At 68.1% G+C, this 57,671-nt stretch carries 41 protein-coding genes (2 of these 41 running past the window's edge); 24 read left to right on the top strand and 17 right to left on the bottom strand.

Translation table 11 applies throughout. From position 1 onward, the window contains the following. The 5 genes from LK540_RS02790 to LK540_RS02810 all read left to right on the top strand — a co-directional run. Positions 1-1,769, top strand: the 3' portion of a protein-coding gene (locus LK540_RS02790) for a putative baseplate assembly protein (RefSeq protein ID WP_229435503.1). Its footprint begins 1,213 nt before the window's first position; the window shows 1,769 of its 2,982 coding nt (coding positions 1,214-2,982); its start codon lies beyond the left edge, outside the window; it ends in the stop codon at positions 1,767-1,769. Continuing rightward, positions 1,766-2,884: a hypothetical protein gene (locus tag LK540_RS02795; protein WP_229435504.1), complete on the top strand. Its 1,119-nt coding sequence runs from the start codon at positions 1,766-1,768 to the stop codon at positions 2,882-2,884. The genes LK540_RS02790 and LK540_RS02795 overlap by 4 nt, the downstream gene beginning before the upstream one ends. Beyond that, the gene (locus LK540_RS02800) at positions 2,877-3,527 is read left to right on the top strand and encodes a phage tail protein (protein WP_229435505.1); all 651 of its coding nucleotides are present in this window, start codon (positions 2,877-2,879) and stop codon (positions 3,525-3,527) included. The genes LK540_RS02795 and LK540_RS02800 overlap by 8 nt, the downstream gene beginning before the upstream one ends. Before the next feature lie 30 nt (positions 3,528-3,557). Continuing rightward, complete coding sequence (locus LK540_RS02805; RefSeq protein ID WP_229435506.1) at positions 3,558-4,496, top strand: hypothetical protein; 939 nt, start codon at positions 3,558-3,560, stop codon at positions 4,494-4,496. 160 nt (positions 4,497-4,656) lie between these two features. Next, on the top strand, positions 4,657-6,876 hold the full coding sequence (locus LK540_RS02810; RefSeq protein ID WP_229435507.1) for an NADP-dependent malic enzyme: 2,220 nt from the start codon (positions 4,657-4,659) through the stop codon (positions 6,874-6,876). Between the two features lie 133 nt (positions 6,877-7,009). On the opposite strand, the gene LK540_RS02815 is transcribed toward LK540_RS02810, so the two are convergent. The 3 genes from LK540_RS02815 to LK540_RS02825 form a co-directional block, all read right to left on the bottom strand. Further along, entirely contained in the window at positions 7,010-11,566 is a 4,557-nt protein-coding gene (locus LK540_RS02815; protein WP_229435508.1) for an AAA domain-containing protein, read from the bottom strand. A 330-nt stretch (positions 11,567-11,896) separates the two neighbouring features. Beyond that, complete coding sequence (locus LK540_RS02820; protein ID WP_229435509.1) at positions 11,897-12,481, bottom strand: YceI family protein; 585 nt, start codon at positions 12,479-12,481, stop codon at positions 11,897-11,899. 136 nt (positions 12,482-12,617) lie between these two features. Then, entirely contained in the window at positions 12,618-13,238 is a 621-nt protein-coding gene (locus tag LK540_RS02825) for a TetR/AcrR family transcriptional regulator (protein ID WP_229435510.1), read from the bottom strand. Positions 13,239-13,364: 126 nt separating this feature from the next. Between LK540_RS02825 and LK540_RS02830 the strand changes: the two genes are divergently transcribed. From LK540_RS02830 to LK540_RS02850, 5 genes are all read left to right on the top strand, one after another. Further along, entirely contained in the window at positions 13,365-14,390 is a 1,026-nt protein-coding gene (locus LK540_RS02830) for an MBL fold metallo-hydrolase (protein WP_229435511.1), read from the top strand. Between the two features lie 147 nt (positions 14,391-14,537). Beyond that, positions 14,538-16,577: an AAA family ATPase gene (locus LK540_RS02835; protein WP_229435512.1), complete on the top strand. Its 2,040-nt coding sequence runs from the start codon at positions 14,538-14,540 to the stop codon at positions 16,575-16,577. Next, positions 16,574-17,428, top strand: a complete 855-nt coding sequence (locus LK540_RS02840) for a hypothetical protein (RefSeq protein ID WP_229435513.1) — start codon at positions 16,574-16,576, stop codon at positions 17,426-17,428. Before LK540_RS02835 ends, LK540_RS02840 begins: the two co-directional genes overlap by 4 nt. Then, positions 17,425-19,512 carry a patatin-like phospholipase family protein gene (locus LK540_RS02845; RefSeq protein ID WP_229435514.1) on the top strand — a complete coding sequence of 696 codons (2,088 nt, stop codon included), beginning with the start codon at positions 17,425-17,427 and terminating at the stop codon, positions 19,510-19,512. The genes LK540_RS02840 and LK540_RS02845 overlap by 4 nt, the downstream gene beginning before the upstream one ends. Before the next feature lie 61 nt (positions 19,513-19,573). After that, complete coding sequence (locus LK540_RS02850) at positions 19,574-20,533, top strand: 2-hydroxyacid dehydrogenase (protein WP_229435515.1); 960 nt, start codon at positions 19,574-19,576, stop codon at positions 20,531-20,533. 25 nt (positions 20,534-20,558) lie between these two features. Here the strand turns inward: LK540_RS02850 and LK540_RS02855 are convergent, their stop codons facing one another. Both LK540_RS02855 and LK540_RS02860 read right to left on the bottom strand, forming a co-directional pair. Then, positions 20,559-21,377 carry a universal stress protein gene (locus LK540_RS02855; RefSeq protein WP_229435516.1) on the bottom strand — a complete coding sequence of 273 codons (819 nt, stop codon included), beginning with the start codon at positions 21,375-21,377 and terminating at the stop codon, positions 20,559-20,561. A 93-nt stretch (positions 21,378-21,470) separates the two neighbouring features. Continuing rightward, positions 21,471-21,914 carry a hypothetical protein gene (locus LK540_RS02860; RefSeq protein WP_229435517.1) on the bottom strand — a complete coding sequence of 148 codons (444 nt, stop codon included), beginning with the start codon at positions 21,912-21,914 and terminating at the stop codon, positions 21,471-21,473. 333 nt (positions 21,915-22,247) lie between these two features. Here LK540_RS02860 and LK540_RS02865 point away from each other — a divergent pair, with 333 nt between their 5' ends. Continuing rightward, complete coding sequence (locus tag LK540_RS02865) at positions 22,248-23,339, top strand: mechanosensitive ion channel family protein (RefSeq protein WP_229435518.1); 1,092 nt, start codon at positions 22,248-22,250, stop codon at positions 23,337-23,339. An 82-nt stretch (positions 23,340-23,421) separates the two neighbouring features. Further along, entirely contained in the window at positions 23,422-25,794 is a 2,373-nt protein-coding gene (locus LK540_RS02870; RefSeq protein WP_229435913.1) for a DNA polymerase II, read from the top strand. A 136-nt stretch (positions 25,795-25,930) separates the two neighbouring features. On the opposite strand, the gene LK540_RS02875 is transcribed toward LK540_RS02870, so the two are convergent. Further along, complete coding sequence (locus tag LK540_RS02875) at positions 25,931-28,381, bottom strand: ATP-binding protein (protein WP_229435519.1); 2,451 nt, start codon at positions 28,379-28,381, stop codon at positions 25,931-25,933. Positions 28,382-28,549: 168 nt separating this feature from the next. Here LK540_RS02875 and LK540_RS02880 point away from each other — a divergent pair, with 168 nt between their 5' ends. After that, positions 28,550-30,115 carry a TerC family protein gene (locus LK540_RS02880; RefSeq protein WP_229435520.1) on the top strand — a complete coding sequence of 522 codons (1,566 nt, stop codon included), beginning with the start codon at positions 28,550-28,552 and terminating at the stop codon, positions 30,113-30,115. Positions 30,116-30,166: 51 nt separating this feature from the next. Here the strand turns inward: LK540_RS02880 and LK540_RS02885 are convergent, their stop codons facing one another. Both LK540_RS02885 and LK540_RS02890 read right to left on the bottom strand, forming a co-directional pair. Next, positions 30,167-30,445, bottom strand: a complete 279-nt coding sequence (locus LK540_RS02885; RefSeq protein WP_229435521.1) for a hypothetical protein — start codon at positions 30,443-30,445, stop codon at positions 30,167-30,169. 189 nt (positions 30,446-30,634) lie between these two features. Then, positions 30,635-32,233 carry an FAD-dependent monooxygenase gene (locus tag LK540_RS02890; RefSeq protein ID WP_229435522.1) on the bottom strand — a complete coding sequence of 533 codons (1,599 nt, stop codon included), beginning with the start codon at positions 32,231-32,233 and terminating at the stop codon, positions 30,635-30,637. A 146-nt stretch (positions 32,234-32,379) separates the two neighbouring features. Here LK540_RS02890 and LK540_RS02895 point away from each other — a divergent pair, with 146 nt between their 5' ends. The 3 genes from LK540_RS02895 (at position 32,380) to cphA (LK540_RS02905) (ending at position 37,935) form a co-directional block, all read left to right on the top strand. Beyond that, the gene (locus tag LK540_RS02895; protein ID WP_229435523.1) at positions 32,380-33,531 is read left to right on the top strand and encodes a 6-phosphofructokinase; all 1,152 of its coding nucleotides are present in this window, start codon (positions 32,380-32,382) and stop codon (positions 33,529-33,531) included. Between the two features lie 152 nt (positions 33,532-33,683). Further along, positions 33,684-35,147 (top strand): iron-containing redox enzyme family protein, encoded by a 1,464-nt coding sequence (locus LK540_RS02900; protein WP_229435524.1) that lies wholly within the window; start codon positions 33,684-33,686, stop codon positions 35,145-35,147. A 142-nt stretch (positions 35,148-35,289) separates the two neighbouring features. After that, positions 35,290-37,935: a cyanophycin synthetase gene (cphA, locus tag LK540_RS02905; protein WP_229435525.1), complete on the top strand. Its 2,646-nt coding sequence runs from the start codon at positions 35,290-35,292 to the stop codon at positions 37,933-37,935. A 397-nt stretch (positions 37,936-38,332) separates the two neighbouring features. Here the strand turns inward: cphA (LK540_RS02905) and cphA (LK540_RS02910) are convergent, their stop codons facing one another. From cphA (LK540_RS02910) to LK540_RS02925, 4 genes are all read right to left on the bottom strand, one after another. Next, the gene (cphA, locus tag LK540_RS02910; RefSeq protein ID WP_229435526.1) at positions 38,333-40,924 is read right to left on the bottom strand and encodes a cyanophycin synthetase; all 2,592 of its coding nucleotides are present in this window, start codon (positions 40,922-40,924) and stop codon (positions 38,333-38,335) included. Beyond that, the gene (locus tag LK540_RS02915; protein WP_229435527.1) at positions 40,921-41,802 is read right to left on the bottom strand and encodes a cyanophycinase; all 882 of its coding nucleotides are present in this window, start codon (positions 41,800-41,802) and stop codon (positions 40,921-40,923) included. The genes cphA (LK540_RS02910) and LK540_RS02915 overlap by 4 nt, the downstream gene beginning before the upstream one ends. Next, the gene (locus LK540_RS02920) at positions 41,803-42,711 is read right to left on the bottom strand and encodes an isoaspartyl peptidase/L-asparaginase (RefSeq protein WP_229435528.1); all 909 of its coding nucleotides are present in this window, start codon (positions 42,709-42,711) and stop codon (positions 41,803-41,805) included. 160 nt (positions 42,712-42,871) lie between these two features. After that, positions 42,872-43,327: a DUF2244 domain-containing protein gene (locus LK540_RS02925; protein WP_229435529.1), complete on the bottom strand. Its 456-nt coding sequence runs from the start codon at positions 43,325-43,327 to the stop codon at positions 42,872-42,874. A 180-nt stretch (positions 43,328-43,507) separates the two neighbouring features. Between LK540_RS02925 and LK540_RS02930 the strand changes: the two genes are divergently transcribed. The 3 genes from LK540_RS02930 (at position 43,508) to LK540_RS25295 (ending at position 47,066) form a co-directional block, all read left to right on the top strand. Next, positions 43,508-44,776 carry an Hsp70 family protein gene (locus tag LK540_RS02930; protein ID WP_229435530.1) on the top strand — a complete coding sequence of 423 codons (1,269 nt, stop codon included), beginning with the start codon at positions 43,508-43,510 and terminating at the stop codon, positions 44,774-44,776. Positions 44,777-44,797: 21 nt separating this feature from the next. Further along, a complete protein-coding gene (locus LK540_RS02935) occupies positions 44,798-45,445 on the top strand; it encodes a PolC-type DNA polymerase III (RefSeq protein ID WP_229435531.1) in 648 nt (215 codons plus the stop codon). Positions 45,446-45,674: 229 nt separating this feature from the next. Beyond that, positions 45,675-47,066 carry a tetratricopeptide repeat protein gene (locus LK540_RS25295; protein WP_229435532.1) on the top strand — a complete coding sequence of 464 codons (1,392 nt, stop codon included), beginning with the start codon at positions 45,675-45,677 and terminating at the stop codon, positions 47,064-47,066. A 96-nt stretch (positions 47,067-47,162) separates the two neighbouring features. On the opposite strand, the gene LK540_RS02945 is transcribed toward LK540_RS25295, so the two are convergent. The 3 genes from LK540_RS02945 to LK540_RS02955 all read right to left on the bottom strand — a co-directional run bounded on the left by LK540_RS02945 (position 47,163) and on the right by LK540_RS02955 (position 49,678). Beyond that, positions 47,163-48,089 (bottom strand): hypothetical protein, encoded by a 927-nt coding sequence (locus LK540_RS02945; RefSeq protein ID WP_229435533.1) that lies wholly within the window; start codon positions 48,087-48,089, stop codon positions 47,163-47,165. Between the two features lie 24 nt (positions 48,090-48,113). Next, a complete protein-coding gene (locus tag LK540_RS02950) occupies positions 48,114-48,740 on the bottom strand; it encodes an EcsC family protein (RefSeq protein WP_229435534.1) in 627 nt (208 codons plus the stop codon). Between the two features lie 176 nt (positions 48,741-48,916). Beyond that, complete coding sequence (locus LK540_RS02955) at positions 48,917-49,678, bottom strand: SDR family NAD(P)-dependent oxidoreductase (RefSeq protein WP_229435535.1); 762 nt, start codon at positions 49,676-49,678, stop codon at positions 48,917-48,919. Positions 49,679-49,927: 249 nt separating this feature from the next. On the opposite strand from LK540_RS02955, the gene LK540_RS02960 reads away from it, so the two are divergent. The 3 genes from LK540_RS02960 (at position 49,928) to LK540_RS02970 (ending at position 53,413) form a co-directional block, all read left to right on the top strand. After that, positions 49,928-52,060, top strand: a complete 2,133-nt coding sequence (locus LK540_RS02960; RefSeq protein WP_229435536.1) for a prolyl oligopeptidase family protein — start codon at positions 49,928-49,930, stop codon at positions 52,058-52,060. Between the two features lie 79 nt (positions 52,061-52,139). Further along, entirely contained in the window at positions 52,140-52,700 is a 561-nt protein-coding gene (locus LK540_RS02965; RefSeq protein WP_229435537.1) for a sigma-70 family RNA polymerase sigma factor, read from the top strand. Beyond that, positions 52,697-53,413 carry an anti-sigma factor domain-containing protein gene (locus LK540_RS02970; protein ID WP_229435538.1) on the top strand — a complete coding sequence of 239 codons (717 nt, stop codon included), beginning with the start codon at positions 52,697-52,699 and terminating at the stop codon, positions 53,411-53,413. The genes LK540_RS02965 and LK540_RS02970 overlap by 4 nt, the downstream gene beginning before the upstream one ends. 57 nt (positions 53,414-53,470) lie before the next feature. Here LK540_RS02970 and LK540_RS02975 read toward each other — a convergent pair whose 3' ends face one another. Further along, positions 53,471-55,120 carry a DUF4394 domain-containing protein gene (locus tag LK540_RS02975; protein WP_229435539.1) on the bottom strand — a complete coding sequence of 550 codons (1,650 nt, stop codon included), beginning with the start codon at positions 55,118-55,120 and terminating at the stop codon, positions 53,471-53,473. 136 nt (positions 55,121-55,256) lie between these two features. Beyond that, a complete protein-coding gene (locus tag LK540_RS02980) occupies positions 55,257-55,835 on the bottom strand; it encodes a helix-turn-helix domain-containing protein (protein WP_229435540.1) in 579 nt (192 codons plus the stop codon). A gap of 194 nt (positions 55,836-56,029) precedes the next feature. Here LK540_RS02980 and kbl point away from each other — a divergent pair, with 194 nt between their 5' ends. Beyond that, entirely contained in the window at positions 56,030-57,244 is a 1,215-nt protein-coding gene (kbl, locus tag LK540_RS02985; RefSeq protein WP_229435541.1) for a glycine C-acetyltransferase, read from the top strand. Between the two features lie 28 nt (positions 57,245-57,272). Beyond that, positions 57,273-57,671: the start of an NAD-dependent epimerase/dehydratase family protein gene (locus LK540_RS02990; protein ID WP_229435542.1), read on the top strand. Its footprint extends 558 nt past the window's final position; 399 of the gene's 957 nt are visible here — the first part of the coding sequence; it begins with the start codon at positions 57,273-57,275; its stop codon lies beyond the right edge, outside the window.

Genomic DNA, 57,671 nt, shown 5'->3' on the forward strand with positions numbered 1-57,671 from the left:
ACGGCACCCAGGCGCTGACCGGCCACGGCCAGGTGCGCCTGGTGATGCCGCAGGACGTCGCCCCCGTCCAGGTGAACGCGGTCGAGGGCGCCTGGCTTCGGGTGCGTCTGGCGTCGGGCAGCTACCTCGCCGGCCCCGCGCCAGGCGAGCCGGCAGTGTTTCCCGTACTGGCCCCGCCGGCGATCGCCAGCCTCACGGTCGCCGCGGATATCGACTACGGCCCGGCGCCGGCCGAGCGGCTGGTGCTGGAGCACAGCTTCCAGTACTGGCCCCTGGACAGCGCGGACCGACTGGCTTTCGTCCCGTTCCCGGAGCCCGAGCTGCGCGGTGCCGCCCTCTACCTCGGACTGGCCGCGCCGCCGAACGCGCTACCGGGCCGCACGATGCACCTTTACGCCAGCGTCGACGACCGCGCCGGCCGTCCTTGCGTGCGCGACCTGACTGGGCAAGCCGTCGAGCCGCTGCGCTGGGAAGTGCGCGGCCGCGATGGCTGGCGCGGCTGCCCCGTGCACGACGGCACCCGGAGCTTGCGCCAGCCGGGCATCGTCGAGGTGACGCTGGGCGACGATGTGTCGGGCTGGACGGGTTCGACGCTCGACTCCGAGGCGCGCCTTTCCTGGTTGCGCATCGTCTGGGACGCGCCGCTGTCCGCCTTGCCGCCGCTGCGGCGCCTGGTATTGAATGCCGTTCCCGCGCACCAGGGCGTCACGCTGGAACACGAGCTCCTCGGTTCGGGCAGCGGGAGGGCTGGCCAGCGCCTGCGCACCGCCCGCGCGCCCGTGGTCGGGGAGTGCGTGCTGGAAGTCGCACTGCCTGCCGTGCCGCCCGCCGCGCCGCGGTGGGAACGATGGGCGCGTGTAGACCGCCTCGATGCATCGGCGCCCGCCGCCCGTCACTTCATGCTCGACCGGCTGAGCGGCACGGTGACGTTCGGCGACGGTGTGCACGGATGCATTCCCCCGGCCGGCGCCAACAATATCCGCATGCGCCGCTACCGGACCGGCGGCGGCCGGCGCGGCAATCGCGCTGCCGGCGCGATCACGCAGCTGCGCACCACGATCCCCTATGTGGAGTCGGTCACCAACCCGGCGCCGGCCACAGGTGGCCGCGATCCCGAGGGCGAACAGGCCCTGCAGCAGTCGGCGGCGGCGTGGCTGCGGCACCGGGACCGCGCGGTCGCCCGCGACGATTATGCCGACCTGGCGCGGCAGGCATCGCCCGACGTGGCGCGCGCCGCCTGCGTGGCCGCGGCCGATCTCGCCTCCGACGCGCCGTATGGCCAGGCGGCGCCCGGCGTGGTCAGCGTCGTGATCGTCCCGCAGGGCGGCGATGCCCGGCCGCAGCCCACGCGCGGCCTGCTGGAGCAGGTGAAGCTGTTCCTGGATGCGCGCTGCGCGCCCGGCGTGGACCTGGTCGTGCTTGGACCGCTGTACGCCGCCTTCGCGGTGGACGCCGAAATCGCCATCGGGCCCGGTGCGGCGGCCACCGAGGTAGTGGCGCGCTGCGAACGGGCACTGCATCGCTTCCTGCATCCGGTTAGCGGCGCCGCGCAGGGCGCCGGTTGGGCGTTCGGCGCGCGCCCGCATGCTTCCGATTTCCATGCGCTGCTGGCAGCCGTCGACGGCGTCGACCACGTCAGAACCCTGCGCCTGCGCGCCAGCGAAGACCGGCCCGGCCTGCTGGAAACAGGCGCCTTTCTTGCCTGCTCCGGCAGCCACCTGCTGCGGCCATGGACGATGCCGGGCCGCGCGGAGGGAGCGGCGCCATGACGGTCCAGCCTCCCCGCATTGACGATCGCAGCGACGACCGCAGCTTCGACGACCTGGTGCGCGAAGCGCTCGCGCGGCTGCCCGCGAGCGCGCCGGAATGGACCAACCACAACGCCTCCGACCCGGGCGTTACGCTCGTCGAGCTGTTTGCCTACTTCACCGAGATCCTGCTGTACCGCATGGGCCGCGTCCCGGCTGCGAGCAAGCTGCAGTTCCTGCGCCTGCTGCAAGGACAACCAGCGCTGCAGCTGGCTGCGGCCGGCGCGCGGTGGGACACGAATGCGGCGTCGGACGACCTGTCGCGCGCCATCGGCGACACCGTGCGCGAACTGGCGCAGGCCGAATGTGCCGTTACCGCAGCCGATGTCGAGCGGCTGGCGCAGCGGGCGGCCAGCGCCCACCTGGGTCCCGGCGTGCCGGTGCGCACGCTGTGCATCCCCGGCGTGCACCTGGACGGCGCGCGCCCGGGGGCGTCCTGCCGGGCCGGCAAGGCCCACGTCAGCGTGGTGGTCCTGCCTGCGCAGGCGCTGGACGGCGACGCGCTCGCGGCACTGTGCGCCGCGGTGCGCCGCGAGCTCCAGCCGCGCTGCCTCCTCACCACGCGCCTGCACGTGAGCGGGCCGATGTACCTGCGGGCGGGCGTCTCCGTCGCCGTCGTTCCCAACCCAGGGCAGGGTGGAGAAGCGCTGCTGCGCGAGGTGGCCATGGCACTGGCGCGCAGGTTCGGCGCCGGCAACCTTGAAGACGGCGCGCCGCTGCCGGGTCGGCCGCTCTACCTGTCCGAGATCATCGCGACGGTCGAACAGCTGGAGGGCGTGGACTACGTGGCGCAGGCGAGCATCCTGCAGCTGGGCACCGGCCACGCACCGCTGGCCAGCCTGCGCAGCAGCGTGGGCATCCAGCTCGGGCTGCGTTCCAGCCTTGGGCGCGACAGCCGGCTGGGCGGGCCCGCGCACGCAGATGGGCGCCTGCTGCGTTCCGACTCCGGCCGGCTGGTCGGTATCCGGCTGCAGCCGTGGGAATTGCTCGACCTCGTGGTCCTGGAAAATACACTGGCCGGGGCCGGGCGCGAGGCGCGCTTGCGCGATCCGCTCGACGGGAGGCACGATGGATAGCCCGCCGGCCCGCCTGCTCGGCCACCTGCCCGCCGTGTTCCGCGCCGCCGACACGTCCGGCGACCTGCGCCGCTTGCTGGCGGCATTCGAGGCCGTCCTGTTTGGCGAGGGCGACCCGGAGCGGCCCGGCATCGAAGAGCAGGTCGACGCCATCCCCCGGTATTTCGCGCCGTTGCCTGGTCCCGGCCCCGACGAGCCGGCGTGTCCGGACCGCTTCCTGCCCTGGCTGGCGCATTGGCTCGCCTTTGCGCCGCATGCGCTGTTTTCGCCGCCGGAATTGCGCCGGATCGTCGCCGGTATCGTGCCGCTCTACGGCTGGCGCGGCACGCGCGTCTACCTGGAACGGCTCCTTGCGCTCTGCTTCGAGGACATCGACGCGGTCGCGATCGACGAGTCGCCCGGTGCCGGCCTGCGCCTGGGGCAGGCAAGGATCGGCATGGACAGTCTGCTCGGCACCGATGCGCCCTTCCGTTTCCGAGTCGTGCTCGGCTTGCGCGGCGATGCGCCGGCCGGGGCGGCATTCGAAGCGCGGGTCCGCGCCATCATCGATTTCGCCAGGCCTGCCCACACCGCCTATGAACTGGCATGGCGCTCACCGAGGCGCGCGTGGCGCGGCGACGACGATGCGCAATGGCAGGGCTGAGCGGGCCTGAGCGCAACCAGGGGAGTGACGATGGAAACGAGACAGCTCTTGGGCACCAGGCCCCATTATTACCGGGGCCAGCTGCTGCTGGAAGACGACTTCATCGGCGAGCAGCACTTCCATGCGCAGGCGCGCCGCAGCCACACCCTGAATCTGCATGGCTGGGGCGTGGCATGGGGCCTGGAGGTGACGGCGGCCGGGGAGACGGCGGTCAGCGTGGGGCCCGGCTTCGCGGTCGATGGCGCCGGGCACGAGATCGCGCTGCGCGAAGCGGCCACCGTCGACCTGGCGCGGGCCCAGGGCGGCGAGGGCCTGTTCCTGGCGCTGTCCTACGAGGACGAGCCAGACACGCCTGACAACGAAGAAACGCGCAGCCGGCAATGCCACGCCGTGCTGCGCGCTGCCACCAGCCTGGCCGACGACGCTGTGCTGCTTGCCACGCTGACCCTGGACGCGCGCGGCAGGCTGGGGCCGGATGCGATCGACGGCGGCAGCCGGCGCCGCTTGCCCGGCACGGTGCGCCGTGGCTGGGTGCGCACGCCGTTCCGGCCCCTGCCGCTGCTGCCGGACAAGGAAAAGCCGAAGCTCCAGCCACCGCCGGCCTTCCTGGTCGGCGCCACGCGTGCGCAGGCCGAGGAAGGCGGGGCCGGCGGCACCATGGCGATCATGCTGCCGCCCGAGGTGAACCGGGTCCACCGCCTGCGCATCGCCGGCGAGGACAATGCGAAGGGCCTGCGCATCCAGTTCTGGATCGCCGGCTGGAACGCGGCCGAGCGCAAGCATGCGAAGCGCGCGGCGCTGACCGAGCGTATCGAGCCGGAGGCCGCGTTCGACCAGACCTTCGAGATTGCCGCGCCCGGCGGCGACATCGATCCCGAACTCGGTACGATGTCGATCGAAATCCACAGCGAGGGGCGCTGCTTTATCTCGCTGATCGCGGTCGAGGTGTCCTTTCCCGGATACCCGTAGCGGTTACGGAGCGCCGGATTCGTCCGCTCCCATGCCCGATATCGCCCCATGAGGTAACATCCTGTCTGACCGTCCGACCGGCGCATGTGTTCGCCGGTGCTGGCGTGGCGCCCAGCAGGTAGATTCGAAATCGGAATGCCACATCATTTTAGGAAGAACCATGAGCAGTAACAGCAATTTCAGCGACTCCGACGATTCCCAATTGCGCGCCGACGCGCTCGAATACCACCGCTCGCCGGTGCGGGGCAAGATCGAGGTGGTCGCCACCAAACCCCTGTCCAATCAGCGCGACCTGTCCCTGGCGTATTCGCCGGGCGTGGCCTACGCCTGCGAGGAAATCGCCGCCGACCCGGCCATGGCCGCCGAATACACCTCGCGCGGCAACCTGGTGGCCGTGATCAGCAACGGCACCGCCGTGCTCGGCCTGGGCAACATCGGCCCGCTGGCCTCGAAGCCGGTGATGGAAGGCAAGGGCTGCCTGTTCAAGAAATTTGCCGGCGTCGACGTGTTCGACCTGGAACTGGCTGAAAACGACCCCGATAAACTGGTCGACGCCATCGCCATGCTCGAGCCGACCGTGGGCGGCATCAACCTCGAGGACATCAAGGCGCCCGAGTGCTTCTACATCGAGAAGAAGCTGCGCGAGCGCATGAACATCCCGGTCTTCCACGACGACCAGCACGGCACCGCGATCATCTCCAGCGCGGCCCTGCTGAACGCCCTGAAGGTGGTCGGCAAGGACATCGGCGCGATCAAGCTGGCCGCCTCCGGCGCCGGCGCCGCGGCCATCGCCTGCCTCGACATGATGGTGAGCCTGGGCGTCAAGCAGGAAAATATCTGGGTCACCGATTCGAAGGGCGTGATCTGGCAGGGCCGCGAAGCCAACATGGAAGCCAACAAGGCGCGCTACGCCCAGGCGACCGATGCCCGTACCCTGGCCGACATCGTCGACGGGGCCGACGTCTTCCTCGGCTGCTCGACCGCCGGCGTGCTCACCGCCGAGATGGTCAAGACCATGGCCGCGCAGCCGGTGATCCTGGCGCTGGCCAACCCGGAACCGGAAATCCGTCCGGAAGTGGCGAAAGCCGCGCGCCCCGACTGCATCGTCGCCACCGGCCGTTCGGACTACCCGAACCAGGTGAACAACGTGCTGTGCTTCCCCTACATCTTCCGCGGCGCCCTCGATTGCGGCGCAACCCGCATCACCGACGAGATGAAGCTGGCCTGCGTCGGGGCCATCGCCCGACTGGCCGAGGCCGAAGCCAACGACACCGTGGCCGAAGCCTATGCCGGCCAGGACCTGACGTTCGGCCCCGACTACATCATCCCGAAGCCTTTCGACCCGCGCCTGATGGCCGCCATCGCCCCGGCCGTGGCGCAAGCCGCCGCCGACTCCGGCGTGGCCGCGCGCCCGATCGACGACATGGACGCCTACCGCGAGCGCCTCGGCCAGATGATCTACCACACGGGCTTTTTCATGAAGCCGGTGTTCGCCAAGGCCAAGGCCGTCGAGCGCCGCGTCGCCTATGCCGAGGGTACTGATGGCCGCGTGCTGCGCGCGGTGCAGACCGTGGTCGACGAAGGCCTGGGTAAACCCGTGCTGATCGGCGCCGCGGCCGAGGTCGAGGCGGCCATCAAGGCGGCCGGCCTGCGCCTGCAGCGCGGCGTCGACTACGAGCTGGCCGAACCCGACGGCAGCGGCGACGCCACCCTGCAGGGCACGCGCCTGCTGCAGTCGGGCGCGGTCGACGCGCTGATCTGCGGCATGCAGGGCAGCTACGACAGCCACCTGGCCCACGTGCGCAGCGAGATCGGCACCGCACCCGGCGCCGGCGCGCTGGCGGCGATGAACGCCCTGGTGCTCGACAAGATGACCCTGTTCATCACCGACACCTACGTCAACGACAATCCGAGCGCCCAGGAACTGGCCGACATCACGCGCCTGGCCGCGACCGAACTGCGCCACTTCGGCCTGGAGCCGAAGGCGGCCCTGCTGTCGCACTCGATCTTCGGCTCGTCCGAGCGCCCGTCGGCGCGCAAGATGCGCGAAGCGCGCGACCTGCTGGCGCAGTCGGCGCCGGAACTGGCCCTGATCGGCGAAGTGCACGGCGACGCCGCGCTGTCGGAAGAGATCCGGCGCCTGTACCAGCCGGCCGGGGATGCGGCCGGTGGCTTCGCGGGCAGCGCCAACCTGCTGGTGATGCCGTCGCTCGATGCCGCCAACATCCTGTTCAACGTGCTGAAGGTCGCGGCCGGCAAGGGCGTGACCGTCGGCCCGATCCTGCTGGGTGCGGCCAAGGCCGTGCACATCCTCAGCCCGAGCGCGACCGTGCGCCGTATCGTCAACATGACGGCGCTGGCGGTGGCTGGCGTGCACTGACGGTGGATAAGCAGACCGGACGCAGGCCGGCACGTTCCGGCCTGCGTCTACAATAAAAAAGCCGGGGCGCATCGCCACCGGCTTTTTTTTTCGCAGCGTCCCGTCCGGCGCCGCTGTCCCAAGCGTCAGGGCGTCAGGAGGCCGCCTCGACCTGCTGCGCCTGCCGCCCCGCTTCCCGCACAGCCGTGTCGGTAGAAGCCGCCGCGGGCAGCCGTTCCCACTCGCGGTACTCGACCAGCGACGGCACCCGCCCGATCGCTCCCAGCGGCGCGATCCCCATCTTCTCCAGCAGCGCCAGCAGCTCTGCCAGCACGGCCTCGCGCCGCAGCGACCAGGTCGAGGCGAAGCAGCGCCAGAAGGTCCAGCCGGCGCGTTCCAGCACGCGCTGGCGCGCCATGTCGGCCTGCCAGCGGTCCGGGCCGTGGAATTCGTCGCCATCGAGTTCGATCGCCAAGCGGCGGTCGTCGGCGCCTTCGACCACCATGTCGATCCGGTAGCCGGCCGCCGGCACCTGCGGCACGACACGGTAGCCGCGCGCGAACAGTTCGCCGTACACGTCGCGCTCGAAGCCCGACTCGCACAGGGCCGCCAGGCTGGTGCTTTCCTCGTTGCCGTCCAGCGGCCGGGCGAAGTGCTCGAGCAGCGTGCGGCGCAGGTCCAGCTGCGACAGTTCCTCGAGCCTGACCGAGCGCACCAGCACCATGCGGTCGCGCGCGCGCGAAGCGGCCACGTTGAAGCGCTGGTCGTACATCGCGCCGGACTGCGCATGGTGGTTGTCGCGGTCGGCCACCATGCTCAGGAAGATGATGTCGCGTTCGCTGCCCTGGAAGATGCGGGCGTCGCCGCAGGCGAACTGGCGCCGCGCCAGTTCCACCGCGTCGCAGCGCGCGCGCACCTGCTTGTCGATCAGCTGCGCCTGTTCCGGCCCGAGCAGCGACACCACGCCGAGCGTGCGCCCGGCCATCTTCGGGTCGCGCAGGATGGCCTCGATCTCGGCCACGATGCAGTCGGCCTCGGACGGGTTGTGGCCCTTGGCCGAGCGGTGGCCGCCGGGAACGTAGATGTCGACCAGCGGCGGGTCGAGCCGTTCCGATGCGCGCGGCACCCGCACCGGCTGGATGAAATCCTTGTAGAACACGCGGTTGCTGTAGGCGATGATCGGCTGCACGCAGCGGAAGTGCTCGCGCAGCATGACCTTCGAGGCCGCGAACACCGTCGAGGCGATGTCGTACAGCGACATGTCGGCCGTCAGCACGGCCTCGAACGGCTGGCCGGCCAGGAAGCGCCGGCGCAGGTCGCCGATCTTCGCGCTCGACACGAATGCGGCTTCGGGCGACACCTGCTTGTCGTCGCCGACCACCAGGATCTGCTTGCCGCGCAGGATCGCCGGCAGCGCCCACAAATCGGACTGGCTGGCCTCGTCGACGATTACCAGGTCAAAAGCGCCGAGCGCCGCCGGCAACGTTTCCGACACCCGCGCGTGGCTCATGATCCAGCACGGCACCGCGGCCTGGGCATCGACCATGGCCTGCTGTGCATCGCGCCGGTAGCGCGCGGCGTTCACGCCGGTGCCCTTGCCGAACTTGCGGATCGCGGTGCGGTAGGTTTCGAGTGCGCTCAACACGTTCGGTCCGGCGTTCTGGCGGGTGGCTAGCCAGGCCGACTTCGACACCAGCTCCTGGTACAGGCGCGCCAGCGCCGTTTCCAGTTCGCGCCGGCGCGCCGCCAGGGCACGCATCTCGTCGCGCGCGTCGATGCTGTCGAGGTGGCTGCGCAGGCGCGCCCAGGTCCAGGCATCATGCCAGCGCGCCGGGAATACCGGGTCGTCGCCGGCATCGTCCTGGGGCACGCTCGCCACCCGCTCGGCCAGGCGCGTGGCGCCGCGGGCGGCAATCGCGGCTGCGAAGGCCAGCACTTCCTTCAACGCGTCGGCCAGCGCCTCGATCCGGGCCAGTTCGGCCAGCAGCGCGCCATAGCTGCCCTGCAGCGCGTCGGCCGGCAGATCGGGGTTGCCGAGGTCGTTCTCGAGCAGCGCGCGCAGGCGCAGCGCCACCGGCCCGGTGGCGTCCGCCAGGCCGTGCCGCAGCTGGGCCGCATTGGCCGTGGCATGCGCCAGCTCGGCGCGCGCCAGGTGGCGGCGCAGCTGCTCGCGCACCTGCGCCAGCGCGTCCGTCCGTCCCAGCAGCGCCTCCGCCGGGAGCCGCTCGAATACCTGCTGCGCCAGCGGCGGCAGCGTGGCGTCGAATGTGCTGGCCAGCGTGTGGGCGGCGCGCGCCGTGCCGGCAATGGCTTCGATATGGCGCAGCTGGCCGATATCGGCCTGCAGGAGCGGCAGCGACAAGGGTTCCGCAAAGGCGTTCCAGCGCACGGTGAACGACAGCAGGCGCCCGTGCAGGGCGGCGAAGCGCGCCACATGGGCCCAGTCGGCGCTGCCGGCCGGGGCCAGGCCGGCGACGCGGATCGCGGCGATGTGCGGCTTGATGTCGCCCACGCCGAAGGCCAGCAGGCCGAAGGGCTTGCCGGTTTCGGCGGCGCGCGCGATTGCTTCCTGCGCCTTCGGCAGTTCGAGCGCCTCGCGCGGTGCGCTCACCGGCTTTTGCATGAATTCGGCGCGCGCCTGGAGCAGGGCGTCGAGTTCCGGGAACAGGGCTTCGAGCGCGCCGCGTTCGGTGGCGTACTGCGGGCGGCGCAGCTTCTCGCGCAGCGCATGGGCCCATTCGTGGCCGGACTCGTCGAGCTGGCGCAGCAGGGCCAGGGCGGCGTCGAGCGCGGCGAGCATTCGTTGCGCCGCGCCCAGTACCTCGGGCGTGGGCGCACGCAGCGGCGCCAGCGCGCCGCTTGCCTCGTCGCGCTCGATGCCGCGCAGGGTCTGCAGCAGCGTGTGCAGCTGGCCGATGGCGCCAGGCGCCGGCAGGCTGTGCGCAGCGGGAAGCCGCGCCCGGCAATAGGCCAGGTCGGCGCCGAGGCGGCGGCGCAGCGCACGCAGGCGCATGCCTGCTTCATCGTCGAAGGGCGGCGCATGCTCGGGCGCCAGCGTCAACGCGTCGTCGAACCAGCCGAACTGCGCCTGGCCGTCGACCACCAGTGCGGCCATCTTCTGGGCGCGCATCGGCACGCCGTCGACGTCGATTTCCGCCAGCTGGTTGTGGGCGATCGCGTCGATGCGGGCGTCGATCTGCGCCATCTCGGCATGGGCGCGGTCGAGCGCGGCGCGGCAGGCGGCGATCTGCTCGGCTTCCAGCCCGCTGTCGAGGTGGGTGAGCGTGTGGATGATCGCCTCGATCGACGCCTGGAACTGGCGCATGCCTTCCTTGTCGCCGGAGAGCAGGGCCACCGTTAGCGGCCGCACCGGTTCCGGTATCTTGTCCTGCAAGACTTTCAGGGCCGGCTCGCCCTTCGAGGTGACGAGGATGCGCTTGCCCAGCGCCAGGTAGTGGCTGATGATGTTGGCGATCGTGTGCGTCTTGCCGGTGCCGGGCGGGCCCTGGACGGTCACGCCGGACGAACGTTCCAGTTGCTGGATGATCGTTTCCTGCTCGCGGTTGTAGGGCAGCGGGAAGTACAGTTCGCGCGGCTCGCCCCGGACGGTCGGGCGCCCCGACAGGCCGCGGAAGGCGATCGGCGGGTGCGCGATGACGGCGCTGTCGGGCCGGGTGACGATGCTGGCCGCCCCGGCGGGCAAATCGCCGTCGCCATCGTCGATGCGCTCCTTCAGGCGCGCGATGTCCTCGGTCAGGAAGTGGGTGGCGCGCGGGCGGGCAAAGATCACCCAGCTGCCGGTGACCACCAGGTCCGGCCCCGGCGCCGGCGCGCCGTGGGCGGCGCCTTCGTAGCGGGCGTGCGCCGAGACCGTGCCGGCCACGCTTTTCAAAACGGGCTCGAACGACGCCGGTTCAAAAGGCGACAGGGCGCCGCCGTCGGCCAGCAGCAGCGTGCGCGCGGCGCGTTCGATGTCGCCGATGCCGGGCAGGTCGCATGCGGCAAGGGCATCGAGTTCGAGGCGCGCGGCGATGGGGCGCGGCCCGAGCGTGATCGCATGCGAAGCGCTGTCGATCTCGATGTCGAGCGCCTGGGTCAGCAGCGGATAATGAAAGTCGACGCCGGCGCCGTCGGCGCGCGGGATCTGCCACGACGACACGCCGACGCCCCACACCAGTTCCAGCGGACGCACCGCTTCCTGCGCTTCCAGGCGCGTCTTCAGTGCGAACAGATCGGCATACAGCGCGATGACCTGGCGCCGCGGCTGCTCGCGCGCCGCCCAGTTGTGCCAGTGCGGCAGGTAGGCCTGCAACAGGTGGCCGACCCGGGCGCGGCGCTCGCGGTCGCGCTGGTCGGCTTCGTCCTCGGCCACGACCTGCGCATCCTCGGCGCGCGCCGCGCCCAGGGCCGTTTCCTTCAGGGCCGGCGCAGGGCCGGCCGGATCGTCGCCGATGTCGAGGAAGGCGCCCAGGTCCGGTTCGGACAGGGCCGGCGCGCGCGTCGTTTCCAGCCGGTGCACGCGCAGCCAGGCATCGTCGCCTTCGCCGGCGCCGTCGACATTCAGGTCGACCCAGGGCAGGGTGGCCAGGTCGGACCAGGTTTTCTTGAATTCCGTGACCCGGGACAGCGTGAATGCGGCGGGGTCGATGTCTTTGGCTTGCTCGACCAGGTAGTCGAGCAGCCCGCTCATGAGCTGGGCAGGGGTGTGCATGTGGTGTTGCGGCTGGGCGATAGGAGGGCGCGGGCGAAGCGGCGCAAGCTACGCGGCCGGGTGCCGCGTACGTTGCCGCTCAGTTGCCGCTGAGTTGACGCAATTTTACCCTGCCGCGCTGCGAACGCGGTGTTCGCATCGAATCGCCCAGCCAGGCGGGTTGCCGCCGCCTTAGAGCGTATCCCAGTCGGTACGGGGAAGCGGATGGCGATGCATGGCAAGCGCGGGCAAGGCGCGAGGAGGCCGCATGGCGAGCCATGCAACGACGAGCAACGCCGCCCCCGCTTGTCAGGCGCGCCAGCAGCGACCCGGGCCGGCTGGGATAGGCTCTTACTGCTTGAGTGCTTCGACCTGGATCGCCAGCTTCACGGTCGGGTTGAAGCCCATCTGCACCGCGTAGTCGATGCCGAAGTCGGCGCGGTTGAAGGTGGCCGAGGCGTCGGCGCCGCAGGCTTCGCGCTTGAACATCGGGTGCTGGATGCACTTGAACTGGTTGATGGTCAGCTTCACCGGCTTGGTCACGCCGTGCAGGGTCAGTTCGCCGTTCACTTCGGCCGGCACGTCGCCCTTGAAGGTGATCGACTTCGACTTGTAGGTCGCGGTCGGGAATTTGGCGACGTCGAACATGTCCGGACCCTTGGCGTGCTCGTTCATCTTTTCGTGGCCGAAGTCCAGGGTGCTGGCATCGATGACGATGTCGACGCTGCCGGTTTTCGCGGCGCGGTCGAGGGTGATGCTGCCGCTCGTCTTGGTAAACTTGCCGCGCCAGACCGACAGCCCGCCCATGTGGTCGGCTTCGAAGCTCGGGAAGGTGTGGTTCGGCTCGATCGTGTAGGTGTCGGCGGCAAAGGCGGTGCCGGTGGCGGCGAGGGCGGCGATGGCAGCAAAGGTGGCAACTGAGTACTTGAAGTTCATGCGGATAACTTTCTTTTGTGAAGGTAACCGCAGCACTTTAACTGTTGCGCCAGGCGAGAGTAAGCCCTTGTTTCGGATAACACTGTTCCATTTTTGGCGCTAATCGCCGGGGGGCTGCCGTCACGGCTGCGTGCGTTCAGGCTGCGGCGTCCACCGCGAAATAAGCCAGGAACATCGACACCGCCGCCTCGACCACCTGCGCCTGCTGCGCGGCAGGCAGCGGCGCCGCGCCGAACGCCACTTGCGGCCAGAAGGCAAAGCTCTTGATCTGCCCCTGCAGCATGGTCGAGGCGAACAGCGGATCGCCCGGTTTCAGGCGGCCGTCGCGCTGGGCGGCGCGGATCCAGGCGGTCACGCCTTCCTCGCGTTCGCCCAGGCGCGCCAGCAGGGGCAGGGCGCGTTCCGGGGCATGGATCGCTTCGCCCACCGCCACCCGGGCCAGGTCGACGAAATCGCGGTCGGCCAGGGTGCGCATCTTCAGCATCATCAGGTCGATCAGCTGTTCGCGCAGGCCGCGCTCGCGGCTGTAGTCGAGTTCCACCAGGCCCGCGTTGCGCTCGAACATTTCCATCACGGTTTCCGCGAACAGCTCTTCCTTGCTGGGGAAATGGTTGTACACGGTGCGCTTCGATACCTGGGCCAGGGCGGCGATGCCGTCGACGCTGGCCGCATCGAAGCCTTGGGCACGGAACTGGTCGGCCGCCGCGTCGAGAATGGCGCGGCGCTTGCGGTCGGTCAGGCGCAGGGGAATGGTCATGCCGCGATTTTACACTCACCAGTTTACTTCCTCAAGAATCGATACTACACTGTGTAGTGTACATTTTATCGAAACGTCACCATGCGCCTGCTCTTTGGCATTATCCTGATCGGAGTCGTCCTCATCATGAGCCTTTCCTCTTGCGCTACGGCCGCGCCGGATTACCCTTCGTCCCCCCAGTTCCGCGACAAGGGCTTCGTCAATCCCGCGCCCATGCACGAGCATAGCGTCGGCGAGATGGCGCGCCTGTGGTGGACCTTCCTGTTCGACAAGCCCAAGGGCACGGTGCCGCGCCAGCCGGTGCCGGTGCGGGCGCTGACGCGCGAGGCCTTGCTCGCCGCGCCGGACAACACCCTGTACCGCCTGGGCCACTCGACCATGCTGATCAAGCTGGGCGGCGGGTTCTACCTCACCGATCCGGTATTCTCGAAACGCGCCTCGCCGGTGCAATGGGCCGGCCCGGCGCGCTTCCATGCGCCGCCGATCGCCATCGAGGACCTGCCGCCGATCAAGGCCGTGATCCTCTCGCACGACCATTACGACCACCTCGACCATGATGCGGTAAAGGCGCTGGCGCCGAAGACGGGCATGTTCCTGGCGCCGCTCGGTGTCGGCCGGCGCCTGGTCGACTGGGGCGTCGATGCCAGCAAGGTGCGCGAGCACGACTGGTGGCAGGAGACGGAGCTCGACGGCGTGCGCTTCGTGGCCACGCCGGCCCAGCATTTCTCGGGCCGCGGCCTGGGCGACCGCAACAGCACGCTGTGGGCGTCGTGGGTGATCCTGCACGACGACCTGCGCCTGTTCTTCAGCGGCGATACCGGTTACTTTGCCGGCTTCAAGGAAATCGGCGCCAAGTACGGCCCGTTCGACGTGGCCCTGATGGAAACCGGCGCCTACGACAAGCAGTGGCCCGACGTGCACATGCAGCCGGAACAGACCCTGCAGGCCTTCCTCGACGTGCGCGGCAAGTGGCTGGTGCCGGTGCACAACGGCACCTTCGACCTTGGCCTGCACCGTTGGCGGGAGCCCTTCGACCGGATCGCGGCACTGGCGGCGGCACGCAACGTGACAATGGCGACGCCCGAGATGGGCGAGGCGCTCGATTTGAAGGCGCCACACGCCGGGCGTGCCTGGTGGCGCGGCATGGACTAGAACGCGAGTGCACCGCGCTTGCCCAGGGTGGCCCCAGGGCGGGCGGGGCGCCGGTGAGAATTGTAGAGATTTGGGCGATTCCGCGCGGGTACAATCGAGCGGCGCGACCGACCATGAAGGCCGGCGCCCCCTTTTGGAGGAGAGCCCATGATCTTCGTTCATCAAGCGCCGGCCCCGGCCTTCTTCACCGCATTCGTGCAAGACTTCCTGCGCGGCCGCGACCGTAGTCCGGCACAGCTGGCGCAAGAGAGCCTCATCTACCCGCGTCAGGTAGAGCAAGCGCTGTATGGCGCGCTGCGTGAGCAATTCGCCGGTAAGTGCGCGTATTGCGAACACCCGCTGGACTTCAGCAACAAAGGGCATATCGAGCAGTTCCGTCCAAAACGCCTGTACGGCGCCCACGCGTCGCTTGACTGGAGCAATCTGCTGCTGGCTTGCGCGGTCTGCAACCGCAACAAGCGCGCCCGCTTTCCCCTGCTCGGAGACGAGATGCAACCAGAGCTGGCGTACGAGAACCGGCTACGCCGTGAGCAGCCGCTGCTGCTGCATCCCTGCATCGACCAGCCTGACGAGCACCTGCGCTTCTCCAGCGATGGCATGGTCCATGGGTTGACCGAGCGAGGCAACGTCAGTATTGCCTTGCTCGATTTGAACCGCATGCAGCTTGTCGCGGCAAGGGCGTCGGCCATCGCCGAGCTGATGCTACTGCCGGTCGAGGCGCGCGCAGCGCTCGTCACGCACGAGACGTCGTACGCGGCAAGCCTGATGCATGCACTGCGCTCGCTTGGGAACAAGGCATTCGTCGGTGAGATCCGCAAGGCCAGCGTGCGCCAGGTCCGCTTCTTCGAGGCCAGCGCGCCGGTCGCCACGGACAGGGGCGAAGGCCTGGCCGGCTACCAGGCATACGAGCGCTATATCGAGCGCGTCGAGTTGCGCAACATCGGTACGCTGGCGGCGCTCGACCTCGACCTGCTCGCCGAGACCGAGGAGCGCACGCCCGGGTTTGTACTGCTGGGGGAGAACGGCATCGGGAAGTCGACCATCCTGCGTGCGATCGCCTGCGCGCTGGCCGGGCCGGCGTATGCGCGCAAGCTGCGCCTGACCAGCAATTCCCTGCTGGCCGCCGGCGCGCGCACGGGGTCGATCATGGTGCGGGTCTCGGGCTATCCAGAACCGATCAAGGTCACGCTGCGGCGCGGCCGGCCGCTGGTCTACAGCACTCGGGACGGCAAGGCGCTGGTACTGGCCTACGGCGCCAGCCGGCTGCTCGCGGCGGGGCGCCACAAGGCGGAAACCGGGGAGCGCCACGCCAAGATCCGCAACCTCTTCGATCCCTTCGTGCCGGTGGGGGACGCCAGCGCCTGGCTCGACACGATCGGGGCTGGCCGGGTCGACGACGTCCGTGCGACGCTTGAACATATCCTCAACGAGGCACCGGCAGGGCCAGTGCGCGTGGTGCATGCGCAGGAGGGCGGCCTGCGCTTTGCGATCGGCGGCAGTGTGCCGCGGCCGGTGGCCGCCCTAAGCGACGGCTACAAGTCGCTGATCGGCATCGCCGGCGACATCATGGCGGTCATGCACGCGGCCCACTTCGAGACGATGGCAGAAGCAATGGGCATCGTCCTGATCGACGAGTTGGGCAACCACTTCCATCCGCAGCTGAAGCTGCGCATTGTCGGGGCGCTGCGCACGGCGTTTCCAAAAATCCAGTTCATCTACACAACCCACGAACCGCTGTGCCTGCGCGGCATGGGTTCTGGCGAGATCGCGGTGCTGCGCCGCGACGAGCAGGGCGTCTACCTGCTGACCGGCCTGCCCGAGGTGGCCACGATGCGCATCGACCAGTTGCTGGCGTCCGAACACTTCGGCCTGGGCAGTACGGTCGATCCTGCGCGCGTGGCCGAGATCAAGCGTTATCACATGCTGGTGTCCAGCACCGAACGCGACGCAGCGGAAGAGGAAGAGCTGCGCGCGCTGCAGGACATGCTGGCTCAGACCGAATACCTAGGCGGATCGCGCCGCGAGCGCATGTTGCTGAGTTTGCTCGACATGCACGATGGCGAGTTGCCGCGGATGCCGGGTGCCGCGGTCGATGCGCGCGAAATTTCGGCGCGCACACGCAAGCGCCTGTCGCAGATACTGGAAGCGGTCGGTCCGGCCACTCATCCCGGCAAGGGGGCGGCATGATCCGCTATCCACGCCGCGGCGAGACCGTGCCGCGCCCGCCCGTCCCGCTGCGCGGCGGCAAGAAGGGCAACGCGCGCAAGGAGCGCGAGCACAACGCGCCCCATCTCGCCAGCGGGGACAAGGACAAGCTGAAGTTCGGCCTCTACAAGCACGACGACGTGCGCCAGGCGCTGCACCAGCTGTTCGGCCGCAAGTGCGTGTTCTGCGAATCGAGCCTGCTGGGTACCCAGCCCGGCGATATCGAGCATTACCGGCCCAAGGGTGAGGCCAGCGTCCTCGACCCGGCGAGCGGAAAACACCGTCCAATTTCCGCCGGCTACCCCTGGCTGGCGGCATCCTGGAGCAATCTGCTGCTGTCGTGCGCGGACTGCAACCGGCCACGCAGGCAGGTGGATGGCGCCGGCGCGGTTCGGGTGATGGGTAAGTCCTGCCTGTTTCCCCTGGCCGACGAGAAGGCGCGCGCGGCGACCCCCTGGGCGGTGCGCAGGGAAGCGGCCTTGCTGCTCAATCCGCGCCGCGATGATCCCGACTTGCACCTGGCCTTCACGGACGAAGGCGGGATCACGGCCAGGCGCGGCGAAGGCGGCGCCAGCGCGCGCGGCGCCGCCACTATTACTTGCTGCGGCCTCGACCGCGCCGAGCTGGTCGAAATGCGCCTGCGCCATGCGAAAACCGTCATGGCGGCGATCAGGCACATCATCCTGGCACTCGAGCAGGGCCGCGAACCGGACGACGACCTCGACGACCTGCTGGCGCTGCTCGCACCCCATTCCTCCTACGTCGCCTTTACCCGGCACCTGGTCCGCACCCATCTTTCGCCCTACCTGGACAAGCTCGGACTCGCACCATGACCATCGAATCTTCCGTATTCGCCGCCGGCGCGGCCTGCATCCCACCTGGCCCGGCAATGCCGGAGTGCGATCTCCTGATGAAGGGCGGCGTCACCAGCGGCATTGTCTATCCCCAGCTGGTCGAGCGGCTGGCGCGCGATTACCGCCTGCGCCACATCGGCGGCACCTCGGCCGGGGCTATCGCGGCCGCCACTGCCGCGGCGGCCGAGCTCGGGCGCCAGAGCGGCGCGAATCCCAATGCCTTTGCCGACCTCGGTCGCCTGCCGGCCTACCTCGGGCGCCAGATGCGCGGCCGCAGCCGTCTGCTGCACCTGTTCCAGCCGGCGCCGGCGCTGCGCCCAGCCTTCGAGATGGCACTGGCGCTGCTAGCCACGCCGGGCAAGGCGAATGCCTTCGCCCTGCTGCTGGCGAACATCGTGCATCCCTTTCTGCTGGCGCTCGGCGTTCTTGCGCTGGTAACAGGCATGCATGCGCTGGCCGACGCAGCGCCGGCCACCATGCTGGCCAGTGCCGCCGCTACCGCTTTGCCCGCAGCGCTGGCCTGCGGCGCCTGGCGCCTGGTTGCGGCGCGTAGCCGCGAACCGCGCGCCGCCATGGCCCGCGCGCGCGCAAACCGGACGGGGAAGCGGGTGCGCCTCGCCCAGCCCGCCGACTGGCTCGGCGCCTTCGGCTTCGCAGCCCTGGCGGCCGTCGTCCTGCTGCATGCAGCCTGGCTGCAGGGCGCGCCGCTGGTGCTGCTGCGCGCCCTGGTGGCACTGCTGGCAGCCAGCGCCATCGTGGCCGGCATCGCGGCCTGGCGCTGGCTACGCGAGCTGGCCGCTGGCGTGCGGGACAATCATTTTGGCGTCTGCTCAGGCTCTGGGTCGGCCAGCGGCCGTCCCGAGGCGCTCACCGACTGGCTCGAGCGCTACTTGGCCGGGCTGGGCGGTATTGAGGGCAGTATGCCGCTGACCTTCGCCCACCTGTGGAACGCCGACCCGCGCGGCGTACATGCAGGCATCGAGTGCGGCTGCGATCGTGGCGACCGGCGTATCCATCTCGAGATGATGACTACCGCCCTGAGCCAGCATACCGCCTACGCCATCCCGTTTCGCGCGAACGCCGGCGCCTTCTACTTCGCGCCCAGCGAGTGGGCGCGGCTGTTTCCGGCGCACGTGCTGGACTGGCTGCGCGCTAGCGCCCTGGGTACCTCGCGCCGCCACCCGGCAACAGGCGAGGAACTGGTGCCGCTGGTGCGCGACGGGCGGCTGCCGGTGATCGTCGGCGTGCGCATGAGCCTGAGCTTTCCGGTGCTGCTCAGCGCCGTGCCGATGTTTGCGCTCGACCAGACCGACAGGCAGGATGGCAAGGCGACGGTCAAGCGGGTCTGGTTCACCGACGGCGGCGTGACCAGCAACCTGCCGCTGCAAGCCTTCGACGAGCTGCTGCCGGCGCGTCCGGTGTTTACGATCAACCTGAAGCCAGAGCACCCGGCGCATCGGATCGACACGGCTGCCGGACCGGCATGCGGGCGGGTCTACCTGCCTCAGGATAACCGGGGCGGCGGCGGGCGCTACTGGAAGAGCTTCGACGAGTCCGGCGACTTCGCCATCGGGAAGTTTTTGTGGACCTTCGTCGATACCATGCAAAGCTGGCGCGACGAAATGCTGTTCCCGTACTCCGCCTATCGCGGTCGGATTGCCCAGATCAGCCTGCGCGACGAAGAGGGCGGCCTGAACCTGGCCATGTCGCGCGCGCAGATCCGTGAGCTGGCCGCCGCGGGCGGACGCGCCGGCAACCTAATCTACCGCCGTTTCCATCCCGGCGCGCAGGGAAGCGGCTGGCCCAACCACCAGCGCCTGGCCTTGCTGAACTTGTTCGGCAACCTGGAAACCATGGCGCTCGCCGCCGATGCCTCGCCCGACCGCGCCGCCTGGGACGCGGTGCTCGTGGACGCCGGCCTCAACCGAACGCAATTGGGCACCGCGCGCCTAATGCTGAGGGGGCTGGCCAGGACCGGCGGCCGCCTGCGCCGGACGCCCGCGGGACTGCTGGACTGCGCGGGCAATCCGCACACCAGGCTAGGCATGGGGCCTCAGCTCTAGGAGCAGGCGGACCGACCCGTCCAGTATACTCCTGTCATGTTCAACTGATACGGGAGGAAGGATGCGTCCGCAGATACTGGTGCTGGGTTCCGGCTGGATGCCGCAGGTAAGCGAGGAACTCGATCGGCATTTCGCTTGCCACTACTTGGCGCGGGTGCCGCAGGAAGAACGCCCGGGCTTCATCGAGCACATCGCCCCCGCGGTGCGTGCTGTGTTCACCAGCGGCACTGTCGGCATCGACGCCGCGCTCGCGGCCCGCCTGCCCGCGCTCGAGATCGTCGCGGTCCACGGCGTCGGCGTGGATGCGGTCGATTTCGCAGCGCTGGCGCCACGCGGCATTCTGGTTTCCAACACGCCCGACGTACTCACCGACGACGTCGCCGACCTGGCCGTGGCCCTGGTGCTGGCCGCCGCGCGGCGCCTGCCCATGCTCGACCGCTACGTACGCACCGGCGGCTGGGAAGCGAAGCGGCCCCTGGCGCCCAATCGGGCCCTGCGCGGCAAGGTTGCCGGCATCCTCGGGCTGGGGCGCATCGGCCAGGCGGTGGCCGCGCGCCTGGAGGGCTTCGGCATGCAGATCCGCTACCACCAGCGCAGCACGGCGCAGCTGGCGTATCCGCGCAGCGCTTCGCTCCTCGACCTGGCGCGCGACAGCGATTACCTGGTCGTCTGCGCGCCGGGCGGTCCCGGCACGCGCCACCTGGTCGACGCGGCCGTCATCGATGCGCTCGGTCCGGAAGGCACGCTGGTGAACATCGCGCGCGGCTCGCTGGTGGACGAGGCGGCGCTGGTGGAGGCCCTGCAGCAGGGCAGCCTGGGCGCCGCCGCGCTTGACGTCTTCGAGGACGAGCCGCGCGTGCCGCCGGCCCTGATGGCGATGGACAACGTGGTCCTGGCTCCGCACGTGGGCAGCTTCACGCTGGAAGCGCGCACGGCGATGGGCATGCTGGCGATCGCCAACCTGCTGGCCCATTTCGCGGGGGAGCCGCTGCCGACGCCGGTGCCGGGCAAGCCGGCCTGAGTCTCGTGTTGTCTCGTGTTCGGCTTCAGTGCGCCAGCAGCACCGGCAGGTGGGCGCGTTCGAGCAGGGTGCGGGTGACGCCGCCCAGCCGCAGTTCGCGGTAGCGGCTGTGGCCATAGGCGCCGCTCACCAGCAGGCTGGCGCGCTCGGCGATGTCAAGCAGGGCCTGGCCCGGCGCAGCCGCGGTGCGCTCGACCACCACTTCCACCCGCACGCCGTGGCGGGCAAGCCAGGCGGCCATGTCGGCACCCGGCTCGTCGCCGTGCAGGCCGACCTCGCGCTCCGGGTTCACCAGCACCAGGCGGACCGTGTCCGCTCCCACCAGCAGCGGCAGGGCGGCGCCGATGGCGCGCAGCGCCGGCACGCTGCCGTCCCAGCCGGCCACGATCGTGCGGTCCAGGGGCTGGCCGGCGTAGGACGCCGGCACCACCAGCACCGGACGCGCGCTGTGCACGGCCAGGTACTGCGGCAGCGCGCGCTCGGCGCCGCCGCCCGGTTCGTCCTGGCCGGTGACCACCAGGTCGGCGTAGCGCGCCTGCAGCAGCAGGGCGTCGCGGCTCTCGTCCTCCACCAGGCGTTCTTCCAGCGAGGCCACGCCGAGCCGGCCTGCGCGTTCGGCGAAGCGCGCCAGGCTGGCGCGCGCCGCGGCGCGCAGGCTGTCGAATTCGTCGCTCGGCGCCACCGCCATTGAGCCGGTGAGCAGGGCGTAGGCAGGCCAGCTCAAACCGGTGCTGGCGCTGCCCACCAGGTGCGCGCCGTGCGCCTGCGCAAGCCAAGCCGCCGCCTGCAGGCGGGCGTCGAACTGCGGGCTGTCGTCGACATGGACGACGATGGTCTTGAACATGATGATCGCTCCCTGTCAGGCAGCCGCTTATCGGCGCGCTTGGCGGCCGGCCTAGCGGCCCGATCCTCTGCTGCCAGATGCGCGCACCACGATCTAGACCGCCGCTACCCGGTCGTGGCGTTTGAAGCGTGCCGCCGAGCCGGCCGGCTTGCGCGCACGCGCGCCAGCGCCGACCAGGGCCAGGTCGGCCGTGAAGCGGTGCAGCGACAGGATGGCGTCGAGCGCGCCCAGGGCTTCACGCCCGAGCGTGGTGTCGCCGGCCTCGATGCGCGGCGTGACGCGGTGCAGGGCGCACAGGGCCAGCGCGTTGTCGGCCAGGTGGGCCTGCAAATTGCCGTGGCCGGTGCATTCCATCAGCGTTTCCTCATGGCGGAAGGCGGCTTCGACCTCGGCCACCAACAGCGGCCAGCCGGCGATGAACAGCGCGTCGGGCGCCGCCGCGAGCCGGGTGATACGTGCGCACAGCAGTTTGCGGGTATGGCGCATGACGCTGCCGATCACCTGCAAGCGCGCGTCGCTGCTATTGCCACGCATCATGGCTGTTCCCCGTTCTGATCTAGCACGATAAAAAGCCAGTTTCGGCGCGTTGCAAAGCGCGGGTTTGATTTAAATCAAAGTGTAGTCCACAGGCCGGAAACGCGCTGGCGCAAGACCGTGTCCGGCGCCGCGCCAGGGAATCATGCGGAACTCTGCATTTGTGCAAATGTAGTTGAGAGGTTAGAATCGCTTACTTTCAATGCGAACACCGGCGCAGCGCCGGCCGCATCGCCCTGAAAGGACCAAGACGATGAGCTTCGTCGCATCGCGCCGGCCCATGCGCCGGCAACCGCATCACCCCGGCCTCAGCGCCGACGCAGGCTGAGGGACGGCATGCGTTTTCTCCTGACTAACAACGACCTGCAATCCTGGCTGCTGGCGGTGGCGATCCTGGTGGCCGTGATCGTGCTGCTGTACGGCGCCAAGGCCCTGCTGCTGCGGCGCTTGAGCCACATTGCGCCGCACACCGACACCTACCTCGACGACCTGGCCATCAAGATCCTGGCCAGCACCCAGCCGCTGTTCATCTTCCTGATGGGCGTGTACTGCGGCGCCCAGGTCCTGAGCCTGCCGCCGCGCACCGACACCGTCCTGCACCACCTGTCGGTGACCGTGTTCCTGCTGCAGGCGGCGCGCTGGGGCGACGTCGGCATCAAGGGCTGGTTCCACCATTACCGCCTGCGCCGCAGCGCCGAGGACGCGGCCAGCACCACCTCGACCGCGGCGCTCGGCTTCGTGGCGCGCACGGTGCTGTGGGTGGTCATCCTCCTGATGATCCTCGATAACTTCGGCGTCAACATCACGACCCTGGTGGCCAGCCTCGGCATTGGCGGCATCGCGGTGGCGCTGGCGATGCAGAACATCCTCGGCGATCTGTTCTCCTCGCTGTCGATCGTGCTGGACAAGCCCTTCGTGGTGGGCGACTTCATCATCGTCGACGACGTGCTCGGCACCGTGGAATACGTGGGCCTGAAGACGACCCGGCTGCGCAGCCTGGGCGGCGAGCAGATCGTGTTCTCGAACAGCGACCTGCTGAAGAGCCGCATCCGCAACTACAAGCACATGCAGACGCGGCGCATCGTGTTCACCATCCGCACGCCCTACCAGATCACGAAGGCGCAGCTGCTGGCGGTGCCGGCGCTGCTGCGCGAAGCGGTGGAGCAGCAGGAGATGGCGACCTTCGACCGCGCCCACTTCAAGGGCTACGGCACCTCGTCGCTGGAATTCGAGACCGTGTACTACGTGAAGAGCGGCGACTACGGCGTCTACATGGACGTGCAGCAGGCGATCAACGTCTTCCTGTTCGAGCGCTTCGACGAGCAGGGCATCCCGTTCGCCTACCCGACCCAGCTGCTGAAGCTGGACCAGCCGGAGGAGTGGATGACGGTTGCGCATCCCGAGGAGCGGCGGGCCGCCAACGGCTAGGCGTCTCGCTCCGGGCACGCAGTATAATGTGGCCCGCTTGCCGGAATGGCAAGCGGGAACATGGATACCGGAGATCGAAGAGATGGAGGGGCAGGGGTTTCTGCTGACGCGGCACTGGCAGGACACGGATGCCGGCGTCGAGGTCGACTTCTGGCTGGCCACCGATGCCGGTCCGCGCCGCGTGCGCGTGGCGCCGCAGCCGGCGATCGCCTTTATCCCGCAGGAGCAGCGCGAGGCCGCCGAATTCGTACTGCGCGGCGAGCGCAGGGAGCACGGATGGGAGCTGCGCGTGCTGCAGCTGGCCGACTTCAACCACCGTCCGGTGCTGGGCCTATACTGCCGCCACTACCGCCAGCTGCTGCGCCTGGAAAAGCGCCTGCGCATGCAGGGCGTGGCCGTCTACGAGGCCGACATCCGCCCGCCCGAGCGCTACTTGATGGAACGCTTCATCACCGCGCCGGTGTCCTTTGCAGGCGAAGCAAATGGCGCCGATCCGCGCCTCATCGACGGACAAGTGAAGCCTGCACCGGGCTACCGCCCCAGGCTGCGCCTGGTCTCGCTCGACATCGAAACCACCTCGACCGGCGAACTGCGCTCGATCGCGCTCGAGGGCTGCGGCCAGCGCCAGGTCTACATGCTCGGCCCAGCGAACGGCGACCCCGCCGGCCTCGACTTCGACTTCGACTACTGCGCCAGCCGCGCCGAACTGCTCGATCGCCTGGAAGCCTGGTTCCGCGAACACGATCCCGACGCCATCATCGGCTGGAACCTGATCCAGTTCGACATGCGCGTGCTGCAGGAACACGCCGAGCGCTACAACCGCCCGCTGCGCCTGGGGCGCGACGGCAGCGCCATCGAGTGGCGCGAGCACAAGGGCGACGGCGAGCATTACTTCATCTGCATCGCCGGGCGCCTGGTCATCGACGGCATCGAGGCGCTGCGCTCGGCAACCTGGAGTTTTCCTTCGTTCAGCCTGGAGTCGGTGTCCCGGACCCTGCTGGGCGAAGGCAAGGCGATCGACAACCCCTACGACCGCATGGCCGAGATCGACCGCATGTTCGCCGAGGACAAGCCGGCCCTGGCGCGCTACAACCTGCAGGACTGCGTGCTGGTGACGCGCATTTTCGAGAAGACCGCGCTGCTGGACTTCCTGCTGGAGCGCGCCAGCGTCACCGGCCTGGCGGTGGACCGCAGCGGCGGTTCCGTCGCCGCCTTCGAGCACCTGTACATCCCGCTGATGCACCGCCAGGGTTTCGTGGCGCCGAACGTGGGCGACGTGGCCGGGGGCGACAGCCCGGGCGGCTTCGTGATGGATTCGCGCTCGGGCCTGTACGACTCGGTGCTGGTGCTCGACTACAAAAGCCTGTACCCGTCGATCATCCGCACCTTCCTGATCGACCCGGTGGGCCTGGTCGAGGGCCTGCGCGAGGACGAAGCCGGCACGGTGCCGGGCTTTCGCGGCGCGCGCTTTTCGCGCACCCGGCACTGCCTGCCCGGCATCGTGCGCGGCGTGTGGGAAGGACGCGAAGCGGCCAAGCGCGAGCGGAACGCGCCGCTGTCGCAGGCGCTGAAGATCATCATGAACGCCTTCTACGGCGTGCTCGGCGCCTACGGCTGCCGCTTCTTCGATCCGCGCCTGGCCTCGTCGATCACGCTGCGCGGCCACGCCATCATGCACCGCACGCGCGAACTGATCGAGGACGCGGGCTACCAGGTGATCTATGGCGACACCGATTCCACCTTCGTCTGGCTCGGCGCCGCCCACGACGACGCGCAGGCCGAGCGCATCGGCCGCGCCCTGGTGGCGCAGGTGAACGCCTACTGGCAGACCCACCTGAAGCTGGAACTGGGTTTGGACAGCGTGCTCGAACTCGAATACGAGGCGCATTACCGGCGCTTCCTGATGCCGACCGTGCGCGGCTCGGACGAAGGCAGCAAGAAGCGCTACGCTGGCCTGACCGGCACGCCCGGCGGCGGCGAGGAGATGGTCTACAAGGGCCTGGAAACCGTGCGCACCGACTGGACGCCGCTGGCGCGCAGCTTCCAGCAGGCACTCTACCTGCGCATCTTCAAGGGCCAGCCCTACGAGGACTATGTGCGCGAGACCGTGGCGCGCCTGCTGAATGGGGAGTGCGACGACGAGCTGGTCTACCGCAAGCGCCTGCGCCGCCGGCTCGACGACTACGAAAAGAATGTACCGCCGCACGTGCGCGCGGCGCGCATCGCCGACGAACACTACCTACGGCAGGGCAAGCCGGCGCTGTACCGCAAGGGTGGCGGCTGGATCCGCTACGTGATGACCGTGTCCGGCCCCGAGCCGCTGGAAGCGCTGCGCTCGACGATCGACTACGAGCACTACCTGACGAGGCAGCTGGAGCCGATCGCCGATGCGATCCTGCCCTTCCTGGGCGACAGCTTCGCGCGCCTGACCAGCAGGCAGGGTGCCTTGTTCTGACAGGTGATGCGATGCCGGCCGTCCGCGCATTGAAGACGACGTGCAAAACGGTTGCTGATGTGGCGCATCGCGTAGGGTGGGTTCTCGAACCCACCGTATGGGGGTGCGCTTGCATCGGTGGGTTCAAGAACCCACCCTACGCCACGGCCCACCCAATGAGTATCCGTTCCAGCTGTTCGAGATTCGCCGGCTTGACCAGGTGATGATCGAACCCTGCGCCTTTCGACAGGGTGAAGTCGTGCGCCTGGCCATAGCCGGTGAGGGCGATCAGCAGCGCATCGCGGCTGCCCGGCCGCTGGCGCAATTCACGCGCCAGCTGGTAGCCGTCGATGCGCGGCAAGCCGATGTCGAGGATGTAGACGTCCGCGTCTGCGGCATCCGCGTCTGCGGCATCCGCGTTCGCGGCATCGGCGGCCGGACCGGTGGCGGCCAGCAGCGCCTCGGCATCGTCGAACAGCGCCACCGTGTGGCCCTGGGCTTCGAGCGCGGCGGCGAGCGAGGCGCCGGCGTCGCGGTTGTCGTCGACCACGGTAATACGTAGCGCCCGCTGCACCCCGCCGGTAGCGATGGCGCCCGCGCCGGCCGGCGCCTCCACGGCAGGCGCCGCGATCGTCGGCAGCGTGATCGTGAACACGCTGCCCTGGCCTTGCCCCTCGCTGTCGGCGGTCACCCCGCCGCCGTGCAGCTGGGCGATGCTCTTCACCAGCGTCAGGCCCAGCCCGAGGCCGCCCTGGGCCCGGTCCGGCGTACGTTCGCCCTGGGTGAACAAATCGAACACGTGCGGCAGCAGGCCGGGCGGGATGCCGCTGCCGTTGTCGGCGACCGACATCGCCGCCTGCCCATCCTGCACCTGCAGGGCCACGCGCAGGCTGCCGTGCTGCTGGGTGTACTTGGCGGCGTTGTTCAGCAGGTTCGACAGCGCCTGCACCAGGCGCGTGCGGTCTCCGGACACGAACACCGGGCCAAGCGGCACGTCGACCGCCAGCCCGTGATGGCGCGCGTCGATCAGCGGGCGCACCTGTTCGACGGCGCTGTCGAGCACCGCGCGCAGCTCGACCGGCTCGCGTTCCATCTGCACCAGACCGCGCGTGACGCGCGACACGTCCAGCAGGTCGTCCACCAGCTCCGTCATGTGGCGCACCTGGCGTTCGATGATCTCGCCGGCGCGCAGCGCATAGGCGCTATCGCCCTGGCGCAGGCGCAGCACCTGGGCCGCGGTGCTGATCGGCGCCAGCGGATTGCGCAGTTCGTGGGCCAGCATGGCGAGGAAGTCGTCCTTGCGCTGGTTCGCCAGGCGCAGCGCATGCTCGGCCATCTTCTGGTCGTGGATGTCGGTGCAGGTGCCCATCCAGCGCACGATCTGGCCGCCGTCGTCGCGCACCGGCAGCGCCCGCCCCAGCACCCAGCGGTAGTCGCCGCTGCGGTCGCGCAGGCGGTACTGGATCTCGTAGGTGTCGCCGCTGTCCAGGCTGTGGCGCCAGGCGGCCCAGGCGCGGTCGCGGTCCTCGGGGTGGAACACGTCGGCCCAGTGGGTGCCGTCGGTGCTGCCCGGAACCATGCCGGTGAATTCGTACCAGGGGTCGTTGTAGTAGTCGTGGAAGCCGTCGGGCAGGGTCGACCACACCATCTGCGGCATGGCGTTGGCGATGGTGCGGAACATGGCTTCGCTGGCGGCCAGCGCGATCTCGGTGCGCAGGCGCTGGCTGGCCGTGTGGGTGCGCTCGGCCACTTCGCGCATCAGCGCCAGGTCCTGCGGCGACCAGTCGCGCGGCCCGGCCGCGTTCACGAAGACCAGGGCCACCAGCTGGTCGTCCTCGACCACCGGCAGGTCGACAAAGGCCGAGGAGCTCAGGGCCGTCAACGATTCCGCCGCCTCCAGGGTGCGCGGGTCGGCAAAGGCGTCTCGCACCACCACCGGGCGGTTGGCGCGCAACTCGTCGATGAAATTGCCGAACTGGCGCAGGTCGATAGCGCCGGCCACGCTTTCCACGCCCTCGGCGCACCAGTCGCGGTCGATATGCACGGTGTCGCCGGCCGCGCCGATCAGGCCGAAGCCGGCGCGGCTGGCGCCCAGGGTCTCGCCCAGGATGCGCGCGGCGCACCAGGTGATGTCCTCGGGCGTGCGCAGCTCGCGCAGTTCGTCGGTCAGGCGCGCCAGCGCATCGCGCCGCAGCTCGCCGAGCACGCGCTCGGTGACGTCCGAGCCGAGCACCAGCACGCCGCTGACCTGGCCGGAACGCCCGCGCACCGGCTGGAACACGAAGTCGACGTAGCGCTCGACGGTCGGGCCGCCGGGCTGCGCCTGCACGGCGTAGCGGGCGCCGTTGGCGGCGTAGGGCATGCCGTCGCGGTAGACCTGGTCCAGCAGGTGGACGTAGCCCTGGGTGGCCGCGTCGCCCAGCGCCTCCGCGATGCGGCGGCCGACGATCTCGCGCCCGCCCACCAGGCGCTGGTAGCCGGGGTTCACGAATTCGACCACGTGCCCGGGCCCGTGCAGCAGGGCCATGCACATCGGTGCTTCCTGAAACAGCGCGGCGAACTGGCGCCTGCTCTGGTAATCCTGGTCGTCGTTGTCGGCCTGGGTCATGCGTTCATGCAATGCGAATGAGTGAAAATGGTGGCGGGGCGGGGCGGTTCGGGGCGGAGGCGCTCTGCGGCTCAGGCACCATGATACCTGCTGCGCGCCGGTCGCGTGCGACCCGCAAGCCGCAAGATCATTACAATCGGGCATCCAATCACAAGCGGGGCAGGCACCATGGAATGGCTATCCGATCCGAACATCTGGGTGGGTTTCCTGACCCTCGTCGTGCTCGAGATCGTCCTCGGCATCGATAACCTGATCTTCATCGCCATCCTGGCCGAAAAGCTGCCGCCGCACCAGCGCGACAAGGCGCGCCTGCTGGGCCTGACCCTGGCCATGCTGATGCGCCTGGGCCTCCTGACCATGATTTCCTGGATCGTGTCACTGACCGAGCCCCTGTTCACGGTCGGCAGCATGGCATTCTCCGGGCGCGACCTGATCCTGCTGCTGGGCGGGCTGTTCCTGCTGTTCAAGGCGACCATGGAGCTGCACGAGCGGGTCGAAGGCAAGACCCAGCTGCACGCTGGTCCGACCGAGTTCGCCGCCTTCGGCGTGGTGGTGGCCCAGATCATCGCGCTCGACGCCGTGTTCTCGCTCGATTCGGTGATCACGGCGGTCGGCATGGTCGACTCGCTCGGCGTCATGATGGCGGCGGTGGTGGTGTCGATGGGCGTGATGCTGTTCGCCTCGAAGCCGCTGACGCGCTTCGTGAACGCCCACCCGACCGTGGTGGTGCTGTGCCTGAGCTTCCTCCTGATGATCGGCCTGTCGCTGATCGCCGAGGGCTTCGGCTTCCATATTCCGAAGAGCTACCTGTACGCGGCGATCGGCTTCTCGGTACTGATCGAAGCCCTGAACCAGCTGGCGCGGCGCAACTTCGCGAAGCACCAGGCGCATTTGCCGCTGCGCGAGCGTACCGCCGAAGCCGTGCTGCGCCTGCTCGGGGCGACGCCGGGTGCGGCATCCGGCGCCGCCTCGCCGGCCCAGGATGCGCCGCGCGACGACGCCTTCGAGCCGGAAGAGCGGCACATGGTCAGCGGCGTGCTGAGCCTGTCGCAGCGCTCGATCCGCTCGATCATGACCAACCGCGCCGATATCTCCTGGATCGACCTGGAGGCCGACGCGGCCACCATCCGCACCCAGCTGCTCGACACCCCGCACGGCTTCTTCCCCGTGTGCCGGGGCGAACTCGACGACATCGTCGGCGTGGCGCGCGCCAAGGACCTGATGGCGGACCTGACCCACGCCGGCAGCATCGACCCGGCCCACGTGCGCCCGCCCATCATCGTGCCCGACGCCAGCGGCGTGCTGCAGGTGATGGACACGCTGAAGCGCTCGCATGGGCAGGTGGTGTTGATCGCCGACGAGTACGGCACTATCCAGGGCCTGGTGACGCCGATCGACATCCTGGAAGCGATCGCCGGCGAATTCCCCGACGAGGACGAACTGCCGGTGGTGCGCGAGGAAGGCCAGGACCGCTGGCGCGTGGACGGCAGCGCCGATCTGCACTACCTGGAGCAGGTGCTCGGCACCGACGCCCTGGTCAGCGAGAACGACGACTACACCTCGCTCGCCGGCTTCATGCTGGAACGCTTCGGCACGCTGCCGGAAGTCGGGCAGGCGGTCGAACTCGACAACCTGCGCTTCGAGGTGGCCGAGGTGCTCGACCGGCGCATTGCCACGGTGCTGGTCACGCGCAGCAGGCCGCCGCAGCGGCAGGCGCGGGCGTCGCAGGGTTGAGGCGCAGTCCCGGCCCCGCCCGACACGGCCCGACCGGCCCGGCCTTGCCGCTCAGACCGGAATGGTCGAGGTGCCGCCGGCCACCGAGCCGTAGTTCTGCAAATCCTTGAACGGCAGGCGGCGCTCGTTCAGGGCGGCCAGGATGGTGGCCAGCTGCTCCTCGTTCGGGGAGATGTAGACGATCACCTGGTCGACTTCGTTTTCCCAGTAGGGCGTATAGGGCACGCCGGTTTCGGGCATGACCTTGGCGACGAAGCTGCCGTCCTGGAGTTCGGCGAAGACGGTGACGAGGAAGGCGGATGTGGTGCTGTTGTTGACGGTGAGATCCATGGTGCTCCAATGCTGGTTGACGAATGGGGCCGGCGCGCGCGTTGCGTGCCGCAGGCGGGCGCCCGCTGCGGCCTTATCTTCCGCGCAATCGCGGCTGGGCGGCGCAGCTTTGCCGCTCGTCAATTCACGGCGGCGTGCGCCCGCGGCGGACGCCTGCGCCGGCAGCCACGGCCAGGAAACAGTTCGCTACTAACGGTGCAGCGTCAGCGCGTTCGCGCGCAGGTATTCGTCGAGCGCGCCGATGGCCGGCGTGCCGGCCGCCAGCCCGACATAGGTGTCCGGCCGCAGCAGGTAGATGGCGTCGCGCGCCAGGCCGGCGTGGGCGCAGGCGTCGTTCCATGCGAACTGGCGCAGCGTTACCCGCTGCCGGTCGCACCACTGCATCAGCTCGGGCTGCGCCTGCCCGTACACGTGGGCCTGCCAGCCCGGCCTGGGCAGCGGCGCGTAGTTGTCGGCAGCGGTGCTTGCCACATTGCTGGCCACGTTGTCAGCCACATCGTCGGCCGCCTTGCCGGACCCTGCATCGCCGTCCGCAAACCGCACCCAGGGCAGGCGGTCGCCGCCATGGGTCCTGCCGGCCGTGCCCGCGTTCAGCGGCGCGTGGCGGTAGTGGATCACGGTCTGCGAAATCGTGCGGAAGAAATACTCGCGCGTGAACGGCAGCCTGGCCAGGAGCGGCAGCAGGCGCGGCGCCACGCCGGTGCGCACGATCTCGGCCACCGGGCCGTCGGCGGTGATGAAGCTGAACACGCGGTCGGTCGTGTCGACCAGGCGCCGCGCAAAGGGCAGGCGCTCGGCCTCGTAGCTGTCGAGCAGGGCGTCGGGGGCGCGGCCCTGGACCACGGCGGCCAGTTTCCAGGCCAAATTGATGGCGTCGCCGATGCCGGTGTTCATGCCCTGGCCGCCGGCCGGGCTGTGGATGTGGCCGGCGTCGCCGACCAGGAAGGCGCGCCCGCGACGGAAGCGCTCGGCCACGCGGTGGTGCACGCGGTAGGTCGAGAACCAGTTCAGCTTGTGCACGCTGATCATCAGGTTGTCGATGGCGCGCCCGCTGACGTCGGCAAACGTCAGGTTTTCCGCATGCTCGGCGCGCTCGTCGCGCACGGTGCCGACCAGGCGTCCGGCGCCGCGCGGCGCCGTGGCGAACACGGCCAGGATGTCGGACTCGTCGAGGTCGATGTTCAGTTCGCCGTTCAGGGCCGGGCTCTCGCCCTCGATGTCGGCCACGTAGAACACCTGGCGGTAGGTGCCGCCGGGGAAGCCGGCGCCGATGATCTCGCGCACCTTCGAACGCGCGCCGTCGCAGCCGACGATGTAGCGCGCCTCGCACTGCTCCTCGTTGCCGGCGGCGTTGCGCAGCTGGGCCACGACCGCGTCGCCGTCTTCGCGGAAGCCTTCGAGCCTGCACTGCCGCTCGACCTGCACGCCGGCGTCCTGCAGGCGCCCGCACAGCATGCGCTCGTGGCGGTCCTGCGGGTAAATTTGCAGGAAGGGGTAGGGCGTGACGCCGGCGCCGATGGCGCCCAGTTCGATGCGCGCCTTGTGCTCGCCCTCGGCCCAGACGTTGAAGGCCTCGACCGCGTAGCCCTGGTCGAGCACGGGCAGGGCGAGGTCGAGCTGGCGGTAGAGTTCGAGCGTGCGCGCCTGCACCGCCAGCGCGCGCGAGGTGGTGCCGGGGCCGGCGGCTGCATCGACGATGCGCACGTCGACGCCCATGCGGTTCAGCCACAGCGCCAGCACCAGGCCGCTGGGGCCGGCGCCGACGATCAACACCTGGGATTGGGTCATCGCATACCTCCGTCGGGAACGCCAGATGAGGACGGCGGTCTGCCGGCTCTTCATCAGCTTAGACACTCAGGCACTGCACCTGAGTTCCCGCGAGCGTGCACCGTGCCTTGACGAGGCCATGCTAACCTCGGCCCGGGACCAGGGCAATGGAGGCGAGCCTGACGACGGATGTACCGACAAGCGAGCATCGTGCTGGCGCCATCGCCCGCATCGGCGTGCTCACCGGCGGCGGCGACGCGCCCGGCCTGAACGCCGTGATCCGCTCGGTAGTGCTGGCCGCCCTCGGGCGAGGCTGGGAATGCCACGGCATCCGCGACGGCTTCAATGGCCTGCTGGCGCCCGACACCTGCGCCGGCGCGCCGGTGCAGCGCCTCACCGCCGAGGATGTACACGCCATCGGCCACCTCGGCGGCACCATCCTCGGCAGCACGAACCGCGGCAGTCCCCTGCGCTACCCGACCCGCCAGCCCGACGGCAGCCTGGCCGAACAGGACCGCACCGAAGAGGTCGTGCGCCTGTGCCGCGAGCGCGGGCTGGACGCGCTGGTCGTGATCGGCGGCGACGGCTCGATGGGCATCGCCGACGCCCTCTACCTGCGCGGCCTGCGCGTGGTCGGCGTGCCGAAAACCATCGACAACGACCTGGCCCACACCTTTTCCACCTTCGGCTTCGATACCGCCGTCGGCTTCGCCACCGACTGCATCGACCGCCTGCACACCACCGCGCACAGCCAGCACCGGGTGATGGTGGTCGAGGTGATGGGGCGCTATGCCGGCTGGATCGCCCTGCATGCGGGCATCGCCGGCGGCGCCCACGCGATCCTGATCCCGGAAATCCCCTACGACATCGGCAGCGTCGCCGCCGCCATCGCCCGGCGCGAGCGGACCGGCCACCATCATTCGGTAGTCGTGGTGGCCGAGGGCGCCCGGCCGCTGGCGGGGCAGCGCAGCGTGCAGGCGGCGGCCGCAGCCGGGCGGGCGGAGCGCCTCGGCGGCATCGGCGCCCAGGTCGAGGCCGAACTGGCGGCGTTGACCGGCAAGGAGTGCCGCAGCGTCGTGCTTGGCCACCTGCTGCGCGGCGGCAGTCCCTCGGCTTTTGACCGCGTCTGCGCGTCGCGTTTCGGCGCCGCGGCGGTGCGCGCGCTGGCAGACGGGCAGGCCGGTGTCATGGTCGCGCTCGGCTGGAAAGCCATCGACCTGGTGCCCTTGGCCCAGGTTGCCGGGCGCACCAAGACCGTGCAGGTGGACGGCGACACGGTGGCCACTGCCCGCGAATTGGGCATTTCGCTCGGGGATTGAACTGAAATCAGGCATAAAAATGCTCCACGTTAACATTTTTATACTTTTGTAATCCCTGTCTTACACCTTGGGAGCACGCGTGCCGATTCACCTTGAATAGCCCAGTCTGGATAATTCTGGTAATCAATCAACAAGAACCGGACCCGCATTCCATGACGCCTTCGTACGTTACCGATGTTCCTGAAGTCGCCCGCGCCAGCGCTGCCGCCCACCAGGTGGCAACGCCAGCCAAGGACCTGTATTTCGCGCTCCAGGCCGACCCGCTGGGCAATGCCCGCGCCGCCGAAGCCTTCCTGCGCGAACAGATCGCCGCCGTCCAGGCCATTCCCGCCGACCTGCCGCCCACGCTGGCGCAACTGCCGGCCTGGATCCAGGCCCGCACCGACGCCGTCGGCCTCGAATACCGCGATTACCTGAGTGCACGCAAGGCCGGCGCCCCGCGCCGCTACTTCGGCAACCGCGCCCATGCCCTGAACTTCCTGAAAGCCGCCGCGCCGACCAAGCTGGTCGACGGCGCCTGGCTGTACGGCATGCTGCGCCACTGGGACAACCCGGACTTCCACCCGCTGATCAAGACCTACCTCGAAGAGCTGGGCGAAGGCGTGCCGGACAAGAACCACGTCACGATCTACCGCAAGCTGCTGGCTACCCACGGCTGCGAAGGCTGGGAGCAACTGAGCGACAACCATTTCCTGCAAGGCGCAATCCAGCTGGCCCTGGGCCACAGCGGCGACCGCTTCCTGCCGGAGATCATCGGCTACAACCTCGGCTACGAGCAGCTGCCGCTGCACCTGCTGATCACGTCCTACGAGCTGAACGAATTCGGCATCGACCCGTATTACTTCACGCTGCACGTGACGGTCGACAACGCCGCCAACGGCCACGCCCAGAAAGCCGTGCAGGCCCTGGTCGATCTGATGCCGCGCGTGGGCGACCGCGCCGAGTTCTACCGCCGCGTGCTCGACGGCTACCGCCTGAACGAACTCGGCGCCAGCACGAATTCCGTGATCGCCGACTTCGACATCCAGGACGAGCTCGTCGACATCCTGGTGCAAAAGGCGGTGGTCGGCAAGAACATGCACTCGGACTACTGCCGCGTTGCCGGCCGCTCGGTGAACGACTGGCTGGCCGTGCCGGCGCAGGTGCCGGCTTTTCTCTCGGCCCTGGAAAGCGCCGGCTGGATCAAGCGCGGCGAAGACGTGGAGAACAGCCGCTTCTGGCGCCTGATCCATGGTGAGCGCGCCGAGATGTTCGGCGTGTTCAGCGCCTACGAGCAGCAGGTGCTGAAGGACTGGATCCTGACCGCACCCGACGGAAAAGAAGGGGGCAAGGAGCCGCGCATGCTGACCCACCGCGCCCGCCAGCGCACCATGGACAACCTCGGCCAGCACCAGGACCGCAGCAGCAGCTTCCCCGAGCGCGGCCTGATCCGCCGCCGCGCCGGCCGCGACCTCGAAACCGACAACGAACTGGCCCTGCTCGAACAGCAGGTGGCCGACGCCGCCGGCAAGCAGGAAGCGATGCAGCTGCTGGGCGAGCTGATGTCGCCGGCCCATCACCACAGCGCGGCCGGCCTGATGGCCACCCGCATGTACACCAAGCTGCTCGACATTTAAGCGCTTGTACCTTTTCGGCAGCCGGTGCGCCCACTGGGAGCGTACCGGCTGTCTCTGTATCCGCAGCACCGAACACGTTTTACTGCAGCAGCATCGACCGCATCACATCACCATACTAATTAGAGAACGATAGGGACATCCCGTGCATATCCTCGAACAACGATTCCTTCGTGGCCCCAACCTCCACGCCGATACCCCCTGCCTGCTGAGCGTCATCGACCTGGAAGACCTGTACGGCGTTTCCTCGAAAGACATCCCCGGCTTCAACGACGCGCTGCTGGCCATGCTGCCTTCGCTGCACGGCCAGCTGCTGCCGACCGGCCAGCCCGGCGGCTTCGCCCAGCGCCTGCGCGCCGGCACCTACCTGGCGCGCGTGGTCGAGCAGGTCACGCTCACCCTGCAATCGATGGCAGGTCCGACCGTCGGTTATGGCCGCACGCGGCCCAGCGCCGGCCGTCCCGGCCAGTTCCGCATCGTCGTCCAGTACGCCATCGAGAAGCTGGCCGAGCCATCCTTCCAGCTGGCGGTCGACCTGGTCACGGCGCTGGCGCTGGGGGCGCAGTCAGATCAACCTTTCGATATCGACAGCCGCCTGAAGGAACTGCGTTCGCTCGGCTCGCGCTATGCCATCGGCACCAGCACCGCAGCCGTGCTGGCCGCCGCCCACGAGCGCGGCATCCCGACTTCGCGCATCACCGACGATGCGAACCTGTTCCAGCTCGGCTGGGGCTCGAAGCAGAAGCGCCTGCAAGCCACCACCACCGGCGACACCAGCTACGTCGCCGTGAAGATCGCCAGCGACAAGCAATTGACCAAGGCCCTGCTGATGGAAGCCGGCGTGCCGGTGCCGGAAGGCGCCACCGTCACCACGGTGGAAGAAGCCCAGCGCGTCGCGCGCCGCGTCGGCAAGCCGGTCGCCATCAAGCCGCTCGACGGCAACCAGGGCAAGGGCGTGACCACCAACTGCGCCACGCCGGAAGAAGTGGCCAAGGCCTTTGAATTCGCGCGCCAGTACGGCCGCAAGATCATCGTCGAACGCTCTGTCGAAGGCCGCGACTACCGCGTGCTGGTGGCCGGCGGACGGATTGCCGCCGCCTCGTTCCGCCGCCCGGCGCACGTGATCGGCGACGGCGTCAGCACCATCACCGAACTGGTCGAGATCGAGAACCAGAACCCGGCGCGCGGCAGCGGCCACAGCAACGTGCTGACCCGCCTCGCGCTCGACGCCCACGCCGAGGACATGCTGCGCCGCCAGGGTTACACGCCGGACGCCGTGCCGGCCCAGGGCGTGTGCGTGGAACTGCGCAGCAACGCCAACCTGTCCACCGGCGGCACCGCCGAAGACGTGACCGACTTGCTGCCCGAAACCACGCGCGCCCTGTGCGTGCGCGCCGCCAGCAAGATCGGCCTCGACGTGGCCGGCATCGACATTGTCTGCCAGGACATCTCGCAGCCGCTGGACGAGCAGGGCGGCGCCGTCATCGAAGTGAATGCCGCGCCGGGCATCCGCATGCACCAGCATCCGAGCAAGGGCGAGCCGCGCGACGCCGGCGAAGCCATCGTCGACGGCCTGATGGGGCCATCGAACGGCCGCATTCCGGTGGTCGCCGTGACCGGCACCAACGGCAAGACCACCACCACCCTGATGATCGCCCACGCCGCGCGCGTGGCGGGCCTGGGCACGGGCGTGACCACCACCGAGGGCGTGTTCGTCAACGGCAAGCGCCTGGTGAAGGGCGACTGCACCGGCTACTGGTCGGCGCGCACCGTGCTCTCGGCGCCGGACGTCGACTTCGCCGTGCTGGAAACGGCGCGCGGCGGCATCCTGAAGCGCGGCCTGGCTTTTGATCAGTGCGACGTCGGCGTGGTGCTGAACGTCTCGCCGGACCACCTGGGCCTGGACGGCGTCGAGACCATCGAGGACCTGGCGCAGGTGAAAGCCGTGGTCGCTTCGTCGGCCGCGCGCGCGGTGGTGCTCAATGCCGAGGACGCGCTGTGCGTGTCCATGGTGCGCCGCGCCAAGCCAGGCGCCGAAGTCGTGTTCTTCTCGATGGAGCCGGAAAACCCGATCCTGCTCAAGCACATCGAGGATGGCGGCCGCGCGACCTACTTCCAGGACAATGCCATCGTGGTTGCCGACGGCAGCCGCCAGCAAGAACTGATGCGCGTCGAAGCCATGCCCGCCAGCTATGGCGGCCGCGCGCGCTACAACATCGCCAACGCCCTGGCGGCCGCGGCGGCGCTGATGGCTTCGGGCTTCTCGAACACGCAGATCGCGGCCGGGCTGTCGACCTTTGTTTCGGACAGCAAGACCAACCCGCTGCGCACCAACGTGTTCGACGTGCGCGGCGTGACCGTGATCGTCGACTACGCGCACAATGCGGCGGCCTACGCGGCCCTGGCCGAAATGGCACGCGCGCTGCTGCCGGGGCAGCTGGTCGGCATCGTCACCGCGCCGGGCGACCGCCGCGACAGCGACCTGATCCAGATCGGGGAAGTGTGCGGCGAGCGTTTCGACGAGCTGGTGGTGTACGAATCGCAAAGCCGCGGGCGTCCGGTGGGCGGGGCGGTGGACTTGATCATCCAGGGCGCCGAGAACGTGGTCGGGCCGTCGGATACGCTGCACCGCGAGATCGAGGTGGACAAGGCGATCCGGCATGGCCTGAGCCTGTGCACGGCGGGCGACGTGCTGGTGTTTGCGTGCGGGTCGTCGCTGCAGGTGTTCATCGACGCGCTGCGCGTGGATGATCCGGAAAGTGCGGACCGGATCGCGGCGCAGGCAATTTAAACACTTCAGTTTCGTATCGAATAGGCTCCGGAAACGGAGCCTTTTGTTTTTGTAGGGTGGACCGGGCCACGAAAGGCACCTGTGTCCACGCGGTCGTACCGGAGATCAGCCCTACGGCATGAAAGCGGACGGGCATGCCGAACAATCCCATCGGTCTTCGGGAGCAGCGCCGATGATCGATCGATGAGACCGCGTGGACACAGGTGTCCACCCTACGAACCGACGGCGGTCCGGTGGGGACGAGTCCCCACCCTACAGGCGGGAGGTAGGGTGGGGACTCGTCCCCACCACAACCCACCCCGAATATTCACGACACGCCCCGCACGGCCGCGCCACATCCGCTCGGCCAAAAAAAAGCGGCCCCGCAGGGCCGCCGTCACTCTCTCATGTCGAGATATTACACCGCTTCCGCCTCGATCCGGCGCGCGATTTCCGGCCTGGTCGGCCGCAGCGCCTCGGTCAGCTCGGAGATCGACGAGCCGCAGCCGAACACCAGCACATCCCCCGGCTGGCACAGGGCCAGGCCGGCGCGGATCGCCTTGTGCACATCCAGCTCGCACTGCAGATGGTCGCCTGCGATGCGTCCCAGGCGCGCGCCCTGCACCAGCAGCTCGGCCACGCTGCCCGCCGCACGGCCGCGGTTCTCGGTCTCGTACACCACCAGCTCGTCGAAGCCGGCGGCGCAGGTGCGGCCGATGTCGACCAGGTCGGCATCGCGCCGGTCGCCGGGCGCCGCCACCACGCCCACCACGCGTCCCGGCGTCATCGCGCGCGCGGTCTCGGCCAGGGCCGCATAGGCCGCGCAGTTGTGCGCGTAATCGACGATCACGGTCACGCCATCCACGTCGAACAGGTTCGAGCGCAGCGGGTTGTGCTTGCTGTCGGAGACGAAGCTGCGCATGCCGGCCACGATCTCGGCGTTGCCGAAGCCCGAAGCGGCCAGCGCCGCGGTCGCCGCCAGGGCGTTCGCGATGTTGTAGCGCGCGCAGCCGTTCAGCGACACCGGCATCTGGCGCACGTCGACCAGGGCCTCGTGGCGCGCGCCGGTGGCCAGCACCACGGTATTGTCCTGCAGGTAGACGCCGCGTCCGCCCGATTCCAGGTGGCGCAGCAGGACCGGATTGTCGGCATCGAGCGCGAAATACAGCACCTCGACGTCGGCCTGCAGGTCCTTCGCCATCGCGACGCAATAGTCATCCTCGGCATTCAGCACCACGGCGCGCGAGGCGCGCTGGGCCACCACCGCCTTGACCTTTGCCAGTTCCTCGACGGTGTCGACGCCGTCCAGGCCCAGGTGGTCGCTGGAGACGTTCAGCACCACCGACACGTCACACTTGTCGTAGGCCAGGCCACGCTTCAGGATGCCGCCGCGCGCCGTTTCCAGCACCGCGAAGTCGACTTCCGGCGAGGTGAGGAGGGCGCGTGCCGAGCGGTAGCCGGTGCAGTCTCCCTCCATGATGCGCTGGCCGTCGATGTACACGCCAGCGGTGGTGGTGACGCCGGTGCGCTGGCCGGTCAGGCGCGCGGTGTGGGCGATCAGCAGCGAAGTCGTGGTCTTGCCGTTGGTGCCGGTCACGGCGACGGTCGGGATGCGGCCGTCGTCCTGCCCGAACAGGGCCTCGACGATGGCGGCACCGGCGTCGCGCGGGGTGCCGCGGCTCGGGTACTGGTGCATGCGGATGCCAGGCGCGGCGTTCACTTCGATGATGCCGCCCTTTTGCTCGCGCAGCGGCTGCGCGATGTCCTGGCAGATCACGTCGATGCCGGCCACGTCCAGGCCGATGGTGCGCGCGGCGCGGATGCAGATGTCGCGGGTTTCCTCTGGCAGCAGATCGGTCACGTCTTCGGCGGTGCCGCCGGTCGACAGGTTGGCGTTGCCGCGCAAGTCGACCGAGACGCCGGCCGGCAGCACCGAGTCGAACTCGTAGCCTTGCTTGGACAGGATCGCGGACGCCAGCGCGTCCATCGGGATCTTGGTCAGGATATTGGTATGGCCTTCGCCGCGTGCCGGGTTCAGGTTTTCAAGCTCGACCAGTTCGCGCACGGTCGACTTGCCGTCGCCGGTGACGCAGGGCGGACGGCGCCACGAGGCGGCGGCGATCTTGTTCCCGGTGACCAGCACGCGGTAGTCGCGACCTTCCAGGAATGCCTCGACGATCACGTGGCGGCTGTACTTGCGCGCATGTTCAAAAGCGCGCTCGACTTCTTCCGGCGTGGCGCAGACCGTGGTCACGCCCTTGCCCTGGTTGGCGTCGAGCGGCTTGATGGTGGCAGGGCCGTTCAGGCGGCGCGCCACGCGCTGGGCTTCAGCCAGCGAGGTGACGGTGGCGCCGGCCGGGACCGGGCAGCCGGCCTGCTCTAACAGGGTCTTGGTCAGCTGCTTGTCGCTGGCGATGCCGACCGCGATGGAATTGGTGGCGCCGGTGATCGTCGCCTGCAGGCGCTTCTGGCGGCTGCCCCAGCCCAGCTGGAACAGATTCGCTTCGTCGGTGATGCGCAGGCTCGGGATGCCGCGCCGTTGCGCTGCCGTGACCACGGCGCCGGTGCTGGTGCCGATCGCATAGTCTTCGGCGACTTCGTGCAGTTCGGCCACGGCGGCGGCGAGGTCGAATTCCTTGTCGGCCTGCAGGGCCTCGATCAGGTCGAGCGCCACGTTCAGCGCGGCGCCTGCCACCTGCTCGGTGCGGTAGCCGCAGACGGCACGGCGCGCGCCTTCGTTGCGCGCAACTTCCAGCGTCTGGCTGAAATCGGCCGGCGCGCCGGCCAGGCGCTGCAGTTCCATGACGACCGGCTCGACGGCGTCGGCGGCGCAGGTGAGGGCCGCCAGGCGTGCCGAGGCTTCGGGACTCAGGTCCGGCAGCAGGGCCACCAGGCGTGCAACCAGGCCGGGTGCGGCCTCGGCGCCGGCGGTGTCGATCACCGCCATCAGGCAGGGAGCTGCGCTGTACAGATTGGGGCCGCGCAGGAAGCGTTTTTCGATGATTCTCATGAGATCGTGGTCCGTTTCGTTACATTTTCAAGAAATTCTTGCAGCGAGCGTGGCATCGGCTTGGCTTCCTCGCCTTCCTCGGGCAGGTGGTAGCTGCTGCCGGCGGGCAGCAGGTGCAGGCGCACGTCGATCAGTTCCGGCGTATCGCGCTCGCGGATGTCGGCCATGTTGGTGAGCATGGTGCGGCCGTCGACCACGGTGACCGAGCCTTCGCCCAGCACCTCGATGCCCCGCCCGCGCTCGACCACCAGGGCGGTGTCTTCGTCGATGCCGATGCCCATCAGGTACGGGTTCTGGGCCACCGCCGACAGCAGGCGCGCCAGGCGCTGGCGCTCCGAGAAGTGCTGGTCGATCACCACCTTGTGCAGGAAGCCCAGGCCGGCGCCCATGTGCACCGCGCCCTTCTCGGGCAGCAGGTCGGTCTTGCCCTGGGTGAGCATGTGGCCCGACATCGCCGAGGCGCCGGCGCTGGTGCCGCCGATGCAGGCGCCGCGCACTTTCAGGGCGGTGTGCATCTCGGCGTCGAGCGCGGTGCCGCCGATGATCGCCATCAGGCGCTTCTGGTCGCCGCCGGTCATGAAGATGCCGTCGGCCTCGGCCACCATGCGCACCTTCTCTTCGTCGTTGGCGTCCTGGCGCGATTCGAGCGACAGGTGCGAACGCTGGCGCACGCCGAGGTCGCCGAAGGCCTGGTCGTAGATGTCCCACATGTCGTCGGCGATCTTGCTGGCCGCGGTGATGACGACGATGCGGGCGTTCTCGCCGCCCGCCAGTTCGACGAAGCGGGTCAGGATTTCCTTGCGGTGTTCGCGGTCTTCATGGCCGCCGATGATGACGAGGTGGCCGTGCTTTGCAGTCTGGTGGGGTTCGGTTTTCATTTAGTCTTCGATTTTTGCGGTTGGCATGGTCTTGTTGCTGCACGAGCCGGCCTCGTTCTTCGTCACGGCGATCAGGCCGATGTCGACCTCCTTGTCGAAGAGGTCGATGCCGCGCTGCAGCGCCTGCTGCAGCGGCATGCCGGCTTCGATCCAGCCGTAGACGGTGCGGGCCAGCATGTGGCGCACGATGTGTTCGCCGATGCCGGTGGCGGCGATCGCGCCGTGCGTGCCGGCATAGAAGCCGGCGCCGACGATGGCGGTGTCGCCCACGCGGCCCAGCAGCGAGGGCGCCGAGCCGCCGGTGGAGCCGGCCACGGCGAAGTGGCCGTCCGGCGTGCGCACCACGGCGCCGACGGTGTCGCAGGCCTTCGAAGGCGGCAGCTGCAGCGGTGTCTTGTAGTTCCAGAAGCGGTCGAACATGCGGTTGCCGACGCCGGGCATGACCGGCACCGAGCCGGCCAGCTGGCACAGCAGCTCGCGGTGCTTTTCGCGCTGGTCGTCGGAGATCGGCCTGGCATGCGGCAGGCCGATTGCGCGTGCGAAGCGCTCGGCGCCTTCGCCGGCCAGCAGCACATGCGGGGTGTCGGAGATGGCGCGCGCCAGCAGTACCGGGTTGCGCACGTCGCGCACGGCCGCGACCGCGCCCAGGCGCCCGCGCGTATCCATGATCGAGGCGTCCATTTCGACCGTCGAGCCGTCCAGGCACAGCACCGAGCCGGTGCCGGCATTGAAGCGCTCGTCTTCTTCGAAGACCACGACGGCGGCAATCGCCGCGTCGAGCGCGTCGCCGCCGGCCAGGAAGCGCGCATGGCCGTCCTTGGCGGCGCGTTCGGCGCCGTCGGTCAGGTCCAGCGGTTCGCCGGCGCCGCCATGGGTCACGATGGCGAAGCCGCCTTGGGTGTTCTGCATGTTCCGTCTTCCTCTCTGTTTTCTTGTAATGCCTCGGCGCTCGTGACGCGTGGCATATCTAAGACAGGATTATGCAAAACGGGATAGAAAACACCTATCGGTTGCCCAGCCGTGACAATGTAAGATGAAACTTACAAGGAAGACAACTTGTTGATGAAAATCACAACAGACCGCTGCGGATCGCCTGTTTCAGCTCGCGCGCAACTTGCGTGCGCATGGCTTCGGATACGTAGGCGCCGAGTTGCACGCGCCGGCCGTGCGACTCGAGTTCGATGAGTTTACGTTCGCGCGGGGCGGGCGGCAGGATGCGGGTCCAGTAAGGGTCGAGGCGGATTTCCTCGCGCCGGCCGGCATCCCAGCGTTCGACCAGCAGGCAGCCTTCGTCCAGCACGATGGTCTCGACGTCGAGCGCGTGGCGCGCGTAATACAGCAGCGCCATGCCGACCGCCGTCATCTCGACCAGGGCAAAGGCCAGCACCATCCAGATGCCTTGCACCAGGAACACCAGGGCGATGCCGAACGAGGCCGCGCAGAGCAGGGCGTAGACGGCCGCCGACTGCCGCGGCGTCAGCGAGCAATTGCGTTTCAGGGTCCAGCGCCGGGCAAGCAAGCTCATCGCGTCTCCCGCTTTCCTTGTGGGTGCCGCAATTATAGGCAGACAGGGGCCACCGGCGGCGCGGGCCTGCACAGGGACTGGATCGCCCCGAAACGTGTTGCGCCCGCAACGCCGCGCGGCCCCGGTTCCCGGCAGCGCCTGCTTCTGGTAAAATCCCGCCCCTTCAAAAGAAAGGCAGACATGAGCAACGCATGCGGCGTCGACTTCGGCACCTCGAATTCCACGGTAGGCTGGATCGCCCCCACAACCGGCCCGGCAAACGCGCAGCGCACGCTGCTCGCCCTCGAAGACGGCAAGCCGACCCTGCCGTCGGTGGTGTTCTTCAATGCCGACGACGAAGAGGTGCGCTATGGCCGCGCCGCCCTGGCCGACTACCTGCAAGGCTATGAAGGCCGCCTGATGCGCTCGCTGAAAAGCCTGCTCGGCACCAGCCTGATGGACGGCCAGACCGAAGTGGCCGGCCGCGCGCTGCCGTTCCGCCTGCTGCTGGCCCAGTTCATCGGCGAGGTCAAGCGCCGTGCCGAGCGCCAGGCCGATCGCCCCTTCGAGCGCGCCGTGTTCGGCCGTCCGGTGTTCTTCATCGACGACAACCGCGCCGCCGACCAGTTGGCCGAGGACACCCTGGCCGAGGTGGCGAAGAGCGTGGGTTTCCGCGAGATCGCCTTCCAGTACGAGCCGATCGCCGCCGCCTTCGACTACGAGTCGCAGATCGACCGCGAGGAACTGGTGCTGATCGCCGACATCGGCGGCGGTACCTCGGACTTTTCGCTGGTGCGCCTGGGACCGGAACGCGCGAAGCAGACCGAGCGGCGCCAGGACATCCTGGCCACCGGCGGCGTGCACATCGGCGGCACCGACTTCGATAAATACCTGAGCCTGGCCACCGTGATGCCGCTGCTCGGCTACGGCAGCCTGCTGCGCTCGGGCGCCGACATCCCGTCGAGCTATTACTTCAACCTGGCGACCTGGCATACCATCAACCAGGCCTATACGCGCAAGAGCGTGGCCCAGCTGGAAGACCTGGTGCGCGACGCCCAGGAACCGGCCAGGCTGAAGCGCCTGCAGCACCTGATCGACGAGCGCGCCGGCCACTGGCTGGCGATGCAGGTCGAGGCGGCCAAGATCGGTTTGTCGGATCAAACGTCGGTGTCGCTGGCGCTCGACCGCCTGGCGCCGCCGGAAAACCTGCTGGTCGAGCGCGTGCAATTCGAAAACGCGATCGGCGGCCTGCTCGATGCCATCGACGGCACCGTGCTGCGCCTGCTGGCCGATGCCGGCCTTAAGCCGGACGCGGTCGACACCGTGTTCTTCACCGGCGGTTCGAGCGGCGTCGGCTTGTTGCGCGAACGCGTCGGCGCCCTGGTGCCGGGCGCGCGCAAGGTCGAGGGCGATCTGTTCGGCAGCATCGGCGCCGGCCTGGCCCTCGACGCGATGCGCAAATTCGGCTAAGGTTTCGGTATGCAACCGCTTATGTACCACTTTGAACGCCCCATCGTGATGCTCGACTTCGAGACCACGGGCCTGTCGCCAGCCATGGGCGACCGCATCACCGAAGTCGCGGCCCTGCGCATCGAAGGCGGGCAAGTCACCGAACGCTACGTCTCGCTGGTCAACTGCGGCGTGCGCATCCCGGCCTTCATCACCGGCCTGACCGGCATCACCCAGGAGATGGTCGACACGGCGCCGCCGGCGTCCCGCGTGGTGCCGGAACTGCTCGACTTCATCGGCGGCGACACCCTGTCGGCCCACAACGCCAGCTTCGACGAGAAGTTCCTGCTGGCCGAGGCCGAACGCCTGCAGCGCAGCTGCGGCCACGCCGGCCTGGTGTGCTCGCTGAAGCTCTCGCGCCGCGTGTTCCCGGGCATGGCCAGCTACAAGCTGGGCCAGCTCTCGCGCCAGCTCGGCATCGCCTTCCGCGGCTCCGCCCACCGGGCCGAGGCCGACGCCGAGGTCGCCGCCGACGTGCTGATCCACATCGGCCGCCACATCGCCTCGTCCTATGGACTGGAAGCGGTGGCGCCCGAGCTGCTGGTGTCGCTGAACCGGCTGGCCGCGGCCAAGGTGCCGGGCTGGCTGGACAAGTACGCCGCCGACAGGCGCGCTCTGCGCGCCGCCTGAGTCCCAAGCCTGAGCCCCGCCTGAAGAGCCCGCCGCGCAGCCGCCCGGCGGGCTTTTTTGTTTGTGCGCAGGCGGGCACGATTGCGCGCAGTCAAACTCCCGCTTTTCTCCGTCGTTAAAATTTTGCCAATACTTATCAGGTTGCCATGCGTCGGCGCGCACCTCGGCGTCCAGCCCTGCCGCGCATGAGGCAAACCACGCGTACACACGTCCAACTTCGGGAACCGGCATGAACCGCCAGAAGCTCCACCGCGAGAGCCATCAGACCTACGTGTGGTTCCGCGACGCCGCCGAGCGCGGCAATCCGTATGCCCAGTTCAATCTCGGCATCCTGTACAAGAAGGGCGAGGGCGTGGAGCGCGACGATGCCGCCGCCTTCCGCTGGCTGCGCCTGGCCGCGCTGCAGGGGCTGGCCTTTGCCCAGAACCACCTCGGCGCGATGTATTACCACGGCCGCGGCGTGGAAGCCTGCGACGCCGACAGCGCGCGCTGGTTCCGCCTCGCCGCCGACCAGGGCGACGCCTCGGCCCAGCAGAACCTCGGCCACATGTACCGCAAGGGGCGCGGCGTGGCGCAGGACCACGAGCGCGCGCTGTCCTGGTACTACCGCGCGGCCGAGCAGGGCGTGGCCAGCGCCCAGAACCTGCTCGGCGAATGCTACCTGCACGGCATGGGCGCCGCCATCAACTACCCGCTGGCCATGGCCTGGTTCCGCAAGGCCGCATTGCAGGGCGACGCCCCGGCCCAGTTGAACCTCGGCCAGATGTACCGCCGCGGGCAGGGCGTGGATGCCAGCGACACGCAAGCCCTGTACTGGTTCCGCCAGGCCGCAGCCGCCGGCGAGCGCGGCGCCCAGCGCCAGCTCGGCCTGGCCTATGCCGACGGCCTGGGCGTCAAGGCCGATTCGCGGCGCGCCCTGGCCTGGCTGCAGCGCGCCGCCAACCACGGCGACCGCGAAGCCCAGTTCATCCTCGGCACCCTGTATGCCGAAGGGCGGCACGCCGAACGCGACGAGCCGCACGCCATCGAGTGGTACACGCGCGCCGCCAGCCAGGGCCACGTCGGCGCCCAGTACAACCTGGCCAACATGTACGCGCACGGCCGCGGCGCCCCCGCCGACCCGCAGCGCGCCTTCGACTGGTACCGGCGCGCCGCCGAGCAGGGCGCGCCGAACGCCCAGTTCAACCTCGGCGTCATCTACGCCAATGGCCAGGGCGTGGAACGCGACGACGCGCGCGCCGCCCACTGGTACGGCCTCGCCGCCGGCCAGGGCGACGCCAGCGCCCAGAACAACCTGGGCGTGATGTACGCCAGCGGCCAGGGCGTGGCCCAGGACGACCGGCGCGCCGTCTACTGGTACACGCAAGCCGCCGAGCAGGGCCATGCGCTGGCCCAGTACAACCTCGGCGGCATGTACAACAGCGGCCGCGGCGTGGCGCGCGATCCGGTGCGGGCCTACATGTGGATGCTGCTGGCGGCCGATGGCGGCGATGCCACGGCGAACGTCAACAAGACGATCGTGGCACGGCGGTTGAATCCGTCGGAGATCGGGCGGGCGATCGACTTGTCGCACAAGTGGCAGCTGAGTCATCGGGAGGTGGGAGGGAGGCAAGCGCGGTAACGCGATCCATTGCGTGTCGTTGTTCGCGCCTGCGCTTGGCAAACGAATGACGAAGTTGCTGCACTGGTTTATGCTGACGCCCGCCTTTAGAAGGCGTCAGTGCGTGCAGACCAGCTGCTGTGGTTTTACCGGGTTGGGCAAGCGGCTGCATGCCCCACGCGCGATCATGATGTCCTGCGTCATATAAGACCACGTTGCGCTATCGGCCAGAGTCTGGCCATGGAAATTCTTCTGGTTAATGTCGATTCCGCGCGCAAGCAGAATGTCGAGAACTTCGGAAAACTTTTGCGGGTTGTTCCCCAGTTCGTACATCAGCTGATGCCACAGGATGCTTCCGAAATCGTTCAGCCTCTGGTCGAGTCCGCCACTTGTCACGATCAGCTTCTTCATCAGGCCATATGCGTCTGGTTCGCTGTAATAATCCGGCCGCCCGTCGATTTCAAGCGCGGTCAATGGCGTGCGCCCGTTGAGCGGTTGGACGATGTCAGCGCCGGTGTCGACCAGGGCAAGCGCCGCAGCGTAATTACGTTCGTCAATGAGGGTAATAACCTGGTTTGCGCTCGAAGCACCAGGGCGAGGCAACTCCGGCACTGGGGCAGGCGATAGCGCGGCAGTATGTTCACCCTGTGGATGTTGCGTGACAGGGGCAGCGGGCATTGTTGTATTTTCCTGATCCTGCACGACCGCTTGCATTGGGATACTTTCGGCAGCTAACTCCTCCGCTGTAGGGGTTATGCCGAAGAGCCGGGCTGCGATAACGGCAAGCACGCCAACGGCGCCGCAAACCGCGGCGCCGATTGCTGCTACCCTGAGCAGCTTGACAATCAGCTTGTACACGACAGCGGCCGTTCCCTGCAGGGCAGCCAAAATGCCTTGCAGTGCAGTGAGCACCAGCAAGATGTCGACAATGAGGACAATAGGAATCCCGGCCACGCTCGCGAAGCCGATCAGGTTAAACCCGGCAATCAATGCCCAGCGCACAAGGCGTCGGGCAAGGAATTTGGCAAAAAGATCAGCTAACATCGTCGCGTCGGAACGTGCCCTCGTTCATTCTGAGATGAATGTATTCCTGGCGATATTGCCGATCGTATTCGTAGTCACCGAATCGAATGTCGCGCCGACAATGCCGCCAACGAGCGGAATTGCCTTGCCGATGTTAACGACGCCGGTCTGGCCGAACTTGGTTAGCAAACGGAATCCGACCGCCTGGTTAATCCGCTTGATGACTTCGACCGAGATATTCTTGACTGCTTTTTCAGTCAGCTTGGTGCCGAGCTTGATGCCGACTTCCTTGGCGATGTCTTTCGCAGCATTACCGCACAGGCAGGCATAGACGAGCGCCTTGACTTTATCGCTCTTCAAATCGTGCCCGCCCATGTGCGCAATTGCTGCGATCATTCGGACTTGCACATACATGACGCTTGAAATATTCGCCGGGATTGTTACGGGCATTAATGCGATGCCGCCCAGTCCGTTAACGAAGCCAGACGTGCCGGCTTTCGTGTTCTGCCATCGGATAAGCGAATTGGCGCGGTCGTGCAGCGAACCATCGCCTTTCATGTATTCCTCTGCCATTTCCTGTGCAGAATCCAGGCCTGGGATACCGTTGACGGCTTTGTCGTAGGTCCAGTCCAGGACCTGCATGAGTTTTGATTCAGTAAGTTCGTTTGCCATGCTGATTGCAATTACAGAAAATGTTTTTAAACAGAAACAATACCATAATGTACAATTGCAAAGAAGAAATATTTTCACGCGAAAGAAGCGCGCTTTGACAATAGCTGATCGGAAGCGTGACGAGACTCGATCAAGGAATCGCCGTCTCGTCTTTGCGCTGGCACCCGTTGAAATCCTTACTGCGGTGGCTGCCCGTTCGACGCCATCAACCCCGCATCCACCGGCAGATTCACACCCGTAATCAGGCGCGCATCCTCGCTCGCCAGGAAGGCCATCGCCGCCGCCACGCCTTCCGGGTCTTCGGGTGCGCCGAGCGGCATGCGCTCCCTGAACTTGGCGACCAGTTCCGGATCGCTCACCATGTCCTCGGTCATCCCGGTTTTCGTGAAGCTCGGATTGACCGCGTTCACGCGCACCCCGTCTTTTCCCGCATCCATCGCCATCGCGCGCACCATGTTGCTGACCGCGCCTTTCGAGGTGTTGTAGGCGAACATGTTCCAGTCGCCGCCCAGGCCCGACACCGACGAGGTCATGACGATGGACCCCTTCGTTTTCACGAGTTCCGGCATCGCCGCCTTGGCCATGTGGAAGTAGCCGGCGACGTTCACGGCCATGACGCGCTCGAAGTCTTCTTCGCTGGTCTGCGTGATGTCGCCTTCGACCGCCATGCCGGCGTTGTTGACCAGGATATGCAGCCCGCCGAAGCGCTCCACGGCTGCCTTGACGGCGGCAACTGCGGTTTGCCTGTCGGCCGTATCGCCGACCTGCACCAGGACACGGTCCTGCGGCAGCCTGGCAGCGGCCTCTTTGAGTTCGGCTTCGTCGATGTCGAGCATCACGACACGGGCGCCTTCATCCAGGAAGCGGCGGGCGGCGGCCAGCCCGATGCCGGAAGCGGCACCCGTGACCAGCACGGTTTTGTCATTAAAACGATTCATGTTCGCTCCTTCGAAATTGGCAAATTCGCTACATTGCGAGTGAAACGAACATAGCACAGCGGTGGAAAGCGGGCTTTTCGGTTGCTGGTCCTGCGTGACCGAGAAAACGGACACTCACCCCGTCTTGACGGGCTTTCTTCGGTCGTGCAACGGATCGGCGGCCCTGCCGTAAAGTCGCGCACTGCCGGGTTCTAGGCTATGATGCCCGGCGGCACATCCGCCTTTCCCGAACCACGTTCCGAGAAGAATATGCACATGAGACAAGCAACGCTCGCCCTGGCCCTGATGATGGCTTTCGGCGCCCATGCCGCCCCTGCGTCCTGCCCAGCCGGCCAGGCGCCTACCTACCCGGTCACGAAGAAAGTCGCCCAGAGCGACAACTACCACGGCACCACGATTGCCGACCCTTACCGCTGGCTGGAAGACGCCAACAGCGCCGAGACCAAGGAATGGGTCGACGCCCAGGTTGCGGTGACCCAGGCCTATCTTGCCCAGATCCCGCAGCGCAAGGCGATCCAGGAGCGCCTGACCAAGTTGTGGAACTACGAGCGCTACTCGGTGCCGTCGAAAGAGGGCGGCCGCTACTTCTACAGCCGCAACGACGGCCTGCAGAACCAGTCGGTGCTGTACACGATGAAGAACCTGTCGGACGAGCCACGCATGCTGCTCGACCCGAACACCCTGGCAGCGGACGGCACGGTCGCCCTGGCCGGCGTCGAAGTCAGCCCGGACGGTAAGCTCATGGCCTACGGCACCGCTGCCTCGGGTTCCGACTGGAACGAGTGGAAGGTGCGCGACATCGACAGCGGCAAGGACCTGGAAGACCACCTGAAGTGGGTCAAGTTCTCGCAAACTGCCTGGACGAAAGACGGCAAGGGCTTCTTCTACAGCCGCTACGACGAGCCGACCGAAGCGACGAAGCTGGCTGCCGTCAACTACCACCAGAAACTGTATTTCCACAAGATCGGCACCCCGCAAAGCGCCGACACCCTGGTCTACGACCGTCCGGACGAAAAGGAATGGGGCTTCCGCGCCAAGACCACCGACGACGGCAAGTACCTGCTGATCACGGCCACCAAGGGCACCGCTCACAAGTACCGGGTCTTCATCAAGGACCTGTCGAAGGCCGACTCGAAGGTCGTGCCGCTGGTCGACAACTTCGATGCCGCCTACGACTTCATCGACAACGTCGGCGACGTGTTCTACTTCAGCACCGACCGCAAGGCGCCGCGCCAGCGCATCGTCGCCATCGACGTGCGTAAGCCTGCCGAGGCCAACTGGAAGGAGATCGTCGCGGAATCCGGCGACACCCTGAATGCCGCCCACGTCGTCGGCGACCGCCTGATCGTCGAATACCTGAAGGATGCGCGCAGCGTCGTGCGCGTGAGCGATTTGAGCGGCAAGTTCATCCGCGAAATCGCGCTGCCGGGTATCGGTTCGGTGTCGGGCTTCACGGGCAAGCGCGGCGACAAGGAAACCTTCTTCTCGTTCACCGGCTTCACCACGCCGACCACCATCTACCGCATGGATGTAGCCAGCGGCAAGACCGAGGTGTTCCGCCAGCCGAAGGTCGACTTCGACCCGAACGCCTATGAAACGCGCCAGCAGTTCTTCACCAGCCGCGACGGTACCAAGGTGCCGATGTTCATCGTCTCGAAGAAGGGCCTGAAACTCGACGGCAGCAACCCGACGTATTTGTACGGCTACGGCGGCTTCAATATCTCGATGCTGCCTGCCTTCTCGCCGGCCAACCTGGCGTGGATGGAAATGGGCGGCGTCTACGTGGTCGCCAACCTGCGCGGCGGCGGAGAATACGGCGAATCCTGGCACCAGGCTGGCACCAAGCTGCAGAAGCAGAACGTGTTCGACGACTTCATCGGCGCGGCGCAGTGGCTGGTTGATAACAAGGTGACCCAGCCGTCGAAACTGGCGATCGGCGGCGGCAGCAACGGCGGCCTGCTGGTCGGTGCGGCCATGACCCAACGTCCGGATTTGTTCGGCGCGGCGATCCCGATGGTGGGCGTGCTGGACATGCTGCGCTTCCACAAATTCACCATCGGCTGGGCCTGGACCTCGGACTACGGCTCGTCGGAGAATCCGGACGAGTTCAAGGCCTTGGTGAAGTATTCGCCGCTGCATAACCTGAAACCCGGCACGCAGTATCCGGCGACGATGATCACCACCGCCGACCACGACGACCGCGTGGTGCCGGCGCACAGCTTCAAGTTTGCCGCCGCCGCCCAGGCTGCGCAGGCAGGCTGCAATCCGATGATCATCCGCATCGATACCAAGGCTGGCCACGGCGCGGGTAAACCGACCGCCAAGCAGATCGAGGAAGTGGCGGACCGTTGGGGCTTCCTGACGAAGGCGCTGAAGATGTAAGCGCGTAAGCCCGGCTGCTCTCGGCAGCCGGGCCTTTTTGATTCTGGAGCCGGCGGCATAAAAGGAAGGACAGGCCCGTTTGAAGACTGCATCGGATGATTTCGACTATGACGCCGCCCTGGCCGCCTGTGCACGCGGCGACGAGCGCGCCCTGCGCGGCATCTATGACCGCGAAGGGCGGCGGCTGCTGGGCGTGGCGCTACGCATCGTGCGCCGGCGTGCGCTGGCTGAGGACGTGCTGCACGACGCCTTCCTCAGCATCTGGACCCGTGCCCGCAGCTTCGACCCGGCGCGCGGCGCCGGCCGCGGCTGGATCTACAGCATCGTGCGCCACCAGGCGCTCGACGTCGTGCGTGTCGGGGGGCGCGAAGTGCAGGCTGGCGAGGAAGAACTAGCGGCGCTCGACGCCGCTGCGGTGCAGGACGACGGCACGGCCGATGCCGTCGAGCGGCGCCAGGATCTGGGCCGCCTGCACGACTGCCTGGTCGGGCTCGATGAAGCGAAGCGTAACAGCATCCTGTACGCTTACGTCGATGGCTGCTCGCATGCGGAAATCGCGGCGCGCATGCAGTCGCCGCTGGGTACCATCAAGGCGTGGATCAAGCGCGGCCTTAGCGCGCTGAAGGAGTGCATGGGATGAGCGAGCCATTCGACGACGATATCGAATCCCTGGCGGGCGAATACGTGCTTGGCACCCTGCCTGCGGGCGAGCGGCGCCGGGTGGAGCTTGCGCTGCGGGGAAGTGAACATGAGGAGCCGGCCCTGCGTGCGGCCGTGGCGAACTGGGAGGCGCGCCTGCTGCCGTTGACGGCGCTGGCCGAACCGGCCGAACCGTCGCCGCAGCTGTGGGCGCGGGTCGAGGCTTCGCTGGCCGGCATGCGCCTGCATCAGCCAGCGCCGGCCGTCACCGGCTGGTGGCAACGCCTCGGTCTGTGGCGCAGCCTGGCCGCAACCGGCTTTGCCGCCGCTGCCGCGCTGGCCGTGGTAGTGGGCCTGCAGCCGCCGGGCGAACCGGCGCCGCGCTACACCGTGGTGCTGGCCGCACCGGGCAACATGGCGCCCGGCTGGGTGCTGCAAATGAACGCCGAGGGCAGCCTGACGCTGGTTCCGCTCGGGACCACCGTTGTACCGCCGAACCGGTCTTTGCAATTGTGGACCAAGGCCGATGGCTGGAAGGGCCCGGTGTCGCTGGGCCTGGTCGAGCCGGGCAAGCGGGTCGAGGTGCAGCTGGCGAACCTGCCGCCGCCGGTGCCGAACCAGCTGTTCGAAATCACGCTCGAGCCGGAAGCCGGCTCGCCGATCGGGCGCCCGACCGGGCCGATCCTGTACATCGGACGCGCGGTCCGTCTGTAACGCGCGGTGTGTAGTGCGAAGGCCGGGCCGATAAAGGTCCGGCCTTTTTTCATGCGCTTACGGTTTCATCCAGATCGCGATGTCGCGCAGGCCCACCTGGCCGCTGCCGATGCGCGACGCCGCCGGATTGGCGCTGCCGTTCGCCAGCGTCGCCGCGCCGGTCGCCAGGTCGATGCGGTACAGCGACGAGGGACCATTGACCGCCGTGCGCAGCGCCGCCAGCACCAGGCCGTTGGCGCCCCCCGCGATGTCCATGCCGTTGTCGCCCATCGCGGCCACGCCCAGTGCGCCGACATTCGCCAGCACGCCATCGTTCGGCGGATTCTGCATGGCGAGGCTGGCGCTGGCGCCATCGATGTCGTACAGCGTCGTCGCGGTCGCACCGGCATAGCTGTTGGTGTAGGCGCCGGCCGTCACCATCGGCACGGACCCGGCTCGGTTGATCGCGCCGTCCGTCGTGGTGGCGCCGCTGTCGACGTTGATGCGCAGGTTCTGGCCGCCGTCGCCGATCACGCGCAAGCGGTCGGCCACCGGGTTGAAATCGACGGCGAACGCCGCGCCCACCAGCCCGGCATAGGGCAGGGTCGTGTCGGCGGTGTCGGCTGCCAGCGTGGCTTTCGCGGTCGCCACGCCGGTGGCCGGGTCGATGGTGACGATACGCGCCGCCGAGGTGATGCCGTACAGGAGGCCGTCCTTCGGACGCACGTCGATGCCGAGCAGGGTTTCGCCGCCATTCAGGCCACCGATCGCCACCGAGGCGTCGATCGTGTTCGGCGTGCCCGGCTTGAAGCTGTGCAGGCGGCCGTCGTCGCCCAGGCCGAGCACCACCGGCGCCTGCGGCGTGCGCAGCGCCAGGCCGCGGATGTCCTCTGCGATGCCGAGCGCGCCGACGACCGTGGCTGGGTTGTTGGCGGCGCTCAGGTTGATGCTGTACAGGTTGCGCACGCCGCCTACCGTCAGCAGCGCGTAGCCGGTATTCGTGCGCGCGTCGATGTCCATGCCGTTGACCATGCCGGCATCCACGCCCAGCACCACCGGCGTGCTCAGGGTGCCGTTGTTCGGCGGGTTCTGGGTGTAAAGGGTATCCGTTGCGCTGTCGAGCACGTACAGCGTGGTGCTGGCGGTACCGGCGAAGGAGTTCGTGTAGGCCGCCGCTGTCACCGCTGCATTCGCGGCGCCGCCATTGATCGTGCCGTCGGTGGTGGTCGCGCCGCTGTCGACGTTGATGCGCAAATTCAGGCCGGTATTGCTGACTACGCGCAGACGGTCGGCCTCGGGGTTGAAGTCGACGCCGAAGTCAGTGCCGGCGAGGGCGGTAAAGGGCGCGGTGGTGTCGGCCGCATCCGCCGCCAGCATGGACTTCATGGTGGCGGCGCCGCTGGCGGTATTGATCGTATAGATACGGCCGCTACTGCCGACCGCGTACAGCTGGCCGTCGGCGGGGCGGAAGTCGATGCCGAGCAGGTTTTCGCCACTCTGCAGGCCAGTGATTGCCACATTCGTGCGCACGGTGCCGGGCGCATCGCGGTTGAATGACACCAGCTTGTTGCTCGCCGTAAGGGCAAACACGTCGCCGGCGGTCATCACCGGCGGGGTTGGCGTCGGGGCGGGCGTGTCGCGGTCGTTGTGATTGCTGCTGCCGCAGGCGGCAAGGGAAAGGGCGACGGTGGAAACGAGGACCAGCTTGGGCAGACGAGGTGTTTTCATGATCGGCATCCTGAGTAGGTTGGCACCGGGGTGCGGGTATGACGGCGACTGGGCGCTGTCGATACCCTTACTACGTTGGCAACGACGATCTGGATGCAGCGATCTGAAAATATTTTTTGCTAATTCTTGGAGGAATTTAGCGGTGCACGACCACCAACAAGGCCTTGGCCTCGGTCTTGCCCACATTTCTCAGCACATGATCCTGGTCCGCCGGATAGCGCGCCGTCCCGCCCGCCTTGACCTTGCGCTTCGATGCGCCGACTTCGATCTCCAGCGTGCCATTGATCACGGTCATGTGCTCCTTCGTGCCCGGGTCATGCGCCTGCGACGCCAGTTCGCCGCCCGGCGCCAGCGTCAGCTCATACCATTCGTATTGCCCGGCCAGTTCCATCGGCCCCAGGATGCGCAGGGTGTAGCCGGCATGCGTGCCGGGCAGGGTAGGGGTCTCGTGCGCATCGAGCACGCGGATCGACTCCACGTTCGGGGTTTCCGATGCCAGCAATTCGCCGATCTGCACGCCGAGCGCATTCGCCAGACGCCAGGTGATGGCAATGGTAGGATTCGCCTTTTCACGCTCGATCTGGGACAGCATCGACTTCGACACCCCCGCGATGCGCGACAGGTCCTCCAGCGTCAGGCCGCGCGCCAGGCGCAGGCGCTGCAGGGTGGCGCCGACTTCCGGCGGGGCATTATTCGTCGTGACCAGGGTTTTCATCGTTTTCAGGCGCCAGTAAATGGAGAGCCGCCGGACCTTGCCAAGTTCAACAGGTCGGCGTAATATTCATTATATTGAATTTCAGTTCGAGATAGCGAAAAAGCAGCGCGGCACCGAACTGGTACAACAAGCGGTCAACGGTACAGCATAGTCCAACGGCCGGTCAAGCCGGCAACCACAGACAGGGAAATCACATGAGCGAACAAGCGAAGAACGCCTTTTATACTGGCCTGCAGAACAATCTGTCGACCCTGCGCGACCAGGGCCTGTTCAAGCCCGAGCGCGTGCTGGCCTCGCGCCAGGGCGCCGAGGTGCAGTCGGAAGACGGCCGCACCCTGATCAACATGTGCGCGAATAACTACCTGGGCCTATCGGGCGATGCCGAAACCCAGAAAGCGGCCGAAGCCGCGCTGGCCAAGTACGGCTACGGCCTGTCGTCGGTGCGCTTCATCTGCGGCACCCAGACCGTGCACAAGGAACTGGAACAGGCGCTGTCGAAGTTCCTCGGTACCGAAGACACCATCCTGTACGCCGCCGCGTTCGACGCCAACGGCGGCGTGTTCGAGCCGCTGTTCGACGAAAACGACGCCATCATCTCCGACGCCCTGAACCACGCCTCGCTGATCGACGGCATCCGCCTGTGCAAGGCCGCGCGCTACCGCTACGCCAACAACGACATGGCCGACCTGGAAGCGCAACTGCAGGCCGCCACCGCCGCCGGCAAGCGCCACAAGGTCATCGTCACCGACGGCGCCTTCTCGATGGACGGCACCATCGCCCAGCTCGACAAGATCGTCGAACTGGCAGAAAAGTATGGCGCCCTGACCCTGATCGACGAATCGCACGCCTCGGGCTTCCTCGGCGCCACCGGCCGCGGCACCCACGAGCACTGCGGCGTGATCGGCAAGATCGACATCATCACCGGCACCCTCGGCAAGGCCCTGGGCGGCGCGATGGGCGGCTTCACCTCGGGCCGCAAGGAAGTCATCGAGACCCTGCGCCAGAAGTCGCGTCCTTACCTGTTCTCGAATACCCTGGCGCCGATGATCGCCGGCGCCTCGCTCGCCGTGCTGGACCGCATCAGCAAGTCGACCGAACTGCGCGACCGCCTGATGGAAAACACCGCCTACTTCCGCAAGGAGATCGAGCGTATCGGCTTCACCATCAAGCCGGGCACGCACCCGGTGGTGCCGGTGATGCTGTTCGACGCGCCGGTGGCACAGAAATTCGCCGCGCGCATGTTCGAACTGGGCGTGCTGCTGTCGGGCTTCTTCTACCCGGTGGTGCCGATGGGCCAGGCGCGCGTGCGCGTCCAGTTGTCCGCCGCCCATACCCGCGAACAGCTCGACACCGTGCTGGCCGCCTTCGAGCAGGCCGGCAAAGAGCTCGGCATCCTCAAGAATAATTAATTCATCAGGCTTCAAGGAATATCAGCAAATGGAACGACTCCTCATCATCGGCGCCAACGGCCAGATCGGCAGCGAACTGGTCTCCGCACTCGCAGAACAACACGGCGCCGGGAATGTGCTCGCCACCGACATCGGCAGCAACAACGTCTACGGCGCGGCGCGCTACGCCCAGCTCGACGTGCTGGACAAGGACAAGCTGGCGCAGGTGATCGCCGATGAAGGCATCACCCAGGTCTACCAGCTCGCCGCGCTGCTGTCGGCCACCGGCGAAAAGGCGCCTCTGAAGGCCTGGACCCTGAACATGGACGGCCTGCTGAACATCCTGGAAGTCGCGCGCGAGCGTGGCGAGGCCGGCAAGCCGCTGAAAGTGTTCTGGCCATCGTCGATTGCCGCCTTCGGCCCGAACACCCCGGCCGAGAACACCGCG

It is taken from the genome of Massilia sp. IC2-278 (genome assembly GCF_020708045.1).
Classification (GTDB): Bacteria; Pseudomonadota; Gammaproteobacteria; order Burkholderiales; family Burkholderiaceae_D; genus Telluria.

What these genes read in the sequence shown, in the direction of transcription:
- LK540_RS02795 (WP_229435504.1), top strand. Translation starts at nt 1,766, where the DNA reads ATGACGGTCCAGCCTCCCCGCATTGACGATCGCAGCGACGACCGCAGC.
- LK540_RS02800 (WP_229435505.1), top strand. Translation starts at nt 2,877, where the DNA reads ATGGATAGCCCGCCGGCCCGCCTGCTCGGCCACCTGCCCGCCGTGTTC.
- LK540_RS02805 (WP_229435506.1), top strand. Translation starts at nt 3,558, where the DNA reads ATGGAAACGAGACAGCTCTTGGGCACCAGGCCCCATTATTACCGGGGC.
- LK540_RS02810 (WP_229435507.1), top strand. Translation starts at nt 4,657, where the DNA reads ATGAGCAGTAACAGCAATTTCAGCGACTCCGACGATTCCCAATTGCGC.
- LK540_RS02815 (WP_229435508.1), bottom strand. Translation starts at nt 11,566, where the DNA reads ATGCACACCCCTGCCCAGCTCATGAGCGGGCTGCTCGACTACCTGGTC.
- LK540_RS02820 (WP_229435509.1), bottom strand. Translation starts at nt 12,481, where the DNA reads ATGAACTTCAAGTACTCAGTTGCCACCTTTGCTGCCATCGCCGCCCTC.
- LK540_RS02825 (WP_229435510.1), bottom strand. Translation starts at nt 13,238, where the DNA reads ATGACCATTCCCCTGCGCCTGACCGACCGCAAGCGCCGCGCCATTCTC.
- LK540_RS02830 (WP_229435511.1), top strand. Translation starts at nt 13,365, where the DNA reads ATGAGCCTTTCCTCTTGCGCTACGGCCGCGCCGGATTACCCTTCGTCC.
- LK540_RS02835 (WP_229435512.1), top strand. Translation starts at nt 14,538, where the DNA reads ATGATCTTCGTTCATCAAGCGCCGGCCCCGGCCTTCTTCACCGCATTC.
- LK540_RS02840 (WP_229435513.1), top strand. Translation starts at nt 16,574, where the DNA reads ATGATCCGCTATCCACGCCGCGGCGAGACCGTGCCGCGCCCGCCCGTC.
- LK540_RS02845 (WP_229435514.1), top strand. Translation starts at nt 17,425, where the DNA reads ATGACCATCGAATCTTCCGTATTCGCCGCCGGCGCGGCCTGCATCCCA.
- LK540_RS02850 (WP_229435515.1), top strand. Translation starts at nt 19,574, where the DNA reads ATGCGTCCGCAGATACTGGTGCTGGGTTCCGGCTGGATGCCGCAGGTA.
- LK540_RS02855 (WP_229435516.1), bottom strand. Translation starts at nt 21,377, where the DNA reads ATGTTCAAGACCATCGTCGTCCATGTCGACGACAGCCCGCAGTTCGAC.
- LK540_RS02860 (WP_229435517.1), bottom strand. Translation starts at nt 21,914, where the DNA reads ATGATGCGTGGCAATAGCAGCGACGCGCGCTTGCAGGTGATCGGCAGC.
- LK540_RS02865 (WP_229435518.1), top strand. Translation starts at nt 22,248, where the DNA reads ATGCGTTTTCTCCTGACTAACAACGACCTGCAATCCTGGCTGCTGGCG.
- LK540_RS02870 (WP_229435913.1), top strand. Translation starts at nt 23,422, where the DNA reads ATGGAGGGGCAGGGGTTTCTGCTGACGCGGCACTGGCAGGACACGGAT.
- LK540_RS02875 (WP_229435519.1), bottom strand. Translation starts at nt 28,381, where the DNA reads ATGACCCAGGCCGACAACGACGACCAGGATTACCAGAGCAGGCGCCAG.
- LK540_RS02880 (WP_229435520.1), top strand. Translation starts at nt 28,550, where the DNA reads ATGGAATGGCTATCCGATCCGAACATCTGGGTGGGTTTCCTGACCCTC.
- LK540_RS02885 (WP_229435521.1), bottom strand. Translation starts at nt 30,445, where the DNA reads ATGGATCTCACCGTCAACAACAGCACCACATCCGCCTTCCTCGTCACC.
- LK540_RS02890 (WP_229435522.1), bottom strand. Translation starts at nt 32,233, where the DNA reads ATGACCCAATCCCAGGTGTTGATCGTCGGCGCCGGCCCCAGCGGCCTG.
- LK540_RS02895 (WP_229435523.1), top strand. Translation starts at nt 32,380, where the DNA reads ATGGAGGCGAGCCTGACGACGGATGTACCGACAAGCGAGCATCGTGCT.
- LK540_RS02900 (WP_229435524.1), top strand. Translation starts at nt 33,684, where the DNA reads ATGACGCCTTCGTACGTTACCGATGTTCCTGAAGTCGCCCGCGCCAGC.
- cphA (WP_229435526.1), bottom strand. Translation starts at nt 40,924, where the DNA reads ATGAGAATCATCGAAAAACGCTTCCTGCGCGGCCCCAATCTGTACAGC.
- LK540_RS02915 (WP_229435527.1), bottom strand. Translation starts at nt 41,802, where the DNA reads ATGAAAACCGAACCCCACCAGACTGCAAAGCACGGCCACCTCGTCATC.
- LK540_RS02920 (WP_229435528.1), bottom strand. Translation starts at nt 42,711, where the DNA reads ATGCAGAACACCCAAGGCGGCTTCGCCATCGTGACCCATGGCGGCGCC.
- LK540_RS02925 (WP_229435529.1), bottom strand. Translation starts at nt 43,327, where the DNA reads ATGAGCTTGCTTGCCCGGCGCTGGACCCTGAAACGCAATTGCTCGCTG.
- LK540_RS02930 (WP_229435530.1), top strand. Translation starts at nt 43,508, where the DNA reads ATGAGCAACGCATGCGGCGTCGACTTCGGCACCTCGAATTCCACGGTA.
- LK540_RS02935 (WP_229435531.1), top strand. Translation starts at nt 44,798, where the DNA reads ATGTACCACTTTGAACGCCCCATCGTGATGCTCGACTTCGAGACCACG.
- LK540_RS25295 (WP_229435532.1), top strand. Translation starts at nt 45,675, where the DNA reads ATGAACCGCCAGAAGCTCCACCGCGAGAGCCATCAGACCTACGTGTGG.
- LK540_RS02945 (WP_229435533.1), bottom strand. Translation starts at nt 48,089, where the DNA reads ATGTTAGCTGATCTTTTTGCCAAATTCCTTGCCCGACGCCTTGTGCGC.
- LK540_RS02950 (WP_229435534.1), bottom strand. Translation starts at nt 48,740, where the DNA reads ATGGCAAACGAACTTACTGAATCAAAACTCATGCAGGTCCTGGACTGG.
- LK540_RS02955 (WP_229435535.1), bottom strand. Translation starts at nt 49,678, where the DNA reads ATGAATCGTTTTAATGACAAAACCGTGCTGGTCACGGGTGCCGCTTCC.
- LK540_RS02960 (WP_229435536.1), top strand. Translation starts at nt 49,928, where the DNA reads ATGCACATGAGACAAGCAACGCTCGCCCTGGCCCTGATGATGGCTTTC.
- LK540_RS02970 (WP_229435538.1), top strand. Translation starts at nt 52,697, where the DNA reads ATGAGCGAGCCATTCGACGACGATATCGAATCCCTGGCGGGCGAATAC.
- LK540_RS02975 (WP_229435539.1), bottom strand. Translation starts at nt 55,120, where the DNA reads ATGAAAACACCTCGTCTGCCCAAGCTGGTCCTCGTTTCCACCGTCGCC.
- LK540_RS02980 (WP_229435540.1), bottom strand. Translation starts at nt 55,835, where the DNA reads ATGAAAACCCTGGTCACGACGAATAATGCCCCGCCGGAAGTCGGCGCC.
- kbl (WP_229435541.1), top strand. Translation starts at nt 56,030, where the DNA reads ATGAGCGAACAAGCGAAGAACGCCTTTTATACTGGCCTGCAGAACAAT.